General features: G+C 73.2%; 42 protein-coding genes and 1 pseudogene. 28 read left to right on the plus strand and 15 right to left on the minus strand.

All coding sequences use genetic code 11. The annotated features are described in order from the left end of the window. Positions 1-137 precede the first annotated feature (137 nt). From AB0H32_RS21285 to AB0H32_RS21325, 9 genes are all read left to right on the plus strand, one after another. On the plus strand, positions 138-971 hold the full coding sequence (locus AB0H32_RS21285) for a M55 family metallopeptidase (RefSeq protein ID WP_361122726.1): 834 nt from the start codon (positions 138-140) through the stop codon (positions 969-971). Further along, entirely contained in the window at positions 964-2268 is a 1305-nt protein-coding gene (locus AB0H32_RS21290) for a M20/M25/M40 family metallo-hydrolase (RefSeq protein ID WP_361122729.1), read from the plus strand. Before AB0H32_RS21285 ends, AB0H32_RS21290 begins: the two co-directional genes overlap by 8 nt. Before the next feature lie 84 nt (positions 2269-2352). Next, positions 2353-4239, plus strand: a complete 1887-nt coding sequence (locus AB0H32_RS21295; RefSeq protein ID WP_361122838.1) for a prolyl oligopeptidase family serine peptidase — start codon at positions 2353-2355, stop codon at positions 4237-4239. Then, positions 4236-5159 (plus strand): LD-carboxypeptidase, encoded by a 924-nt coding sequence (locus AB0H32_RS21300; protein WP_361122731.1) that lies wholly within the window; start codon positions 4236-4238, stop codon positions 5157-5159. Before AB0H32_RS21295 ends, AB0H32_RS21300 begins: the two co-directional genes overlap by 4 nt. A 130-nt stretch (positions 5160-5289) precedes the next feature. Continuing rightward, entirely contained in the window at positions 5290-7065 is a 1776-nt protein-coding gene (locus AB0H32_RS21305; RefSeq protein WP_361122734.1) for a CocE/NonD family hydrolase, read from the plus strand. 59 nt (positions 7066-7124) lie between these two features. Then, a complete protein-coding gene (locus tag AB0H32_RS21310; protein WP_361122737.1) occupies positions 7125-7370 on the plus strand; it encodes a LapA family protein in 246 nt (81 codons plus the stop codon). Between the two features lie 16 nt (positions 7371-7386). Beyond that, positions 7387-7938, plus strand: a complete 552-nt coding sequence (locus AB0H32_RS21315; RefSeq protein ID WP_361122740.1) for a GNAT family protein — start codon at positions 7387-7389, stop codon at positions 7936-7938. Positions 7939-7987: 49 nt separating this feature from the next. Beyond that, positions 7988-8887 carry an arginase family protein gene (locus AB0H32_RS21320; RefSeq protein WP_361122743.1) on the plus strand — a complete coding sequence of 300 codons (900 nt, stop codon included), beginning with the start codon at positions 7988-7990 and terminating at the stop codon, positions 8885-8887. A gap of 40 nt (positions 8888-8927) precedes the next feature. Then, a complete protein-coding gene (locus tag AB0H32_RS21325) occupies positions 8928-10925 on the plus strand; it encodes a DUF5107 domain-containing protein (RefSeq protein ID WP_361122841.1) in 1998 nt (665 codons plus the stop codon). A 13-nt stretch (positions 10926-10938) separates the two neighbouring features. Here AB0H32_RS21325 and AB0H32_RS21330 read toward each other — a convergent pair whose 3' ends face one another. After that, positions 10939-11286, minus strand: a complete 348-nt coding sequence (locus tag AB0H32_RS21330) for a VOC family protein (protein WP_361122746.1) — start codon at positions 11284-11286, stop codon at positions 10939-10941. A gap of 92 nt (positions 11287-11378) precedes the next feature. On the opposite strand from AB0H32_RS21330, the gene AB0H32_RS21335 reads away from it, so the two are divergent. From AB0H32_RS21335 to AB0H32_RS21350, 4 genes are all read left to right on the plus strand, one after another. Next, positions 11379-11819 carry a phage holin family protein gene (locus AB0H32_RS21335; RefSeq protein WP_361122749.1) on the plus strand — a complete coding sequence of 147 codons (441 nt, stop codon included), beginning with the start codon at positions 11379-11381 and terminating at the stop codon, positions 11817-11819. Between the two features lie 170 nt (positions 11820-11989). Further along, complete coding sequence (locus AB0H32_RS21340; protein ID WP_361122752.1) at positions 11990-13357, plus strand: NAD(P)/FAD-dependent oxidoreductase; 1368 nt, start codon at positions 11990-11992, stop codon at positions 13355-13357. A gap of 52 nt (positions 13358-13409) precedes the next feature. After that, the gene (locus tag AB0H32_RS21345; protein ID WP_361122755.1) at positions 13410-15257 is read left to right on the plus strand and encodes a transketolase; all 1848 of its coding nucleotides are present in this window, start codon (positions 13410-13412) and stop codon (positions 15255-15257) included. Between the two features lie 107 nt (positions 15258-15364). After that, on the plus strand, positions 15365-16036 hold the full coding sequence (locus tag AB0H32_RS21350) for a GvpL/GvpF family gas vesicle protein (protein ID WP_361122758.1): 672 nt from the start codon (positions 15365-15367) through the stop codon (positions 16034-16036). On the opposite strand, the gene AB0H32_RS21355 is transcribed toward AB0H32_RS21350, so the two are convergent. Next, the gene (locus AB0H32_RS21355; protein WP_361122760.1) at positions 16017-16877 is read right to left on the minus strand and encodes a class I SAM-dependent methyltransferase; all 861 of its coding nucleotides are present in this window, start codon (positions 16875-16877) and stop codon (positions 16017-16019) included. The genes AB0H32_RS21350 and AB0H32_RS21355 overlap by 20 nt on opposite strands. A 140-nt stretch (positions 16878-17017) precedes the next feature. Then, positions 17018-18508 (minus strand): phosphatase PAP2 family protein, encoded by a 1491-nt coding sequence (locus AB0H32_RS21360; RefSeq protein WP_361122763.1) that lies wholly within the window; start codon positions 18506-18508, stop codon positions 17018-17020. Positions 18509-18590: 82 nt separating this feature from the next. On the opposite strand from AB0H32_RS21360, the gene AB0H32_RS21365 reads away from it, so the two are divergent. The 3 genes from AB0H32_RS21365 to AB0H32_RS21375 all read left to right on the plus strand — a co-directional run bounded on the left by AB0H32_RS21365 (position 18591) and on the right by AB0H32_RS21375 (position 21457). Further along, entirely contained in the window at positions 18591-19247 is a 657-nt protein-coding gene (locus AB0H32_RS21365; protein ID WP_361122765.1) for a histidine phosphatase family protein, read from the plus strand. Between the two features lie 176 nt (positions 19248-19423). Continuing rightward, complete coding sequence (locus AB0H32_RS21370; protein WP_361122767.1) at positions 19424-21043, plus strand: ATP-binding cassette domain-containing protein; 1620 nt, start codon at positions 19424-19426, stop codon at positions 21041-21043. Between the two features lie 126 nt (positions 21044-21169). Further along, a complete protein-coding gene (locus tag AB0H32_RS21375; protein WP_361122770.1) occupies positions 21170-21457 on the plus strand; it encodes a DUF6158 family protein in 288 nt (95 codons plus the stop codon). Positions 21458-21752: 295 nt separating this feature from the next. On the opposite strand, the gene AB0H32_RS21380 is transcribed toward AB0H32_RS21375, so the two are convergent. After that, positions 21753-22130: a DUF2795 domain-containing protein gene (locus tag AB0H32_RS21380; RefSeq protein WP_361122773.1), complete on the minus strand. Its 378-nt coding sequence runs from the start codon at positions 22128-22130 to the stop codon at positions 21753-21755. Positions 22131-22550: 420 nt separating this feature from the next. Between AB0H32_RS21380 and AB0H32_RS21385 the strand changes: the two genes are divergently transcribed. The 3 genes from AB0H32_RS21385 to AB0H32_RS21395 all read left to right on the plus strand — a co-directional run bounded on the left by AB0H32_RS21385 (position 22551) and on the right by AB0H32_RS21395 (position 26144). Beyond that, positions 22551-23501 (plus strand): hypothetical protein, encoded by a 951-nt coding sequence (locus AB0H32_RS21385; RefSeq protein WP_361122776.1) that lies wholly within the window; start codon positions 22551-22553, stop codon positions 23499-23501. 214 nt (positions 23502-23715) lie between these two features. Then, complete coding sequence (locus AB0H32_RS21390) at positions 23716-24972, plus strand: aminotransferase class I/II-fold pyridoxal phosphate-dependent enzyme (RefSeq protein WP_361122779.1); 1257 nt, start codon at positions 23716-23718, stop codon at positions 24970-24972. Next, positions 24969-26144, plus strand: a complete 1176-nt coding sequence (locus tag AB0H32_RS21395; protein ID WP_361122782.1) for an MBL fold metallo-hydrolase — start codon at positions 24969-24971, stop codon at positions 26142-26144. Before AB0H32_RS21390 ends, AB0H32_RS21395 begins: the two co-directional genes overlap by 4 nt. 116 nt (positions 26145-26260) lie before the next feature. Here the strand turns inward: AB0H32_RS21395 and AB0H32_RS21400 are convergent, their stop codons facing one another. Together AB0H32_RS21400 and AB0H32_RS21405 are read right to left on the minus strand one after the other, a co-directional pair. Then, positions 26261-26896 (minus strand): VTT domain-containing protein, encoded by a 636-nt coding sequence (locus AB0H32_RS21400; RefSeq protein WP_361122784.1) that lies wholly within the window; start codon positions 26894-26896, stop codon positions 26261-26263. Beyond that, entirely contained in the window at positions 26893-27666 is a 774-nt protein-coding gene (locus AB0H32_RS21405; RefSeq protein ID WP_361122787.1) for an MBL fold metallo-hydrolase, read from the minus strand. Before AB0H32_RS21405 ends, AB0H32_RS21400 begins: the two co-directional genes overlap by 4 nt. An 85-nt stretch (positions 27667-27751) precedes the next feature. Between AB0H32_RS21405 and AB0H32_RS21410 the strand changes: the two genes are divergently transcribed. The 4 genes from AB0H32_RS21410 to dnaK all read left to right on the plus strand — a co-directional run bounded on the left by AB0H32_RS21410 (position 27752) and on the right by dnaK (position 32965). Further along, complete coding sequence (locus AB0H32_RS21410; RefSeq protein ID WP_361122790.1) at positions 27752-28183, plus strand: hypothetical protein; 432 nt, start codon at positions 27752-27754, stop codon at positions 28181-28183. A gap of 95 nt (positions 28184-28278) precedes the next feature. Continuing rightward, entirely contained in the window at positions 28279-30429 is a 2151-nt protein-coding gene (locus tag AB0H32_RS21415; RefSeq protein ID WP_361122792.1) for a phage holin family protein, read from the plus strand. Between the two features lie 95 nt (positions 30430-30524). Then, complete coding sequence (locus AB0H32_RS21420) at positions 30525-30950, plus strand: OsmC family protein (RefSeq protein WP_361122795.1); 426 nt, start codon at positions 30525-30527, stop codon at positions 30948-30950. A 149-nt stretch (positions 30951-31099) separates the two neighbouring features. Then, positions 31100-32965, plus strand: a complete 1866-nt coding sequence (gene dnaK, locus AB0H32_RS21425) for a molecular chaperone DnaK (RefSeq protein ID WP_361122798.1) — start codon at positions 31100-31102, stop codon at positions 32963-32965. Here the strand turns inward: dnaK and narI are convergent. The 7 genes from narI to AB0H32_RS21460 all read right to left on the minus strand — a co-directional run bounded on the left by narI (position 32962) and on the right by AB0H32_RS21460 (position 42222). Next, complete coding sequence (narI, locus tag AB0H32_RS21430) at positions 32962-33684, minus strand: respiratory nitrate reductase subunit gamma (RefSeq protein ID WP_361122801.1); 723 nt, start codon at positions 33682-33684, stop codon at positions 32962-32964. The two genes, dnaK and narI, sit on opposite strands and share 4 nt — an antisense overlap. Continuing rightward, on the minus strand, positions 33681-34175 hold the full coding sequence (gene narJ, locus AB0H32_RS21435) for a nitrate reductase molybdenum cofactor assembly chaperone (protein WP_361122804.1): 495 nt from the start codon (positions 34173-34175) through the stop codon (positions 33681-33683). Before narJ ends, narI begins: the two co-directional genes overlap by 4 nt. Next, positions 34175-35770: a nitrate reductase subunit beta gene (gene narH / locus AB0H32_RS21440; RefSeq protein WP_361122807.1), complete on the minus strand. Its 1596-nt coding sequence runs from the start codon at positions 35768-35770 to the stop codon at positions 34175-34177. The genes narJ and narH overlap by 1 nt, the downstream gene beginning before the upstream one ends. After that, the gene (locus tag AB0H32_RS21445) at positions 35770-39465 is read right to left on the minus strand and encodes a nitrate reductase subunit alpha (RefSeq protein ID WP_361122810.1); all 3696 of its coding nucleotides are present in this window, start codon (positions 39463-39465) and stop codon (positions 35770-35772) included. The genes narH and AB0H32_RS21445 overlap by 1 nt, the downstream gene beginning before the upstream one ends. Positions 39466-39543: 78 nt before the next feature. After that, complete coding sequence (locus AB0H32_RS21450; RefSeq protein WP_361122813.1) at positions 39544-40353, minus strand: SAM-dependent methyltransferase; 810 nt, start codon at positions 40351-40353, stop codon at positions 39544-39546. A 31-nt stretch (positions 40354-40384) separates the two neighbouring features. Continuing rightward, positions 40385-41248: a helix-turn-helix transcriptional regulator gene (locus tag AB0H32_RS21455; RefSeq protein WP_361122815.1), complete on the minus strand. Its 864-nt coding sequence runs from the start codon at positions 41246-41248 to the stop codon at positions 40385-40387. Between the two features lie 98 nt (positions 41249-41346). Continuing rightward, the gene (locus AB0H32_RS21460) at positions 41347-42222 is read right to left on the minus strand and encodes a helix-turn-helix transcriptional regulator (protein WP_361122818.1); all 876 of its coding nucleotides are present in this window, start codon (positions 42220-42222) and stop codon (positions 41347-41349) included. 127 nt (positions 42223-42349) lie between these two features. Here AB0H32_RS21460 and AB0H32_RS21465 point away from each other — a divergent pair, with 127 nt between their 5' ends. From AB0H32_RS21465 to AB0H32_RS21475, 3 genes are all read left to right on the plus strand, one after another. After that, positions 42350-43438 carry an ADP-ribosylglycohydrolase family protein gene (locus AB0H32_RS21465; protein WP_361122820.1) on the plus strand — a complete coding sequence of 363 codons (1089 nt, stop codon included), beginning with the start codon at positions 42350-42352 and terminating at the stop codon, positions 43436-43438. Between the two features lie 258 nt (positions 43439-43696). Next, positions 43697-44002, plus strand: a complete 306-nt coding sequence (locus tag AB0H32_RS21470; RefSeq protein WP_361122823.1) for a 4a-hydroxytetrahydrobiopterin dehydratase — start codon at positions 43697-43699, stop codon at positions 44000-44002. Between the two features lie 5 nt (positions 44003-44007). Next, a complete protein-coding gene (locus tag AB0H32_RS21475) occupies positions 44008-44757 on the plus strand; it encodes a class I SAM-dependent methyltransferase (protein WP_361122826.1) in 750 nt (249 codons plus the stop codon). A 39-nt stretch (positions 44758-44796) separates the two neighbouring features. Here the strand turns inward: AB0H32_RS21475 and AB0H32_RS21480 are convergent, their stop codons facing one another. Continuing rightward, positions 44797-45402: a nuclear transport factor 2 family protein gene (locus tag AB0H32_RS21480; protein WP_361122829.1), complete on the minus strand. Its 606-nt coding sequence runs from the start codon at positions 45400-45402 to the stop codon at positions 44797-44799. On the opposite strand from AB0H32_RS21480, the pseudogene AB0H32_RS21485 reads away from it, so the two are divergent. Continuing rightward, positions 45401-45913, plus strand: a pseudogene (locus AB0H32_RS21485) (GyrI-like domain-containing protein); the annotation flags it as partial. The gene AB0H32_RS21480 and the pseudogene AB0H32_RS21485 overlap by 2 nt on opposite strands. Positions 45914-46152: 239 nt before the next feature. Here the strand turns inward: AB0H32_RS21485 and AB0H32_RS21490 are convergent. Continuing rightward, positions 46153-46926 (minus strand): phytanoyl-CoA dioxygenase family protein, encoded by a 774-nt coding sequence (locus AB0H32_RS21490; protein WP_361122832.1) that lies wholly within the window; start codon positions 46924-46926, stop codon positions 46153-46155. 123 nt (positions 46927-47049) lie between these two features. Between AB0H32_RS21490 and AB0H32_RS21495 the strand changes: the two genes are divergently transcribed. Beyond that, complete coding sequence (locus AB0H32_RS21495; RefSeq protein ID WP_361122835.1) at positions 47050-48027, plus strand: class I SAM-dependent methyltransferase; 978 nt, start codon at positions 47050-47052, stop codon at positions 48025-48027. Positions 48028-48442: the final 415 nt, after the last annotated feature.

The raw sequence follows: 48442 nt of genomic DNA on the forward strand, positions 1-48442 counted from the left end.
CGCGGGTCTGCTGCCGGACCCGTTCCCGCCCGGCGGGCCCGTGCCCGGCCGGCGGGGCTGGCCGCCGGACGGGACCGGCGAAGCGGGCAGCGTGCGGTCGTAGCCTGTCCCGGCCCCGGCGCGTAACGTGACGCAGCATGAAGATCCTCATCAGTGCGGACATGGAGGGCGCCACCGGCGTCACCTGGCCGGCCGACGTGCTGCCGGGGACTCCGCAGTGGGAGCGCTGCCGTTCGATGTTCACCTCGGACGTCAACGCCGCCGTCGAGGGCTTCTTCGACGGCGGCGCCGACGAGGTGCTCGTCAACGAGGCCCACTGGACCATGCGCAATCTGCTCCTGGAGCGGCTCGACGAGCGGGTCGAGATGCTCACCGGCCGGCACAAGGCGCTGTCCATGGTGGAGGGCGTCCAGCACGGCGACGTGGACGGCATCGCCTTCGTCGGCTACCACGCCGGCGCCGGCATGGAGGGCGTCCTCTCGCACACCTACCTCGCGAACCAGATCACCGGGGTATGGGTGAACGACGTCCGTGCCAGCGAGGGCCTGCTCAACGCGCACGTGGTCGCCGAGTACGGCGTCCCCGTCGTGCTCGTCACCGGCGACGACGTGGCCTGCGAGGACGCCCTCGGGTACGCGCCCGGAGCGCTGAAGGTCGCGGTCAAGGACCATGTGTCGCGCTACGCCGCGGTGTGCCGCACCCCCGCCCGGACCGCCGCCGGCATCCGCGCCGCGGCCAAGGAGGCCGCACGGCTGGCGGTTCGTCACGAGCCCGTGCACGGCGGACCGTTCACCGTCGCCGTCGAGGTCGACGCCGAGCACCTGGCGATGGCCGCGACGGTCGTGCCCGGTGTCGCCCGCATCGGCGAGCGGAAGGTGGCGTACACCAGCGACACCATGTACGACGGGATCCGTACCTTCAAGGCGGTCACCACGATCGTCTCGGCCGCGGTGGAGGAGCAGTATGGCTGACGAGCTGGCCCTGGACGAGGTGGTCGGGTTCACCTCCGATCTGATCCGGATCGACACGACCAACCGGGGCGGCGGCGACTGCCGGGAGCGGCCCGCCGCCGAGTACGCGGCCGAACGGCTCGCGGGGGCGGGGCTGGAGCCGGTGCTGCTGGAGCGGACGCCGGGGCGGACCAACGTCGTCGCCCGCATCGAGGGCACCGACCCGTCCGCCCGCGCGCTGCTCGTGCACGGCCACCTCGACGTGGTGCCGGCCGAGGCCGCCGACTGGAGCGTGCACCCGTTCTCGGGCGAGATCCGCGACGGCGTGGTGTGGGGGCGGGGCGCCGTCGACATGAAGAACATGGACGCGATGATCCTGGCGGTCGTCCGGGCCTGGGCGCGGCAGGGCGTCAGACCCCGCCGTGACCTCGTCATCGCGTTCACCGCCGACGAGGAGGCCAGCGCCGAGGACGGCTCCGGTTTCCTCGCCGACCGGCATCCGGAGCTGTTCGAGGGCTGCACCGAGGGCATCAGCGAATGCGGTGCGTTCACCTTCCACGACGGTGCCGGACGGCAGATCTACCCGATCGCCGCGGGGGAGCGCGGCACCGGCTGGCTGAAGCTCACCGCACGCGGCCGGGCCGGGCACGGCTCCAAGGTGAACCCGGACAACGCGGTGACCCGGCTCGCCGCTGCCGTCGCCCGCATCGGCGCGTACGAGTGGCCGCTCAGGCTCACCCCGACCGTACGGGCCGCCCTCGGCGCGCTCGCCGCCGTCTACGGTGTCGACGCCGACTTCAGGGCGCCGGACCGCCTCCTGGAGAAACTCGGCCCGGCCGCACACCTGGTCGAGTCGACCCTGCGCAACAGCGCCAACCCGACCATGCTGGAAGCCGGTTACAAGGTCAACGTCATTCCCGGCGAGGCGGTCGCCTTCGTGGACGGGCGCTATCTGGCGGGCGGCGAGGAGGAGTTCTGCGCCACCCTCGACCGGCTCACCGGGCCGGACGTGGACTGGGAGTTCCACCACCGTGAGGTCGCTCTGGAGGCGCCCGTGGAGTCACCGGCCTTCGCCGCGATGCGCGCCGCCGTCGAGGAGTTTGCGCCGGAGGGGCACGTGGTGCCGTACTGCATGTCGGGCGGCACCGACGCCAAGCAGTTCTCGCGGCTGGGCATCACCGGCTACGGCTTCGCGCCGCTGAAGCTCCCCGAGGGCTTCGACTACCAGGCGCTGTTCCACGGCGTCGACGAGCGGGTGCCCGTCGAGGCGCTGCACTTCGGCGTCCGGGTCCTCGACCGCTTCCTGCGGACGGCCTAGGAGAAGGGGGACGCGGTGCTGAGGTCGGCGTACGGTTCCTGGCCCTCGCCCATCGACGCGGCGCTGACCGCCGCGCACGACGGGATGCCGGAGTGGGTGGGGTTCGTAGGGGACGAGGTCTGGTGGACCGGGCCCCGGCCCGTGGAGGGCGGGCGCCGGGCGCTGGTGCGGCGCCGGGCGGACGGCGGCGAGGAGACGGTGCTGCCCGCACCGTGGGACGTGCGCAGCCGGGTCATCGAGTACGGTGGCCGGCCCTGGTGCGGGGTGGAGCTGGACGGCGGCCCGCTGGTCGTGTTCGCGCACTTCGCCGACCAGCGGCTGTACCGGTACGAGCCCGGCGGCGAGCCGCACCCGCTGACCCCCCTGTCGCCGGTGGGCGGCGGACTGCGCTGGGCGGACCCGCAGGTGGACCTCGCCCGCGGTGAAGTGTGGTGCGTCCTGGAGGAGTTCACCGGCGAGGGCCCCGGCGACGTCCGGCGCGTCCTGGCGGCCGTACCGCTGGACGGCTCGGCCGCCGGCGACCGGGGCGCCGTGCGCGAACTCACCGACGACCGGCACCGGTTCGTCACCGGCCCCCGGCTCTCGCCCGACGGCCGCCGGGCCGCCTGGCTCGCCTGGGACCATCCCCGGATGCCGTGGGACGGCACGGAACTGCTCGTCGGTGACATCGGCGAGGACGGTCTCCTGCACCTGGTCACGACGGTCGCGGGCGGCCCCCGGGAGGCCGTCGCACAGGCGGAGTGGTCCGCGGACGGCCGTCTGCTGTACGCGAGCGACCGCAGCGGCTGGTGGAACCTGTACCGGGACGGCACCCCGCTGTGCCCGCGCGAGGAGGAGTTCGCCGGGCCGCTGTGGAAGCTGGGGCTGCGCTGGTTCGCACCGCTGGCGGGCGGGCCGATCGCGGTCGTGCACGGTCGCGGGTCGACCGTGCTGGGGATACTGGATCCGGAATCCGGCGAGGTCGTCGACGCCGCCGGACCGTGGACCGAGTTCGCGCCCGCCCTCGCGGCACACGGTTCGCGGATCGTCGCGGTCGGCGCCAGCCCCCGGACCGCGTACGAAGTGGTCGAGCTGGACATCCGAAGCGGGCGCGCCCGGGCGATCGGTGCCCGGCACCGGGATCCCGTCGACCCGGCCTACTACCCCGAGCCGCAGATCCGCACCTTCACCGGACCCGCCGGGCGGGAGGTCCACGCCCACGTCTACCCGCCGCACCACCCCGAACGTGCCGCCCCCGACGGCGAACTGCCGCCCTACGTCATCTGGGCGCACGGCGGCCCCACCAGCCGGGTGCCGCTCGTGCTGGACCTGGCGATCGCCTACTTCACCTCGCGCGGCATCGGCGTCGCCGAGGTCAACTACGGCGGCTCCACCGGGTACGGCCGCGCCTACCGCGAGCGGCTGCGCGAGCAGTGGGGCGTGGTCGACGTCGAGGACTGCGCGGCCGTCGCGCTCGCCCTCGCGGAGGAGGGCACCGCCGACCGCGGCCGGCTCGCGATCCGCGGCGGCAGCGCGGGTGGCTGGACCACCGCCGCCTCGCTGACCACCACCGACGTCTACGCCTGCGGCACGATCAGCTATCCGGTCCTCGACCTCGCCACCTGGGGCCCGGGGGAGACCCACGACTTCGAATCGCGCTACCTGGAGTCGCTGATCGGCCCGCTCGCCGAGGTGCCGGCCCGGTACGCCGAGCGCTCGCCCAGCGCGCACGCGGACCGGCTCGACGCGCCCTTCCTGCTGCTCCAGGGCCTGGACGACGTGATCTGCCCGCCCGCCCAGTGCACACGCTTCCTCGCCCGCGTCCGGGACCGCGGCGTTCCGCACGCCTACCTCACCTTCGCGGGGGAGGGGCACGGGTTCAGGCGGGCCGAAACCCTGGTCCGTGCCCTGGAGGCGGAACTGTCCCTGTACGTGCAGGTGTTCGGGCTCAGCCCGACGCCCGCCGTCCCCGAACTGGAGCTGGACACGTGAAGGAACTCGTGCGGCCCGCCCGCCTGGCCCCAGGCGCCCGGGTGGCCGTCGTCGCCCCCAGCGGGGTGGTGCCCGAGGACCGGCTGCAGGCTGGGCTCGACCTGCTGCGCGGCTGGGACCTCGACCCCGTGGTCGCACCCCATGTACTGGACCGGCACGGGGAGTTCGCCTACCTGGCGGGCACGGATGCCGACCGGGCCGCCGACCTCCAGAACGCCTGGTGCGATCCGACGGTGGACGCGGTGCTGTGCGCCCGCGGCGGCTACGGCGTGCAGCGGATGATCGACCTGCTCGACTGGGAGGCGATGCGCGCGGCCGGGCCGAAGGTGTTCGTCGGCTTCAGCGACATCACCGTCCTGCACGAGGCCTTCGCCACCCGCCTGGGGCTCGCCACCCTGTACGGGCCGATGGCGGCCGGCATCGACTTCGTCAAGAACGGACGGGCACAGGAGCACCTGCGGGCCACGCTCTTCACCCCGGAGGCCGTGCTCACCATCGCCTCCGGCGGCAGGGACCTGGTCTCCGGGCGGGCCCGCGGCGTCACCCTGGGCGGCTGTCTCAGTCTGCTCGCCGCGGAGCGCGGCGTCCCGCACGCCCGGCCCTCGGCGCGCGGCGGACTGCTGTGCCTGGAGGACGTGGGCGAGGAGACGTACCGGCTGGACCGCTTCCTCACCCAGCTCCTGCGCACGGGCTGGCTGGAGGGGGTGCACGGGGTGCTGCTCGGCTCCTGGGAGAAGTGCGACCCCTACGACCGGGTGCGGCCCCTGCTCGCCGACCGACTGGGTGATCTCGGTGTCCCCGTCGTAGAGGAGTTCGGATTTGGGCACTGCGAGGGAGCGTTGACCCTTCCCTTGGGGGTCGCGGCCGAACTCGACGCGGACGCGGGCACGTTGACCCTGGACGAGCCCGCCCTGCGCTGAGCCGCGCTACTGAATCGCTGTCAAGAATCCCCCTCTACAGCGATTGACCATGATCTGACACGTGTCACACCATGATGACCGGCCGCTACCTACCGGCCGGTATCGGCGTTGCCTCAGTGTGGAGGTCTCCGTGTCCCGACGCGTGCCCCGATTCCGGGCCCCGCTCGCCCTCGCCCTGGGTGCCGCACTCGCCGCACCCCTCGCACTCACCGCTCCCGTGGCCTCGACCGGCCAGTACACCGTCACCGCACTGAAGTTCACCGTCCGTGCGGGCGGTCGCACCTGCACGGTGGACGCCGACCTCTACCGCCCCGCGGGCGTGGACGGCTCCCACCCGGCACCCGCCGTGCTCGCCACGAACGGCTTCGGCGGGAGCAAGTCCGACGGCGGGGCCGGCGCCATCGGCAAGACCTTGGCCGAGCGCGGATACGTCTCCCTCGTCTACTCCGGACTCGGCTTCGGCCGCTCCGGCTGCCTCATCTCGCTCGACGACCCGGCCGTCGACGGCACGGCCGCCTCCCGGCTCATCGACTTCCTGGGCGGACGGCGGACCGCCGACGACGGGACCAGGGCCGACTTCGTCACCCTGGACGCCACCGGTGACCCGCGCGTCGGCATGATCGGCGGTTCCTACGGAGGCGCGATCCAGCTGGCGACGGCCGCCGTCGACCACCGCGTCGACGCGATCGTCCCCATGATCACCTGGAACGACCTGGCCTACTCGCTGGACCCGGACAACATCCCCGGAACCGTCCCGGGCGCCTTCAAGTGGCAGTGGACCAACGGCTTCTACCTCATCGGCGAGAGCCAGCCACTGGCCGTGCCGGGCCTCGACCCGTCCCGGATCAACTCCCTCGCCTGCCTCCACTTCGTCAGCCAGGCCTGCGCCATGGTCCGCACGCTCAACTCCGGCAGCTACCCGGCCGACGCCACCGCCCGGTTGCTCGCCTACGCCCACAGCGTCTCCCCGGTCTCCTATCTGAACCGGGTCAAGGCGCCGACCCTGCTGGTCCAGGGCCAGGCCGACACGCTCTTCAACCTCAACGAGGCGACGGCGACGTACAAGACGCTGAGAGCCCAGGGCACCACCACCCGGATGATCTGGCAGTCCTGGGGTCACAGCGGCGGCATGGCCGACCCGGCGGCCGGCGAACTCGACCTCGCCCGGGACAACCTGGGGACGAGCTACGTCGGCAAGCGGATCCTCGCCTGGTTCGACCGCTACCTCCGCGGGCGAAAGGGCGCGGACACCGGACCGGCCTTCGCCTACTACCGCGACTGGATCGCCGGCCCCGACCGCACCTACGCCACGGCCGACCGGCTTCCCGCCCTCACCGAGAAGCTCTACCTCTCCGGCGACGGCAAGCTCGTCGACAACCGCAGGAAGGTCGCCCGGGGCAGCCGCACCTACACCAACCGGCTGTACCCCACGAGCCATTCGGAGAGCTCCCTCACCGGGCTCCTCGGCCTGCCGGACCCGGCGCCGCACGACACGGACGGCACCTTCCTGGGCTGGACCAGCGCGCCGCTCACCCGCACCACCGACATCGTCGGCGCACCCCGGGCCACGCTCAAGGTCGTCTCGCCGCAGGCCGAGCGGACGCAGGACTCCGGCGACGCGGCCGACAAGCTCGTCCTGTTCGCCAAGCTGTACGACGTCGCGCCCGACGGCACCGCGACGCTGGTGCACCGGCTGGTCGCGCCGGTCCGCGTACCCGACGTGACCCGCAGCTTCACGGTGACCCTGCCGGGCATCGTGCACCGGTGTGCACGGGGGCACCGGCTGCGGTTCGTGATCGCGGCGAGCGACGACGCCTACTACGGCAACCGGGGGATCAAGCCGGTCACCGTGGTCAGCGCGCTGGGGGACACGGGGGTGCTGGAGCTGCCGATGGCCGGCGGCTGAGTCACCCGGAGGGCGCCGCCCGCCGTGCAGGCCGGGGTCCCGGGCCCCAGCCTGGTCGCATGAGCCCGAAGACCTCGGACGGCGACACCGCCACCGGCGGCAGGGGCGGGCTGACCGCTCCCGCCCGGATCACCGTCCACGCGCTCGCCGTCCTCGCGCTGATCCTCGTCTTCGAGAACACCGGTGCCACCCGGATCCGGCTGCTCGGCCCCGAGGTCACCATGCCCCTGTGGACGGCGTTGCTCGCCACCGGCCTCATCGGGGCGCTGTGCGGGGCGTACGCCGTCAGGCGCCGGGACCGGTGACGCGTAGGCTGGCGGGATGCCGACCACCGCATCGCGCTACCTTGCCGAAGGCCCCCGCGTGGGAATCCGCCCCTTCACCCTCGAGGACGGTCCCGAGTTCACCGCCCGGGCCAGGGAGAGCAAGGACCTGCACCGGCCGTGGCTCTTCCCGCCCGACACCGACGAGGGCTACGCCGCCTACGCCGGGCCGCTGATCGAGGATCCGGCCAAGGCCGGGTTCCTCGTGTGCGAGAAGGACTCCGGGGAGATCGCCGGCTTCATCAACATCAACAACATCGTCCGGGGCGGCTTCCAGTGCGGTGCGCTCGGCTACGGCGCCTTCGTGCACGCGGCCGGCCGGGGGCTGATGCGCGAGGGCCTGGAGCTGGTGATCGACTACGCGTTCGGGCCGCTCGGGCTGCACCGGCTGGAGATCAACGCACAGCCCGACAACGCCCCCTCCGTCGCGATCGCGCGGGGCGCCGGCTTCCGCCTTGAGGGCTTCTCGCCCGCCATGATCTTCATCGACGGGGCCTGGCGGGACCACGAACGCTGGGCGCTGACCGCGGAGATGCGCCCCGGCGGCTGATCGTTCCCGGTCCTTCCGGCTGATCGTTTCTTCGTTGAGGATGGACGGCATGCGCACTCTCGTTGTCCTCGACGCCCCCTCCAACCTGGGCCTGCGCCCGCCCGCCCCGGGCACCGTGCCCGGCTGCTACAAGCTGGCCGGCGCCCTGCGCGAGCAGCGCATCCTGCAGCGGCTGCAGGCAAGGGAGGGCGGAGTGGTCGTACCCCCGCGCTACGACCTGGGCGACTGGCAGGAGGGTGACGGCGTCTTCAACGCCGCCGCCCTAGCCGCCTACACCGTCAAACTCGCCGACCGCATCGAACACCACGTCCGCGCCGGTGACTTCCCCGTCGTCCTCGGCGGCGACTGTTCCATCCAGCTCGGAGCCTCGCTCGCCCTGCGCCGCCTCGGCCGGTACGGGCTGGCCGTGATCGATGCCTCGCACGACTTCCGCCATGTGGGCAACTCCGACCGGATCGGCGCGGCGGGCGGCGAGGAGGTCGCGCTGGCCACCGGGCGCGGTCAGCGCGACCTGACCGACCTGGAGGGGCTTTGGCCCTACCTGCGCGACGAGGACGTACGGTTCTTCGGCATCCGCGACTGCTTCGAGGAGGACCGGGCCGAACTCGCCGCGCTGAAGATGCCCGTGGTCACCGTCGGGGACATCCGCGAACGGGGCGCCGACGCCCTCGCCCGCGCCACCGCACAGACCTTCGAGGTGCCCGGGATCGACGGCTTCTGGGTGCACCTGGACGCCGACGTCCTCGACCCCTCCGTCATGCCCGCGGTCGACAGCCCCGACCCGGACGGCCTGCACCCCGCCGAACTGGTCGAGCTGCTGCGCCCGTTGCTCGCCTCGGAGCGCTGCGTCGGGTTCAACGTCACCATCTACGACCCCGACCTCGACCCGGCCGGCACCGCCGGCGCGCTGCTCGCCGACGTGGTCGTGGACGCCTTTGCGCAATCCTGACCAGCAGCGCCCCTGGCCGACTCCCGGCGCGGCGGGTTCCATGGTCATCGTGACGAGGATCCGACGTGAGGTACTGACCCTGCCCGCCGCGCAGTTGGGCCCCGACAACCCCCTGCCCCCGCTCCGCCCGCTCGACGAGGTGCACCGCGTCGACGAGCGGGAGCGCGACGACCTGCCCCAGGGTGGGGGTGCCCCCGCTCGAGCGAAGCCGAGGGTGGGGGAGGCGCGGCAGCTCGGTCACGAGCCGCTGCACAGCCTGCTGCCGGTGCGGGTGCGGGACGGGTACGGCAGAGACCGCGAGCCCCGCGCCCTCGACGCCCTGGTGATCGAGAACGACCGGCTGCGCGCCACCGTCCTGCCTGGCCTCGGCGGCCGCATCGCCTCCCTGGTCCACCTGCCCACCGGACGCGAACTCCTCTACCGCAACCCGGTGTTCCAGCCCGCCAACTTCGCCCTCAACGGCGCCTGGTACTCCGGCGGCATCGAATGGAACATCGGCGCCACCGGGCACACCACCCTGTCCTGCGCACCGCTGCACGCCGCCCGCGTCCCCGCCCCGGACGGCGGCGAGATGCTGCGCCTGTGGGAGTGGGAGCGGCTGCGCGACCTGCCCTTCCAGGTCGACCTGTGGCTCCCTGAAGGCTCCGACTTCCTCCACGTCGGCATCCGCATCCGCAACCCGCACGAGCACCCGGTGCCCACCTACTGGTGGTCCAACATCGCGGTGCCTGAGGACAGCCGGATCCTCGCCCCGGCCGAGGAGGCCTGGCATTTCGGCTACGAGCGCCGCCTGCGCCGGGTACCCGTCCCCTCGCACGACGGCATCGACCGCACCCACCCGCTCAACAGCCCCTACGCCGCCGACTACTTCTACGAGGTCCCCGACGGCCGGCGCCGCTGGATCGCCGCGCTGGACGCGGACGGGCACGGCCTCGTGCAGACCTCCACCGACGTGCTGCGCGGCCGCAAGCTGTTCGTGTGGGGAAGCGGTCCCGGCGGCCGGCGCTGGCAGCAGTGGCTCACCGAGCCGGGCACCGGCGGCTACTGCGAGATCCAGGCGGGCCTCGCCCGCACCCAGCTGGAGCACGTCCGGCTGGAGCCGGAGAGCGAGGTGTCCTGGCTGGAGGCGTACGGGCCGCTGGACGCACCCCGTGACGGAGAGTGGACGCCGGTCGTCCGGGGCGCCGAGGAACGGCTCGCGGCCGTCCTGGCGCGCACCCGCGTCGAGGAGGCGTACGCGGCCTGGAAGCCCTGCGCCGACACCGAACCCGGCGAGGTCCTGGCCGTCGGCTCCGGCTGGGGCGCACTCGAAGTACTGCGCGCCGACCGGAAGCTGCCCGGCACGCCGTTCCCCGAGTCCACCCTCGGAGAGGCGGAGGCGCCCTGGCTGGAACTGCTGCGCACCGGCTGCCTGCCGGAGCCGCGCCGGGTCCGCCCGCCCGGCCAGACCCTCGTCGCCCCGCACTGGCGGGACATGCTGGAGACCGCGCCCGCCACCCCGCACACCGAGTACCACCTCGGCGTCGCCCAGTGGCACGCGGGCGACCGCGCCCAAGCGGTCCGCAGCTGGGAGCGGGCGCTGCAGCTCGCGCCGTCCCTGTGGCCGTTGCTGCGCTGCCTGGCCGTGGCCGACCAGGAGTCCGGCCACCACGAGCGGGCCGCCGAACGGTACGCGGAGGCCTTCGACGACCTGTGCCGCGAGCGCCGCGACGACGGCGAGGCCTGGACGGCCGCCGTGGCCGCGCTCGGCGGCGAGACGCTCCAGGCGCTGCTGCGGGTCCGGCGGACGGCTCAGGCCCGCGCCGCGTGGGAGCGGCTGCGGCCCGCCGTCCGCCTGCGCGGCAGGTTCCGGCTGCTGGAGGCCGAACTGCTCCTCGCGGAGGGACGGCGCGCCGAGGCCCGGGCCGTCTTCGAGGACGGGTTCGAGGTGGAGGATCTGCGTGAGGGCGCGGACGCGATCGGCCGGCTGTGGGCCCGCCTCACCGACGAGCCCCTGCCCGCGCGCTACGACTTCCGGATGCGACCGGACACCCCCTGAGCGGCCGGCCGGCTCAGCTCCCGTGGTCCACGTACTCGAACACCGAGCCGTCCGGATGCATCGCGACCAGGTTCCGGCCCACCGGGGTCGGCAACGGTCCCGCGATGATCCGGGCACCGAGATCCGTGAGCAGCCGGTGGGCCTCCTCCACGTCCTTCACGGCGATCGTCGCCGCCACCTTGCGCAGCACCTCCAGCTCGGCCTCGGGACCGCTCATCAGGAGGAAGGACCCGATCGCGGCGACCTGCACACCGCCGCGTTCGAACCGCAGCGCTCTGCCGCCCGCGAGACGCTCGTAGAAGGGGACCGCGGTGTCGAGGTCGTCGACGCAGATGCGCAGCGAGGCGCCCAGAATCTCCATGCGGACGAGCCTAGTTGGGACGGCCGGGCCTGCACAGGCCATGGCTGTGGCCCGTGCCGTTACACCTCTTGTCCAGCGGGTACCCGCACCTCATGGACCGTATGGATCACCTGGAACACCTGGACAAGCACCTGGTCGAGGAGCTGGCACAGGTGGCACGCGAGACGGTGCGCGACGAGCTGCGCGAGCAGACCCGCAAGCAGCGCCGCACGGCCATGCTCTACGCCGCCTCCGGCGCCGTCGCCCTGTACGCGGGCGGCGCGCTCGCGCTCGCCCTGGGTCTCGGCCTGGCGGCCGGCCTGCCCGGCTGGGCCGCCGCGCTGATCACGGCGGCGATCCTGGGCGTGATCGCCTTCGTCCTGCGCGGCGCCGCCCGCCCGAAGCACCCGCACGCCCTCGCCCCTGGCCGCGTGGTCGGCGGCACCCCACCGCCCGGCCCGCCCGGCGGACTCGGCCTGCCCTACCCGCCGATGCCCTCCGAGGCCCCGCCCCGCCCGCCCCTCGACCACGAGGGCCCGCACCACCGGGCCTGACCCCGGCTACGCCGACCGGAACGCCGACTGGGGCCTTCGACCCGAAAGCCGACCGGAACGCCGACCGGGAGGGGCCCCGACCGGCGTCCGGGTGAGGCCGGCGGCGTTTGGGTGCCCCGGGCCCGGTTACGCGGAAAGCCTCCAAGGAGCCACACCGCCGGAGGCACACCGTGAGTCGACCCCGCGTCGTGATCGTCGGCGCCGGTTTCGCCGGGTACCGGGCCGCCCGCACCCTCGCCCGGCTGGCCCGGGGCCGTGCCCGCATCACCCTGCTCAACCCGACCGACTACTTCCTGTATATGCCCCTGCTGCCCCAGGTCGCCTCCGGAGTCCTGGAGGCCCGCAGGGTCACCGTCTCGCTGCCCGGCACCCTGCACGGTGTGCGCCTGGTGCTCGGCGAGGCCGACGGCATCGACCTGGACGGTTGCACCGTCTCCTACACCGACCCCGAGGGCGGCCGCGCGACCCTCGGCTACGAGCGGCTCGTCCTGGCGGTGGGCAGTGTCAACAAGCTGCTGCCCATCCCCGGCGTCGCCGAGCAGGCCCACGGTTTCCGCGGGCTGCCCGAGGCGCTGTACCTGCGTGACCACGTCACCCGCCAGGTGGAACTCGCCGTCGCCACCGACGACCCGGATACCCGCGCCGCACGGTGCACCTTCGTCGTGGTCGGGGCCGGCTACACCGGCACCGAGGTGGCCGCACAGCTGCAGTTGCTCACCGACAGCCTCGTGCGCCGGCAGCTGCCCGGCTCCCGGCGGCCGCGCTGGATCCTGCTCGACGTCGCGCCCCGGGTCCTGCCCGAGCTCGACGAGCACCTGTCCCGGACGGCCGACCGGGTGCTGCGCGAGCGCGGCGTCGAGGTACGGACGGGAACCTCGGTGAAGGAGGCCACGCGCGACGGCGTGCTGCTCACCGACGGTGAGTTCGTGGCCACGCGGACCCTGGTCTGGTGCGTCGGGGTCCGCCCCGACCCACTGGTCGAGGCGGTCGGGCAGCCCCTGGAGCAGGGCCGGCTGATCGTGGACCCCCACCTCCGGATGCCGGGCCGCCCCGACGTGTTCGCCTGTGGCGACGCGGCCGCCGTGCCCGATCTGGCGCAGCCCGGCAGCTTCACCTCCATGACCGCCCAGCACGCCTGGCGGCAGGGCAAGGTCGCCGGCGAGAACGTGGCCGCCTCGCTCGGCCTCGGCCGTCGCCCGCGCGCCTACCGCCACCGTGACCTCGGCTTCGCCGTCGACCTCGGCGGTGTCCAGGCCGCCGCCAACCCCTTCGGTATCCCGCTGTCCGGCCCGCCGGCCGGCGCGGTCACCCGCGGCTACCACCTGGCCGCGCTGCCCGGAAACCGCATCCGGGTCGCCGCCGACTGGCTCCTGGACGCCGTACTCCCGCGCCAGGGCGTCCAGTTGGGCCTCGTCCGCTCCTGGTCGGTGCCGCTGGAGTCGGCCTCCCCGGAACTGGCACGCGTACCGGGCGTGCCGCCCGGCGTGAGCGAACCCGCCGCGGACCGGCCCGACCCCGGGCCGTCCCCTCTCCCCTAGCCCCCAGCCCCCGCGAGACACCCGAACTCCCGGGCGCAGCAGAAGGAGACCCATGAATACCGCCGAACTCGCCGAACTCGGGCAGCAGTTGCGCGTCGACAGCGTACGGGCCGCCGCCGCGGCCGGCTCCGGGCACCCGACCTCCTCGATGTCCGCCGCCGACCTGATGGCCGTCCTGCTCGCGCACCATCTGCGCTACGACTTCGAGCGCCCCGAGCATCCCGCCAACGACCGCTTCGTCCTCTCCAAGGGGCACGCCTCGCCCCTGCTGTACTCCGCCTTCAAGGCGGCCGGTGTCATCGACGACGGCGAGCTGCTCACCTTCCGCAAGCTCGGCAGCCGCCTCGAAGGGCACCCCACGCCGCGCCGGGTCCCGTGGGTGGAGACCGCCACCGGCTCGCTGGGCCAGGGCCTGCCGGTCGGCGTCGGCATCGCGCTCGCCGGGAAACGGCTGGACCGCTCCGGCCACCGCGTGTGGGTGCTGTGCGGGGACAGCGAGCTGGCCGAGGGCTCGGTGTGGGAGGCCGCCGAACACGCCGGGCACGAGCACCTGGACAACCTGATCGCGATCGTGGACGTCAACCGGCTCGGCCAGCGCGGCCCGACCCGGCACGGCCACGACCTGGACGCCTACGCCCGCCGCTTCCGGGCCTTCGACTGGCACACCGTCGAGGTCGACGGGCACGACGTCGACGCGATCGACCGGGCCTACGGCGAGGCTGTGTCGACGTCCGGGGCGCCCACGGTGATCCTCGCCCGCACCCTCAAGGGCAAGGGCGTCGCCGCCGTGCAGGACCGCGAAGGACTCCACGGCAAGCCGCTGCCCGATCCCGAGGAGGCCATCGAGGAACTGGGCGGCCGGCGCGACCTGCACGTCACGGTCGGCGAACCGCCCGCCGCCGCGGTGCTCCGCTCCGCCACCACCGAGGTGCTCCAACTGCCGCGCTACGAGCAGGGCGACGAGGTCGCCACCCGCGACGCCTTCGGCAAGGCCCTCGCGGCCCTCGGCACCGCCCGCGGCGACGTCGTCGCCCTGGACGGCGAGGTCGGCGACTCCACCCGCACCGAGGTGTTCGCCAAGGAGCACCCCGACCGATTCTTCGAGTGCTACATCGCCGAACAGCAGCTCGTCGCCACTGCCGTCGGCATGGCGCTGCGCGGCTGGGTGCCGTACGCCTCCACGTTCGCGGCGTTCTTCACCCGCGCCCACGATTTCGTGCGCATGGCCTCGATCAGCGGCTCCGGGATCAACCTGGTCGGCTCGCACGCGGGTGTCGCGATCGGGCAGGACGGGCCCTCGCAGATGGGCCTGGAGGACCTGGCGATGTTCCGGTCCGTGTACGGCTCGACCGTCCTCTACCCGTGCGACGCCAACCAGACCGCCCGGCTCGTCACGGAGATGGCCGCCCTCGACGGCATCCGCTATCTGCGCACCTCGCGCGGCGCGAGCCCGGTGATCTACGGCCCGGACGAGGAGTTCCCGGTCGGCGGCAGCAAGGTGCTGCGCTCCGGTGAAGAGGACCGGCTGACCGTCGTTGCGGCCGGGGTCACCGTGCACGAGGCGCTGGCCGCCGCCGACCGGCTCGCGGAGGACGGCATCGCGGTGCGCGTGATCGACCTGTACTCCGTCAAGCCCGTCGACGCGGAGACCCTGCGCCGGGCCGCCGAGGAGACCGGCTGCCTGGTGACCGTCGAGGACCACCACGAGCAGGGCGGCCTGGGCGACGCCGTCGCGGAGGCGTTCGCCGACGGCCGGCCCGTGCCCCGCCTGGTCCGGCTCGCGGTGCGCACCATGCCGGGATCGGCCGCGCCCGACGAGCAACTGCACGCGGCCGGCATCGACGCCCTCGGCATCGCGGCCGCGGCGAAACTGCTGGTCGAGGAGACGATCGTGCGCTGAGCGCCGCACGGACACCGCAAGCGTCACCCCGGCCCACCGGCGTTTCGGTCGACAGGGCCCGGGAGATGGGATCGACTGGAAGCCGGCCGTGTGCCGAAGGAGGCCCCATGACCGGACTGCGCTACGTCTATGCCGTCTGCCGGCCCCTCGGAGCGCCCCTGCAGGCCCAGCTGACGGGCGTCGGGGGCGCACCGCCGGCGCTGCTGCACCACCACGGGCTGGTCGCGGTCGTCAGTACGGTCCCGGAGGACGACTTCTGCGAGGAGGCCCTGCGGGCCCGTCTCGCGGACCGCGACTGGGTCGTGGCCACCGCCCGGGCCCACGAGGGCGTGATCGACGCGCTCACCACCGTCACCACCCCGCTGCCCCTGCGGCCCGCCACCGTGTTCCCGGACGACAGCGGGGTCCGGACGATGATCGAGGCCCGCGAGGACGACTTCCGGCACACCCTCGACCGGCTCGAGGGCCGGGTGGAGTGGGGCGTCAAGGCGTACACCGAGGCCGGTCCGGGCGGCGAGGAATCCGCCCGGACCCTGCACGAGCGGCTCGCCCGGCACGCCGAGGACGTCCGGCTGCATGCGCCGCAGACATCCGCGCAGGCCGCCGCACCGGGCCGCAACGTGCTCGACGCGGCCTATCTGGTGTCTCGGGCGGAGTCCGAGGAGTTCGTGGAACTGGTGGACCGCACGAAGGACGAGTCGCCCGGGATCCGGGTGGAGCTCACCGGACCCTGGGCCGCCTATTCGTTCACCGGGGAGTTCACCCGCGAGGAACGCTGACCGCCGCCGGTCCGGAGGTTCGGGCCCCCTTGCGGCACAGGATCTCACCGTGCAGGACCGCGAACCAGCCGTCCTCCTGCCGGCCCCACTCCCGCCAGGCCTCGGACACCTCCCGCAGCTGCTCCGCCGTCGCGTGACCCCCCTGCGTGGCCCGATCGGCGTAGGCCGAGGCGAGGGTGCGGTCCGCCCACAGCCCGCTCCACCAGGCTCGCTCCTCGGGCGTGGCGTAGGTCCAGGTGCCGGAGGTGGCCGTGATCTCCCGCAGGCCCGCCGCCAGCGCCCAGGCCTTCAGCCGGCGCCCGGCGTCGGGCTCGCCGCCGTTGGCCCGGGCGACCCGCTCGTACAGGTCCAGCCAGTCCTGCAGGCCCGGCACCGCCGGATACCAGGTCATCGCCGCGTAGTCCGCGTCGCGCACGGCGATGAAGCCGCCCGGCCTCGTCACGCGGTGCATCTCGCGCAGCGCCTGCACCGGGTCGCCCACGTGCTGGAGCACCTGGTGGGCGTGGACCACGCAGAAGCTGTCGTCGGGGTAGTCCAGGGCGTGCACGTCGGCGACCGCGAAGTCCACGTTGGCCAGTCCGCGCCCGGCGGCCGTCTCGCGGGCCTGCGTCAGGATCCCCGGTGCCCGGTCGACTCCGGTGACGTGCCCCTCCGGGACCAGCTCCGCCAGGTCGGCGGTGATCGTCCCCGGTCCGCAGCCGATGTCCAGGATCTTCATGTGGGGCTTGAGCGCACCGAGCAGATAGGCCGCGGAGTTGGCGGCGGTCCGCCAGGTGTGCGAGCGGAGCACCGACTCGTGGTGCCCGTGCGTGTAGACGGCGGTCTCCTGGGCCTGCGGCATGGCTGTACCCCTCCTCGTCGTACCCGTTCCGGGGTCGGCGACCCCGTCCTGCGGCATCCTCCAAGGTACGCGCGCATGCCGAATGATGAGACTCGTGTTTCATGATGTGGACAAGACATGTGGGCAAGACGGGGGATGGCTCACGGCAGGGGCCGGTAGACCGTCAGCGCCTCGGGCAGCTTCTCCACCACCACGTCACCGCCCACCTCGGTGACCTCCCCGTCGTACGCCAGGGGTGTCCCGGGCGCGAGACCGGTCAGCCGCAACCGCTTCACCTGCACCGCCGCGTGGGCCGGGGAGCGGGTGAGCGGACCCGCCGCGGCGGCCGCGAGCAGCCGCAGCGCAGGCAGGCGGCTGCCGTGCACCACCCGTACGTCCAGCAGTCCGTCCGCCAGGTCGGTACGGCGGCCGGGCGCCAGCCCCGTCCGGCGGTAGACGCCGCTGCCCACGAACAGCAGCCACAACGGGCGCCGCCTGCCGCCGAGTTCGGCCTCGAGCGGATGCCGGCCCGCGCGCAGCACCTGCAACGCCCCGAGCATCCCGGCGGGCCAGCCGCCGATCCGGGACGACCAGCGCTCGCGCTCGCGCACCAGTTCCGGATAGACGCCCAGACTCAGCGTGTTGAGGAAGACGCCCTCGCGGTCACCGGCGGCGAACCGGCCGACGTCCACCCGGACCGCCTCGCCCCGGCACACCGCACCGGCCGTGCCGCGCTCGTCCTCCACCCCGAGGTCGTAGGCGAAGTGGTTGAGCGTGCCGCCCGGCAGTACCGCGAGGGGCAGGCCGTGCCGCAGCGCGACCGCGGCCGCCGCGTTCACCGTCCCGTCGCCCCCGCACACCCCGAGCGCCCGCGCTCGCGCGGCCGCCTTCTCCAACTCGGCCGCCACGTCCTCGGGTTCGCACTCCAGGATCTCCGCCCCGGGCAGCGCATCCTGCAGCGCGCGGACCCGCTCGGAGGTGCCCGAGGCCCGGTTGGCGACGACCACGAGTCCCGCGCCCCCGGCCAGGGACGGGGCCTTTGCCCTCGGCCGCGCCGGTGGCGTGCCCTGCGCCCTGGTCGGTACCAGCGCGCGCACGGCGAACGCGGCGCCCGCGCCCAGCGCCGCCCCCGCGAGCACATCGCTCGGGAAGTGCACACCCGTGTAGACGCGGGACGCGGCCACGGAGAACGCCACCGGCGCCACCACCGCCCCCCAGGCCGGCGACTCCAGGGCCACACCGGTGGCGAAGGCCGCCGCCGACGCCGCGTGCCCCGACGGGAACGAGGTGGTGACCGGCTGCCGCTTCAGCCGCCGCACCAGCGGCACCGGGTCCAGCACCGGCCGCGGGCGGCGCACCGACCGCTTGCCGAGGGTGTTGATGGTCAGGGAGGCCAGGCTCAGCGAGGCGATCCCGCGGACGGCGGCCCGCCGGGCCCGCGGCGTGCGGCTCGCCGCGATCGCGGCGGCGGCCGCGCACCACAGCACCCCGTGGTTCGCGCTCCGGCTCAGCCTCGGCAGCACCTGCTCGGCGCCGGGCCAGTGCCAGGAGGCAGCCGCCTCGAAGAGGCGGTCGTCCAGGGCGAGCAGCCGGTCGCGCAGGGCGTGGCGGCCGGTCGTCGGGGCGGCGGTCAGGTCGAGGTCTGGGCTCATGGGAGTCCGGTTACCCTGAAGCGGCCGTTTCCTGTGTCCGCGTACACCCGACGGCCTGACCCGAGGCGAGAGGATCCCCCGGATGCGCCTGCTCCTCGTACGTCACGGCCAGACCCCCTCCAACGTCGGCCACCTGCTGGACACCGCCGTACCCGGCCCCGGACTGACCTTGCTCGGCGAGCGGCAGGCCGCCGCCCTGCCCGAGGCGCTCGCGGACGAGGACATCGAGGCCCTCTACGCCTCCCCGCTGACCCGCACCCGGCTCACGGCCGCCCCGCTGGCCGCCGCCCGCAGCCTCGACGTGATCATCCGCGGCGGTCTGCGCGAGGTGTCCGCCGGCGATCTGGAGATGCGGCCCGGCGACTCTCCGGAGGGCGAGCAGTACCTGCGCACGGTGTTCGCCTGGGCGGCCGGGGACACGGCGCTCAGGATCCCCGGCGGGGAGAGCGGCGAGGAGGCCCTCGCCCGGCTCGACGCCGTGATCGCCGAGGCCGCGGCGAGCGGCGCCGGCACCGTCGCCATGGTCGGCCACGGTGCCGCCATCCGGATGTGGGCCGCCGCCCGCGCCGACAACGTCGACGTCGCCTTCGCCGCCGCCCGCCCACTGGAGAACACCGGCGTGGTGATCCTGGAGGGCTCCCCGTCCGACGGCTTCAAGGCGCTGTCCTGGGCCGGCGCCACGGTCGTGCCGACGGGCGGGGGAGGACCGGCCGGGGAGCCCGTGGACGCGGCGGGCTGAGACGGTCACCGCACCGCGTACGATCACCGCGCACCCCGGGACGATCAAGCTCCGTCCCGTGGCCGACCAGCCCTTTCCGCACCACCGGCCGGTGTTCGCCGTACGGCCGAAATGCGCCCGTCGTACGACCATAAGCGTTTGCCCCAGGTCGGTGGCGCCCCACAGAATGCCTCCTCATGGGACATCTGGAAGCCGCGCACCTCGAGTACCACCTCCCCGACGGGAGGGCGCTGCTCGGCGACGTCTCCTTCCGGGTCGGCGAAGGCGCCGCCGTCGCCCTGGTCGGCCCGAACGGCGCCGGCAAGACGACCCTGCTCCGGCTGATCTCCGGCGAGCTGAAACCGCACGGCGGCACGGTCACCATCAGTGGCGGCCTCGGCGTGATGCGCCAGTTCGTGGGCTCCGTGCGCGACGAGACGACCGTGCGCGACCTGCTGGTCTCCGTCGCCCCGCCCCGCATCCGCGAGGCGGCGAAGGCGGTCGACGCGGCCGAGCACGCCATCATGACCGTCGACGACGAGGCCGCCCAGCTGGAGTACGCCCAGGCCCTCGCCGACTGGGCGGAGGCGCGCGGCTACGAGTCCGAGACCCTGTGGGACATGTGCACCACCGCCGCCCTCGGCATGCCCTACGAGCGGGCCCAGTGGCGCCAGGTGCGCACCCTCTCCGGCGGCGAGCAGAAGCGCCTCGTCCTGGAGGCGCTGCTGCGCGGCACCGACGAGGTGCTGCTGCTCGACGAGCCGGACAACTACCTCGACGTGCCCGGCAAACGGTGGCTGGAACAGCAGCTCAAGGAGACCCGCAAGACGGTCCTGTTCGTCTCCCACGACCGTGAACTCCTCGCCCGTGCGGCCGAGAAGATCGTCTCGGTGGAGCCCGGCCCGGCCGGCGCCGACGCCTGGGTGCACGGCGGCGGCTTCGCCACCTACCACGAGGCCCGCCGCGAACGCTTCGCCCGCTTCGAGGAGCTGCGCCGCCGCTGGGACGAGAAGCACGCCCAGCTGAAGAAGCTGGTGCTGAATCTCCGTCAGGCGGCGTCCATCAGCCACGAGTTGGCCTCCCGCTACCAGGCCGCGCAGACCCGCCTGCGCAAGTTCGAGGAGGCGGGTCCGCCGCCCGAGCCGCCCCGCGAGCAGGACATCACCATGCGCCTGAAGGGCGGCCGCACCGGTGTACGCGCCGTCACCTGCAAGCGCCTCGAACTCACCAGCCTGATGAACCCCTTCGACCTGGAGGTCTTCTACGGCGAACGGGTCGCCGTGCTCGGCTCCAACGGCTCGGGCAAGTCGCACTTCCTCAGGCTGCTCGCCGGGGAGGACGTGGCCCACACGGGAGAGTGGAAGCTCGGTGCGCGCGTCGTCCCCGGTCACTTCGCGCAGACCCACGCCCACCCCGAGCTGCAGGGCCGCACCCTCCTCGACATCCTGTGGAAGGAACACTCCCAGGACCGGGGCGCGGCCATGTCCCGGCTGCGCCGCTACGAACTGACGGGCCAAGCCGAACAGTCCTTCGACCGCCTCTCCGGCGGCCAGCAGGCCCGCTTCCAGATCCTCCTGCTGGAACTGCAGGGCGTTACCGCCCTGCTGCTGGACGAGCCCACCGACAACCTCGACCTGGAGTCCGCAGAGGCCCTCCAGGAGGGACTGGAGGCCTTCGACGGCACGGTCCTGGCGGTCACCCACGACCGCTGGTTCGCCCGCTCCTTCGACCGCTTCCTGGTCTTCGGCAGTGACGGCCGCGTCCGCGAGACCCCGGAGCCGGTCTGGGACGAACGCCGGGTGGAGCGGGCCCGGTAGCCCGTTCCGCGGATGCGGAGGCCCGGGGGCCGTGATGTTCGTACAGTGGTCTCAGGAACGCGAGCTTCACGGCTCCCTCCCGGAAACGCTCGGGGGAAGTGCATTCCGGGCGGGCGGCCGAACCGGATGAACGAACACGACGAGCGGGGCACCACCATGACCGGAGTCGACCCCAGCCGACTGGACGACCAGCAGCTCATGAAAGAGCTGGAGACGATCCACCGCACGCGCCACGACACCCTCCTGTACGGCTCGAACGACGCGCTGCGGGCCCACAACGAGCGCATGGCGCAGCTCGAAGGCGAGTACTTGCGGCGCAACCCGCGCCGCCTGGTCAGCGCGGGCCGCACCCGTGAGGGCGCCCGCGGGCGCGGCTGCAGCGAGGCGGCGGCTCCGGGCGCGTCCGGCACCTGAGGCGGCCCCACGCGGGCGGAACCGGCCCGCCTCACCGGCGCACGCCTCCAGGATCCAGGGCCGGGCCACCGATCATCCGCCGCTCAGCGGCGTCCCGGCTCGTCGGCCGTTCGGCGGCGTCCCGGCTCATCCGCCACCCACCGGCGTCTCGGCTCATCCGCCACCCACCGGCGTCTCGGCTCATCCGCCACCCACCGGCGTCTCGGTTCACCGCCTCTCGGTTCACCGGCGTCCTGATTCATGGGCCGCCGATCGGCGTCTGGGCCCACCGGCGTGGGCCCACCGACGCCCTCACTCATCGGCCGCCCACCAGCTCCTCGGCCAGCTGCTGCACATGGGCGTACCGTGCCGACCGCGGAAGCCTGGCCACCGCGTCGACCAGCGTGCCCGGTGCATTGCTCCGGCGCAGGGTCCGGGTCAGCTCGCCCGCGGTCGCGGGGAACGCGTGCCGGCTCAGTCGCCGGGCCAGGTCCAGCCGCACCCGGTCCAGTGACGCGGGGGATCCGAGACCGCCCACCGGCCCGCTCCAGACCTCCGGGTCGTCGTCGGCGGCCGGCTCCGGATCGTGCCATTCCTCCACGCGCGTCGGGTGCCCGGACCGGAGCAGGTCCCTCAACTCGTGCTTCATCTCGTCGTCCCGATGGACGCTCAACCGGTCGCTGCCTCGCTGCATGTCTTCCTCCAGAGCGGAGAGGGTCCGCACCGCGTACCCGGCTGCGGGCGGCCGACACGGGATCCGCGCCGTACGGCCGGCTGCCCGCCCGAGCAGGCCGCCGACGCCGTCCCCGGGGCCCTTCACAGCTGCTGCACGTACCCGGTGGACGGTCCGGCCGGCACCTGCCGAGTCACCTGCACGCGAGACGGAAAACCTGCCCGGAACCGCTCCGGGCCGGCGGGCGACGAGCGGCCGGTGGCCGGCTCCCGGATCACCCGTTGGGCCGTTCGCGTCCCGCGAATGGGGTCCGGCCGCGCGCGGTGCGGCGGTCGGCGGGCTGTGATGGCACGGAGGGCACGACAGCCGTGTCCCGCCGTCCTACCGCCGTCCCGGTGGCCGCCCGCCCGGCGTCCGCCGCCGTGCCGAGGAGCCCGCCCCATGCGCCGCACCGCCCGTGACCTGTCCGTCGCCGTCCTGGCCGGTGCCGGGCTCTTCATAGCCGGGCCCGCCGTCCTGGCCGCCCCCATGGCCGCGGCCGGCCCCGGCACCGGCCCGCCCGGCGCCGCTGCCGCACCCTCCGCGCCCTGCGACACCACCGGCGGGCCGGTCCTCGACACCTTCGACCCCGCCTCCGGGGGCTTCGACGAAGGCGGCACACCGTGCAAGGACGGGGGCGGGAACGGCGATGACGGCAGGCAGTGCCGGGAGGGCGAGACCTGTGCGGGCGGCGGGGCGGCGCAGTGCCGGGCGGGCCAGACGTGTCATGAGGGGACCGCACCACACGAGGAACCCGGTCAGGGCGACGAGGCCGGTCAGGGCGACGAGGCCGTGCCGCACGAGGAGGCCGGTCAGGGCGACGAGGCCGTGCCGCACGAGGGGACCGCGTCGCACGATGCGACGGCGCCCCACGAGGGGACCGCGTCCCACGGTCCGACAGCGCCCCACGACGGGACTGCGTCCCACGGTGCGACGGCCCCGCACGACGAGACCGCACCTCACGACGGGACTGCGTCCCACGACGGGACTGCGTCCCACGACGGGACCGCCCCGCACGACGGGACTGCGTCCCACGACGGGACTGCGTCCCACGACGGGACCGCCCCGCACGACGGGACCGCACAGTGCCGTGAGGGCGATGCCTGCACCGGTGGCGACCCGGAGTGCGGCGATTCCGGCGGTGCGCCCTGCCCGGGCGGACACACCTGCGGCGAGCCCGGCAAGGACGCCGGCTGTGCCCCGGCGACCGTGGAGCACGGTGCCGATGCCGGGCAGGGAGGCACCTTCAACGACTCGGTCCCGGCCCTGGTCGCCGGCGGGATGCTGATCGCCGCGGCCTGCGGGGGCGCCCTGTACCGGCTGCTCGGCCGCAGGCGGCCCGCGGACGGCTGACGCACGGCGCCGGACGGGCGGTGACCGGGGCGGGTCGGGCCACGGGCCTTGGAAGGCCTCCGGACGGGTACACACCATCCCGAGGGCACCACCAGCGGGCACCGAACCCACCCGTCACGCAGCCGGCCGCAGGAGAGGCCACAGCACTGGCCGACGAGGGAGCACGGCCCGGACGGGAAGAGCACACGGCACCACGGACTGCGCGGAGGCGGACATGCGGCGGACGGACCCGGAGGGCCACGGCCCCGTCCGTTACGGGCCGCCCCTGCCCGGCGACGGCCTGCCCGTCCTCCCGGAGCTGGCCGCCGTGCTCGCCGCCGCCGCGGGCCGCGCCGGGGCCCAGCCCGTCGGCGGCGCCCCCGCCCTGCTGGAGGCGGCCTGCGGCTACTGGACCCGGCGCGGACTGCCCTGCGTACCCGACCGGGTGGCCGCCGGCCCCGGCGCCCCCGCCCTGCTGCTCGCCCTGACCGCCACGGTCGCCGGTGACGACGGCGACGTGCTGGTGCCCCGCCCCTGCGCCGCCTGGTGGGCGCCCTACGCCCGTCTGCTGGGCAGACCCGTCTTCCATGTGCCGACCCCGGCCGAGAGCGGCGGCGTCCCGGATCCGTACGCCCTGCTGGAGACGGTCCGCCGGGTCCGTGCCGAGGGCGGTCGGCCCCGGCTGCTGGTGCTGTCCGTCGCCGACGACCCCACCGCCACCGTCGCCCCGCCCGAACTGCTGCACGAGACGATCGAGGCCGCGGCGGCCGAGGGCCTGCACCTGGTCAGCGACGAGACCTGGCGCGACACCCTGCACGCCCCGCACGACACCGTTCTGCTCAGCCCCGCCGAGATGCTGCCCGACCGGGTCACCGTCGTCACCGACCTGGCGGGCGCCCTGCTGCCGCCCGGCTGGCCCGCCGCCGTCGCCCGCTTCCCCGCCGGGCAGGAGGGGCAGCGGTTCCACGGGCGTGTGCTCGACATCCTCACCGCGCTCGGAGCCCGGGTCGCCCAGCCGGTCGCAGCCGCCGCCGGGTACGCCCTGGACGAACCCGAGCCCGTCACCGAGCGCCGCGAGGCCTCCGTGCGGCTGCACGCGCGCGTGGCCGCCGCCGTGCATGCCGCGGTCGTCGCGGGCGGCGCGCTCGCCCGGCCGCCGCAGGCCGGCCGTCATATCTACGCCGACCTCGGCCCGCTGCGCGAGGCGTTCGCGGACCAGGGCGTCGGCGACGCACAGGAACTGGAGGACCTCCTCACCGCACGGCTCGGCATGCCGGCGCCGGGCGGCCACCGCTTCGGCGACGATCTCGGGGCGCTGCGCGTGCGGCTCGCCACGGGGCCCCTGCTGGGCGGCACGGACGACGAACGCATGGAATGCCTCAGGTCACCCTCGCCGTTGGAACTGCCACACGTGCAACGCGCGTTGACCTCTTTGAGGTCGGCCCTCGGCGACCTCGGCGACGACGCTCAGCGATGGGAGCACCTTCGATGACGCAGCAGGCACATGAGCCCGGATCCGCCGCCACGAAGACCACCACGACTCCCGCGGCCACAGTGCCCACTGCGACAACGGCGGCCGCTACGACCGTCACGACCACGACGACCGCCACGACCACCACGACCGCGACCACGACGAGCGGTGCGGCCCGCGTTCCCATGGCACCGTCCCCCCTCACGCCTCCCTCCCCGCCGCTGGCCGAACCCCGTCCGCTCGGCGAACACCGCGTGTGGCCGCGGACCTTCCACGACCGGCTCACCGCCCCGCTGCCGGGCCTGAAGGCCCTCGCCCGCTTCGCCCGCGAAGGCTCCGTACGGCCCGGCCCCGAGGGCCTCGCCGACATCCCCCGGCTGCCCCACGAGCCCGGCCCCCTGCCGCGTGCGGACACTCGCACACTCGCCGTCTCCTGGGCGGGACACGCCAGTTGGATCGTTAGGATCGGCGGACTGACTGTGCTCACCGACCCTGTCTGGTCCCGGCGCATCCTGGGCACCCCGGCCCGCGTCACCCCCGTCGGCGTGGCCTGGGAAACCCTGCCGCGCGTCGACGCGGTCGTCATCAGCCACAACCACTACGACCACCTGGACGCCCCGACCCTGCGCCGGCTCCCGCGCGCGACCCCCGTGTTCGCGCCCGCCGGGCTCGCCGCCTGGTTCCGCAGGCGCCGGTTCACCTGCGTCACCGAGCTGGACTGGTGGGAGGGCGCCGAACTGTCCGGAGTCCGTTTCGACTTCGTGCCCGCCCATCACTGGTCCAAGCGCACCCTCAGAGACACCTGCCACAGCCTGTGGGGCGGGTGGGTCCTGACCGCATCCGACGGACAGCGCCTCTACTTCGCCGGCGACACCGGGTACGGCCACTGGTTCTCCCGCATCGGCCGCCGCTACCCCGGCATCGACCTCGCCCTCATGCCCATCGGCGCCTACGACCCGCGCTGGTGGCTCCGCGACGTCCACTGCGACCCGGAGGAGGCGGTCCGGGCGACGGTGGATGCCGGCGCGCGCAGGATGGCCCCCATGCACTGGGGCACGTTCATCCTCTCCGCGGAGCCGGTGATGGAACCGCTCACGCGGGTGCGGGCGGCCTGGGAGAAGGCCGGGCTGGACCGGCAGGACCTGTGGGATCTACCGGTCGGGGGCTCGAAGGCACTGGAGCGCACCTCCTAGGGGCGCGGGGCTGCGTAGGCATGCGGCGCCGCCGCGGTCGGCATGCGGCTCCGCCCCGCGGGCGCGACCGGCCGCCCAGAACCCGCTCCCCGAGGGCGGCCGGACCGCCGACGGCGCTACCGCGAGGCGCGTCGCACCAGGCTCGGGACCGCACTGATCACCAGCGTCAGCGCCACCGCGGCGACCACGCCCTCCCACGGCTCCTCGAACAGCGAACCCCCGAGAATCCCGATCACCTGATACGTCAGCGCCCACGCCAGACATGCCGGCAGGTTCCCCCGGCTGAACCGCCGCAGGGGCCACTCCGCCAGCAGACAGGCCAGCATCACCGGCAGCCGGCCGGCAGGCACCAGCCGCGACAGCACCAGCACGGCAACCCCGTGCTCGGCCAACTTCTCCCGGGACTGGGCCAACCGCTCCTCCGGCGCCCGCGAGCGGATCGCCTCCAGCCAGCGCGAGCCGCCTCGCGACCGCATCCCGCGCCGCCCCAGCCAGTACAGCGTCGCGTCCCCGACGAAGGCCGCCAGCGACGCCGTCACGAACACCAGCGCCAGTGAGAACGGCGCCGTCTGATGGAACGCCACCACCGCGGCCGAACTCACCAGCGCCCCGGTCGGCACCACCGGCACGAGCGCCCCGACGAGCACCAGCAGGAAGAGGGACGGATACCCGAGCGCCTGCTGCGTGGATTCCGGCGGTGCCGTGGACGTCGAAGCAGCGGCAAGAGTCACCGCGGCGGCCGGCCATCTCACCGCGCGACCTCCAGGCGCACACTCTCCCCGTGCCCCAGTCGGTGCACCGCCACCCGGGGCGCGGCCGCGGCCGCCAGGCGCACGAACTCGTAGCCCGGTGCGTGGAATTCGTGCGGGCGCACGGCGTCCATGCCGATCGGCCAGTACGTCCCGTAGTGCACCGGCACCGCGAGGCGCGGTGCCAGCCGGGCCAGCGCCTGTGCCGCCCGTCCCGCGTCCAGATGTCCCTCACCCAGGTACGGCCCCCAGCCGCCCACCGGAAGAAGTGCCACGTCCACCGGCCCGACCTGCTCCGCCATGGCGTCGAACAGGCCCGTGTCCCCGGCGAAGTAGGTCCGCGCCTCGCCCCGGACGACGTACCCGAGCGCGGGGGAGCGGTGGGGGCCGACGGGCAGCCGCCGCCCGTCGTGCCGTGCGGGCACGGCCCGCACCAGCAGATCACCGACCCGGACCTCCTCGCCCGGGGCCATCTCGGTGATCCGCAGGTGCCGCAGACGGCGCAGACCGGGCACCGACCGTGGTGCGCCCCGGGGCACGAGCAGGCGCGTGCCCGGGGCGAGCGCTGCCAGCGAGGGCAGATGCAGGTGGTCGGCGTGCAGATGGGAGACGAGCGCAAGGTCCGCGCGACGGGCCTCGGAAGGGGGCACCGCGCCCCGGCGGCGGCGCAGGTGCGCGAGCCGGCTTGCGAACAACGGATCGGTGAGCACGCGTATGTTCGAGTCTTCGAGTGTGCAGGTGGCGTGACCCCACCAGGTGATCTCCACCGGCACCTTCTTCGCCTCCTTCGCGCGACTCCCCGAAGCCTACGGGCAGGAGTAGGGTCTGCGACGAAACCCGGAGGTGAGGGGGGACGCCATGGGACAGCTGCGGGGTGCCTGCGGCGGGCTCGCGCCGGTGCGGGTCACCGCCATCGCCAGCCTGACGCCTCTGGAGGAGCTGGAGGCCGACCCCTTCCTGGTCGACTCACGGAGCCAGCACGCCATGTGTGCCCGGTGGGCGGCGGACCACGGCTACGTGGTCGCGCGGGAACTTCTGGTCGGCGGACTGCGTTTCGACCATTGCGCCCTGTGGGACGGGGTCCGGCCCGGTGTGGACGTGTTCGTCGCGCCCAGCAGGCGCGTGCTGGAGCGCGCCCTGTCCTCGGTGGAGGAGTTCACCGCCGAATGCGCCCGGCGCGGCGTGCGCGTGGAGACGGTGGGGCGGGCCGAGCCGTGCTACGACGCGCAGATGAAGGCACGGGTGCACCGGCGTCTTTCGATGCCGACGGCCGGGTACGACGGGCGCTGACGGCCCGGCGACCGGCCCGGCGCGGCGTCGCCCCGTGTGACAAGGTGGAACCAGGCCCGGTGATCGGGCGGGCCGGGACGTGAGGTGTGCGGGGCGTGCGGGGCGTGCGGTGGCGACGGGTCGCCAGTCAGGTCGGACGGAGCGTCACGGTGTGGGCGGTCTCCACGGTCACCATGCTCGTCCTCGCCGGTCTCCTGCCCGACTTCCGGCTCCAGTCCGCCGACGGCGACAGCGCCACGCAGATAGCCGTCACCGCCGCATGCGGCGCCGGCGCCTTCGGTGTGCTCTCGGCCGTGGTGTGGCCGCTCCTGGTACGGCTGCTGCTGCTCGTGCCCGCCCTCGTCCTCGGCCTGCTGGTCTTCTTCCTCAACGGCTCCCTGCTGCTGCTCGCCCTGCGCATCAACCCCTCCGGGCAGAGTGAGGCCGCCCCGGAGACCGCCGTCATCGTGGCGGCCGTGATGTCCGCCGTCGCCTCGGCCACCGGCGCCGCCCTCGCCGTGCGCGACGACGACGCCTACCGCCGCCGCCTGCTGCGGCTGGCCGACCGCCGCCGCAGAGCCAGGCCGCCGTGCGCGGCCACGCCCGGCCTGGTCTGTGTCCAGCTGGACGGCGTCGGCCACGACGTCCTCACCGACGCGGTCCGCAAGGGGCTGATGCCGACGGTCGCCCGCTGGCTGTCGACGGGCGACGGGGTGCGGCCGACCCACCGGCTCACCCCCTGGCACACCGACTGGTCCAGCCAGACCGGCGCCAGCCAGCTCGGCATCCTGCACGGCAGCACCTTCGACGTGCCGGCCTTCCGCTGGTACGAGAAGGACCGCGGCGAGGTGATGGTGTGCAATCGCCCGACGAGCGCCGCCGAGCTGCAGCGCCGCGCCATCGGGCGGACGGGCGACGGCGGGCTGCTCACCGTCGACGGCGCGAGCCGGGGCAACCTGTTCAGCGGCGGCGCGGGCGAGCAGGCCCTCGTCCTGTCCATCGCCACCCGCCGTCGCGGCCGGGAGAACCGTTCCCGCGCCGGCTACTTCGCGTACTTCTCCGACCCTGCCAGCGCGGTCCGCACCGCACTGTCCTTCGTCGCCGAGGTCGTCCGCGAGACCGGCCAGGCCACCCGCGCCCGGTTCCGGGGACAGCGGCCCCGCGTGAGCCGCGGCGGCCTCTATCCGTTCGTGCGTGCCTTCGCCACCGTCGTCGAGCGGGACGTCGTGGTCGCCGCCGTGATGGGCGACCTGCTCGCAGGCCGCACCGCCGTCTACGCCGACCTCGTCGCCTACGACGAGGTCGCCCATCACTCCGGACCGCACAGCCGGGACGCCGAGAAGGTCCTGCAGCGCCTGGACCGGTCCCTCGCCCTCGTCGAGAAGGCCGCCGAACACGCCCCGCGCCCCTACCGGATCGTCGTCCTGTCCGACCACGGCCAGAGCCCCGGCGAGACCTTCCGCGCCCGCTACGGCCTCACCCTCGCCGACCTCGTCCGGGCCGGCTGCGGACTGCCCGTCCCCCGCAGGGCCAGGGGGGTCCCCCCGGACGTCCAGAACTGGGGGAGCACCCGCAGCGGCGCCGAGGCCCGCGCCGCCGTCCGCGCGGCGCTGCACCGGCCCGTGGAGGAGAAGGGCGAAGGGCACCGTCCGTCCTCCACCCGCCGGGCGGGGGGACCCGCATCTCGCTTGGCTCCCGGCTCGGAACCGATCGTGCTCGCCTCCGGCAACCTCGGCCTGGTCTCCTTCCCGGACGTGCCGCACCGCATGACCAAGGAGGAGATCGAAAGCCGTCACCCGGCCCTGCTCACCACCCTCGCCAACCATCCCGGCATCGGCTTCCTGCTGGTGCGCAGCGAAGAACACGACGGCGTGCTGCTCGGCCCGTACGGCACCGAGATCCCGCTGTCGGAGCTGGACGGGGAACCCGGCCCGCTGGCCGCCTTCGGCCCCGGCGCCGCGGATGCCGTCCGCCGCACGCACTCCTTCCCGCACACCGCCGACATCATGGTCAACTCCTTCCACGACCCGGCCGACGGCGAAGTCCTCGCCTTCGAGGAGCAGATCGGCTCCCACGGCGGCCTCGGCGGCGCCCAGTCCCGTCCCTTCCTGCTCTCTCCGCTCACCCTGTCCGAGCCGCTGGCCGAGGGGGAGCGGCTGACCGGCGCCGAGCAGGTGCACCGCGTCCTGCGCCGCTGGCTGCGCGAGGCGAACGGGCCGCAGGTGCCGCTCACCACGGTGGCGGACGAGGAGGAGCGCGCCGCCTGAATCCGGTGCCCGGTCTTCACGGTGCGGTGAGCCCGGATGTGATCGGATGGACCCGGAACCCTGAATCTCGGACCCCCCCCGTGAAAGGAAGAGCCGTGGCAACCACGCGCACCGCACACACCGTCTGGGAAGGCAACCTGCTCGAGGGCAACGGCGTCGTCAGCTTCGACTCCTCCGGCATCGACCGGCAGCCGGTCACGTGGGCCTCGCGCGCCCAGGAGGCGAACGGCAAGACCAGCCCCGAGGAGCTGATCGCAGGCGCCCACTCCAGCTGCTTCTCCATGGCGCTCTCGCACGCCCTGGCGGGCGCCGGCACTCCGCCCACCCGCCTGGAGACCAAGGCCGACGTCACCTTCCAGCCCGGCGAGGGCATCACCGGCATCCACCTCACCGTCCGTGGCGTGGTGCCCGGCCTGGACGAGGACGGCTTCCGGTCCGCGGCCGAGGACGCCAAGAAGAACTGCCCGGTCAGCCAGGCCCTGACCGGTACGACCATCACCCTGACGGCCGAGCTGGCCTGACACCCGCCGTCCCCGGTGCCGCGCTCCCGCCCGGGGGCGCGGCACCACCGTTTCCGGGTACCCGTCCATTGACAAGGGCGCACCCACGATCTGTGCTGGGAGAGCGGCAGGCACTCTGGCGGATCCGTCCTGGTGGAAGGGGACGAACCATGGCACGTGCGGTCGGGATCGATCTCGGGACGACGAACTCGGTGGTGGCCGTCCTGGAGGGCGGCGAACCAACCGTCGTCGCCAACGCGGAGGGCGCGCGGACCACCCCCTCCGTGGTGGCGTTCGCGAAGAACGGCGAGGTGCTGGTCGGCGAGGTCGCCAAGCGGCAGGCCGTCACGAACGTGGAGCGCACCGCTCGCTCGGTGAAACGGCACATGGGCGACCCGGCCTGGCGCTTCCCCGAACAGGGCACGGTCGACGGCACCCGGCTGCGCGCGCAGGAGCTGTCGGCGCGGGTGCTGCAGAAGCTGAAGCGGGACGCGGAGGCCTACCTCGGCGAGGACGTCACGGACGCGGTGATCACCGTACCGGCGTACTTCGACGACTCCCAGCGGCAGGCCACCAAGGAGGCCGGGGAGATCGCCGGCCTGAAGGTGCTGAGGATCATCAACGAGCCGACCGCCGCCGCCCTGGCCTACGGCCTGGACCGCGGCGAGGAGCAGACGGTCCTCGTCTTCGACCTGGGCGGCGGCACCTTCGACGTGTCCCTGCTGGAGATCGGCGACGGTGTCATCGAGGTGAAGGCCACCAACGGCGACACCCACCTCGGCGGCGACGACTGGGACCAGCGGATCGTCGAGTACCTGGTCAAGCGGTTCAAGGGGCAGTACGGCATCGACCTCGGCGCCGACAAGATGGCCGTGCAGCGGCTGCGCGAGGCCGGCGAGAAGGCCAAGATCGAGCTGTCCTCGTCCTCGGAGACCACGATCAACCTGCCCTACATCACCGCCTCCGCCGACGGCCCGCTCCACCTGGAGGAGAAGCTGACCCGCGCTCAGTTCCAGGAACTGACGGCCGACCTGCTGGACCGCTGCACGACGCCCTTCCACCAGGCGGTCCGGGACGCCGGGATCGAGCTGTCCGCGGTCGACCACGTCATCCTGGTCGGCGGCTCGACCCGGATGCCCGCCGTCACCGAGCTGGTCAAGGAACTCACCGGCAAGGACCCGCACAAGGGCGTCAACCCGGACGAGGTGGTCGCGGTCGGCGCCGCCCTCCAGGCGGGCGTCATCCGCGGCGACGTCAAGGACGTCCTGCTGCTCGACGTCACCCCGCTGTCCCTGGGGATCGAGACCAAGGGCGGCATCATGACCCGGCTGATCGAACGCAACACGACCATCCCGACCCGCCGTTCGGAGATCTTCACCACCGCCACCGACAACCAGCCCTCGGTCGGCATCCAGGTCTACCAGGGCGAACGCGAGATCGCCGCCTACAACAAGAAGCTCGGCGTCTTCGACCTGACCGGCCTGCCGCCCGCCCCGCGCGGAGTCCCGCAGATCGAGGTCGCCTTCGACATCGACGCCAACGGAATCATGCACGTCTCCGCGAAGGACCTCGGGACCGGCCGCGAGCAGAAGATGACCGTCACCGGCGGCTCCGCCCTCCCCAAGGAGGACATCGACCGCATGATGCGGGACGCGGAGCAGTACGCCGAGGAGGACCGCAGGCGTCGCGAGGCCGCCGAGACCCGCAACCAGGCCGAGCAGCTCGTCTACCAGACCGAGAAGTTCATCCGCGACAACGAGGACCGGATCCCGGCCGACACCAGGTCCGAGGTGCAGGCCGCGGCCGGCGAACTCAAGGGCCTGCTGGAGCAGAACGCCGACACCGGCGCCCTGCGCACCGGCGTCGACAAACTGGCCTCCGTCAGCCAGAAGATGGGCCAGGCCATGTACGCCCAGACGCAGCAGCAGTCATCCGACGACATCCCCCGGGAGCAGGCGGCACCGCAGGACGAGGAAGGCGTGGTGGACGCCGAGATCGTGGACGACGAGCGGGAGCAGAGGGGCGGCGCGGCCTAGCCGCCGATCCGCTCCCAGCCCCGCCGCTCCGGCCGCGGCCCCAGCTGACCGGGGTCACGCCTGCGGTAGACGATGTAGGGACGGAACAGGTACGGCACGGGCGCGCTGAACATGTGGACCAGGCGCGTGTAGGGGACCATCGCGATCAGCACCATGCCGATCACCGCGTGGATCTGGAACAGCACGGGCACGTCCGCCATCAGTTCCGTCCTGGGCCGGAGGGTGAACAGGCTGCGGGCCCAGGGGGCGATGGTCCGCCGGTAGTCGTAGCCGTCGCCGGAGGCGTGGCTCAGCTTGGCGACCATGCCCATGATGATCGCGGCGAGGAGGAAGACGTACATGGTCTTGTCGTTGGCCGTCGTCGCCCTGAAGACGGGGGCCCGGGTGCGGCGGCGGTAGACGAGCAGCAGGATCCCGGCGGCGGTGAGCAGTCCGGCCGCCGTGCCGCCGTACAGCGAGAACAGGTGGTACGTGTGCTCGCCGATGCCCAGGGACGCGGTCCAGGACGTCGGCACGAACAGCCCGATCAGATGGCCGACGAGCACGAACAGGATGCCGTAGTGGAACACCGGGGAGGCGATGTTCAGCAGCCTCGACTCGTACACCTGCGAGGAGCGCGTGGTCCAGCCGAACTGGTCGTAGCGATAGCGCCAGACCAGTCCGGCGGCGAGGCTGACGAAGGCGATGTAGGGCAGGGCGCCCCACAGCAGTGTGGTCATGAGCGCACCCCGGTCCGGACGGCCGGCAAGGTGGCGCACACCGCGTCCAGGACGGACGCATACGGTGTCCCGGCATCGGTCAGCCGGGACCGCAGCTGTTCCAGGCCGTCGTGGTGGTCCGTCAGCGGATCGGTGTTGCCGGTACGGGCCGCGAACTCCAGTACCGCCGGCAGGAAGTCGGGCAGCTCCTCGCCGGTGAACTCCAGGCCGTGGGCGCGGTACAGGTCCTTGAACCGCACGAGCGACATGCCGCGCCGCCTGGTGTCGCCGTCGCGCCACCAGCTCAGATAGAGGCTGTGCCGGTTCTTGAAGTCGAAGACCTGCACATAGTGCGCCGCCAGGTCGGGCAGCGGGGTCACGGCCGCGTGGTCCACGAACTCCCGCAGCTGCGGGGCGGCTTCGCGCACCAGCGGCAGCCTCTCGACCAGGTCCTCGTCGGGATACGTCAGACAGAGCGCCGACGCCTGGTACAGCACTGCATCCGAGGGCATCACGCCTCCTTGGCGTCATCGGTCGTCTGCCGCCTGCGCAGCGCGTGGAAGTTCTCCACCGACACCAGCGGCAGCATCTTGCGCCCCGAGTCCCCGCCGAACGGACCGTCGCCGCCCATCCCCGGCCCGCCGTCGTAGTCGAGGCTGCACCCCTCGGACAGCGCCGACTCCTCCAGCCGCCGCGCGTCCCCGACGGCCGCGGTCGGAATCACATACCGGTCCTCGTACTTGGCGATCGCCAGCAGCCGGTACATCTTCTCGATCTCGCCCGGATCCATGCCGACGGCCGAGGCGTCGCGCGGGTCCGGCTCCTCGCCCAGGTTGATCGCCCGCATGTGGGAGCGCATCGCGGCGAGCCGCTCCAGCGTGGCGCGCACCGGCCCGGTGTCGCCCGCCGTGAACAGCTCCGCCAGGTACTCCAGCGGGATGCGCAGGGTGTCGATCGCGCCGAACAGGTTCTGTGCGCTCTCGCCGTCGTGCCCCGTCTCGGTGAGTGCGTCCACCACCGGCGACAGCGGCGGGATGTACCAGACCATCGGCAGCGTCCGGTACTCCGGATGCAGCGGCAGCGCCACCCGGTACCTGCCGATCAGGTCGTACACGGGGGATCGGCGCGCCGCCTCCCGCCAGTCGTACGGGATTCCCGCCTCCTCGCAGGCCCGCTGCACCCCGCGGTCCTCCGGGTCGAGGAAGATCCCCAACTGGGCCTCGTACAGCGCCTTCTCGTCGCGCACCGAGGCGGCCGCGGTCACCTTGTCGGCGTCGTACAGGAGCACGCCGAGATAGCGCAGGCGGCCGACGCAGGTCTCCGAGCACACCGTGGGCAGGCCCGCCTCCAGGCGCGGATAGCACAGGGTGCACTTCTCGGCCTTGCCGGTGGCGTGGTTGAAGTAGACCTTCTTGTACGGGCATCCGGTCACGCACATCCGCCAGCCCCGGCACTGGTCCTGGTCGACCAGGACGATGCCGTCCTCCTCGCGCTTGTACATCGCGCCCGACGGACAGGAGGCCACGCACGAGGGGTTCAGGCAGTGCTCGCAGATGCGCGGCAGATAGAACATGAACGTCTGCTCGTAGGCGAACCGCACCTTGTCCGAGGCCTGCCGGCGCGTGCGCTCCACCATCGGGTCGAGGTCGCCGTGGGCGGGAGCCCCGGCGAGGTTGTCGTCCCAGTTCGACGACCACTCGATCTTCATCGGTTTCCCGTCGAGCTGCGACAGCGGACGCGCGACCGGGAAGTCGTCGCCGAGCGGGGCGTCGGTGAGGTTCTTGTAGTCGTACGTCCAGGGCTCGTAGTAGTCCTTGATCTCCGGGAGTCTCGGGTTGGAGAAGATCCCCGCGAGCTTGTGCAGCCGGCCGCCCGCGCGGAGCTTCAGCGCGCCACGGCGGTTCAGTTCCCAGCCGCCCTTCCACTTCTCCTGGTCCTCGTAGCGGCGCGGATAGCCCTGCCCCGGCCGGGTCTCGACATTGTTGAACCAGACGTACTCCATGCCGCGCCGGTTGGTCCACGCCTGCTTGCAGGTGACCGAACAGGTGTGGCAGCCGATGCACTTGTCGAGGTTCATGACCATCGCGATCTGGGCCATGGGACGCATCAGTACTCGACCTCCTGGCTGCGGCGGCGGACCACCGTCACCTCGTCGCGCTGGTTGCCCGTCGGGCCCAGGTAGTTGAACGCCCAGGACAACTGGGCGTAGCCGCCGATCAGATGGGAGGGCTTGAGGATCAGACGGGTGAGCGAGTTGTGGATGCCGCCGCGCATGCCGGTGGTCTCCGCCTTCGGAACGTTCACCGTGCGCTCCTGCGCGTGGTGCATGTAGACGGTGCCGGCCGGCATCCGGTGCGAGACGACCGCGCGGGCGACGACCACACCGTTGCGGTTGACCGCCTCGATCCAGTCGTTGTCCTTCACCCCGATCGCGTCGGCGTCCACCGGGGACATCCAGATGTTCTGCCCGCCGCGGGAGAGGGCCAGCATGAACAGGTTGTCCTGGTACTCGGAGTGGATGGACCACTTGTTGTGCGGCGTGAGGTAGCGGACCGTCACCTCCCGCTGCCCGTCCGGGCCGAGGTGCGGCTCGCCGAACAGCTTGTTCATGTCCAGCGGTGGCCGGTAGACCGGCAGCGCCTCACCCAGCTCGTGCATCCAGTCGTGGTCGAGGAAGAAGTGCTGGCGCCCGGTGAGCGTGTGCCACGGTTTGAGGTGCTCGGTGTTCAGCGTGAAGGCCGTGTACCGGCGCCCGCCGGACTCGCTGCCCGACCACTCCGGTGACGTGATCACCGGCACCGGCGCCGCCTGCGTGTCCGCGTAGGTGACCCGCTTGCCCTCGTGCTCGGCGGCCAGATGCGCCATCTCCTGGCCGGTGCGTGCCTGCAGGGTGTGAAAGCCCTGCGTGGCGAGCCGGCCGTTGGTCGTCCCGGACAGCGCGAGGACCGTGTTCGCGGCCTTCACCGCCGTGTCCAGCGCCGGACGCCCCTCGGCCGGGCCGGCGCGCACCGTCCCGTTCAGCTCCCGCAGCCGGTCGACCTCCTCGTCGGGCCGCAGGACGATGCCCTTGGCGGGCAGTCCCAGCTCCTCCGCCAGCGGGCCGAGCGCCGCGAACTTCGCACCGATCGCCGTGTAGTCGCGTTCCACGACCGTCAGGTTCGGCAGGGTCCTGCCGGGCACCGGATCGCACTGACCGCGCTTCCAGTCCAGGACGACCCCGCCCGGCTGCGCCGTCTCGCCCGGGGTGTCGTGCTGGAGGGGACTGGCGACCAGGTCCTTGCGCACGCCCAGATGGTCCACGGCCAGCTCGCTCAGCCGCTCGGCCAGCGCCTTGAACGCCTCGAAGTCGGTCCGCGCCTGCCACGGCGGATCCACGGCCGGGGTGAAGGAGTGCACATAGGGGTGCATGTCCGTGCTGGACAGGTCGTGCTTCTCGTACCAGGTCGCGGCGGGCAGCACCACGTCCGACAAGAGGGTGGAGGACGTCTGCCGGAAGTCCAGGGACAGCAGCAGATCGAGCTTGCCCTCCGGTGCCTCCTGATGCCACTTCACGTCCCGGGGCCGTACCTCCTCGGGTGCCTCCTCGGCCCGCAGCGACGAGTGGGTGCCCAGCAGGTGCCGGGTGAAGTACTCGGCGCCCTTCGCCGACGAGCCGAGCAGATTGGCCCGCCACAGCGTCAGCACACGCGGCCAATTCTCCGGTGCGTCCGGGTCCTCGCAGGCGAACTTCAGTGTTCCCGCCCGCAGTTCGGCCACCGCCTTCGCCACCGCGTCGCCGAACACCTCGCCCAGCTCCAGCGGGTTGCGGTCGAAGGTCGGATACGACGGCATCCACCCCGAACGCGCCGACAGCGCCAGGCAGTCGGCGCCCGTCATGCCCGCGAACCTGCCCTCGCCCAGCGGCGAGGCGAGCACATCGGCACCGAACCGGTCGTAGCGCCACTGGTCGGCGTTGAGGAACCAGTACCCGGTGCCGATCATCTGCCGCGGCGGGCGCGACCAGTCCGAGGCGGCCGCCAGCGTCGCCCAGCCGGTCACCGGACGGCACTTCTCCTGCCCCACGTAGTGCGCCCAGCCGCCGCCGTTGCGGCCCTGGCAGCCGGTCAGCTGGAGCAGTGCGAGAAAAGCGCGGTAGATCGTCTCGGAGTGGAACCAGTGGTTGGTGCCCGCGCCCATGAGGATCATGCAGCGGCCCTTGGACCGCTCGGCGGTCCGCGCGAACTCGCGGGCGATCTTCACACAGGCGGCCGCCGGGACGGAGGTGTGGGCCTCCTGCCAGGCGGGGGTGGCGGGGGCGGCCGCGTCGTCGTAGGAGGCCGGCCAGCTGCCGGGGAGCCCATGCCGCCAGACACCGTACTGGGCGAGCAGCAGGTCGAACACCGTGGTCACGAGCGGGCCGTTCGCCCCGCCCAGCCGCGTCGCCGGAACCGACCGGCGCAGCACCTCCCCACGGCCCTGCCCGTGTGTGCCGCCCTCCGTGTCGAAGCGCGGCAGCAGCACCTCCACCGGCACCGCGACCTGACTGCCGTACAGGCTCAACTGCGGCTCGATCCCACCGAGTTCGAGGTTCCACCTGCCCCGGCCGGACTCGGTCCAGCGGAACCCCAGCGAACCGTTCGGAACGACCGCCCGCCCGGACACCGCGTCGAGTACGACCGTCTTCCACTCCGCCCCCTCGTCCCCCTGGCCCACATCCGCGGCCCGCAGGAACTTCGCCGGCACATGCGCCCCGTCCCGCTCCGTCAGCGTCACCAGGAACGGCAGGTCGGTGAACCTGCGCACGTAGTCCGCGAAGAACGGCGTCTCACGGTCGACGAAGAACTCCTTGAGGATCACATGCCCCATCGCGAGCGCCAGCGCCCCGTCCGTCCCCGGATGCGGATGCAGCCACTCGTCGGCGAACTTCGCGTTGTCCGCGTAGTCCGGCGCGACCACCACGACCTTCTGACCCCGGTAGCGCGCCTCCGCCATCCAGTGCGCGTCCGGCGTCCGGGTCACCGGGACATTGGAGCCCCACATCATCAGATACGCGGCGTCCCACCAGTCACCCGACTCCGGCACGTCCGTCTGGTCGCCGAAGACCTGCGGAGAGGCCACGGGAAGGTCCGCGTACCAGTCGTAGAACGACAGCATCGGCGCGCCGATCAGCGAGTGGAAGCGCGCACCCGCTGCGTGCGACACCATCGACATCGCCGGAATCGGCGAGAAACCCGCGATCCGGTCGGGGCCGTACGTCTTGATCGTGTGCACATGAGCGGCCGCGACGAGCTCCACCGCCTCGTCCCAGCTCGCCCGCACCAGGCCGCCCTTGCCCCGCGCCTGCTGGTAGCGGCGGCGGCGCTCCGGGTCCTGCTGGACGTCCGCCCAGGCCAGAACCGGATCCGGCAGACGCTGCTTCGCCTCCCGGTACATCTCCAGCAGGACACCGCGCACATACGGGTGGCGCACCCGCGTCGGCGAATACGTGTACCAGGAGAACGCGGCGCCCCGTGGGCAGCCCCGCGGCTCGTACTCGGGGCGGTCCGGACCCACCGACGGATAGTCCGTCTGCTGGGTCTCCCAGGTGATGATCCCGTCCTTGACGTACACCTTCCAGCGGCACGAGCCCGTGCAGTTCACCCCGTGCGTGGAATCCACGACCTTGTCGTGGCTCCACCGGTCGCGGTAGAAGGCATCCGCCTCCCGCCCGCCCGTCAGCCGGACGCTGTGCAGATCGGGGGAGGGCGTGCCGGGCCGGAAGAACCTCCCGATGCTCAGCAGCGCCGCGCCCGGCTCCGTGGGCGGTATGTCGGTGTCGGTCACCTGTGGCTCCCTTGCTGGCCCATGGTTCGAACCTAGGGGCGAGCAGGGAGACGCACCTTTTCAGACCACCCGTCCGGGTCAGGGCTTGCGCGCCACCCCCGCGTACACGGGGACGACACCCTCCACCTGTGCCGCCACGTCCTCCGGTTCCGGACGCCAACCGTGCACGGGGATCACGCCCGGACCGAGGAGTTCCAGGCCGTCGAAGAACCGCCGGAACTCGGGCAGCGTCCGCGGGTGGAAGGGGGTGCCGCTGCGGCGGAACAGCTCCGCGGCCCGCGCCACACCGTCCGGGCTGAGGTCCTGCGTGACCTGGGACAGGATCAGGAAGCTGCCCGGGGCGAGCCGTGCCACGTAGCGCTCTACGAGCCCGTACACGTCGTCGGCGGCGTCGTTCAGGTAGTGGGTCAGCGCCACCAGGGACAGCGCGAGGGGCCGCTCGAAGTCCAAGGTCTCCGCGGCCCGCTTCAGGATGGTGTCCGGGTCGCGGACGTCGGCGTGGACGTACTGCGTGCTGCCCTGGGCCGAGCCGTGCAGGAGCGCCTCGGCGTGCCGCAGCACGACCGGGTCGTTGTCCGCGTACACCACCCTGGAGTCCGCGGCCGCGGCCTGCGCCACCTGGTGCAGATTGGGTTCGGTGGGAATGCCCGTGCCGATGTCCAGGAACTGGCGCACCCCGGCCTCGGCGGCCGTGCGGACGGCCCGGTGCATGAACCGGCGGTTGGCGCGTGCCCCGCGCACCGCCGTGCCGTCCGCGGCCAGGATGTTCCGGGCCAGCTCCTCGTCCACCGGGTAGTTGTCCTTGCCGCCCAGCCACCAGTCGTACACCCGCGCAGGGTGCGGCCTGCTGGTGTCGACCGTGATGGGTGCGGACTCGGATCCGGTCATGCGGTGGGTGCTCCTCAGCTGGTCACAGGGGTCAGAGGTTCTCGCGGTACTCCCGCAGCAGTTTCTCGGTGCGCTGCGCGGAGGCGGCCCGTGCCGTCATGTGGTCCAGCACCTCCAGATGCGCGGAGACCTCCTGGCGGGAGTCCAGGTACAGCGCGCCGGTCAGGTACTCGGTGAACACCATGTCCGGCAACTCCGGCTCGGCGAACCGGAACAGCGTGAACGGCGCGTACGTCCCCGGATGCGGGCCGGCCGCGAACTCGGCGAGCTGCAGGGTGACCCGGTCCCGGGCGGCGTACTCCAGCAGTCGGTCCAGCTGGTCGCGCATCACCTCGGGCCGGTTGCTCACCGGACGCCTCAGCACCGTCTCGTCCATGATCACCCACAGATGGGGCGGATGGTCCCGCTCCAGCAGCTGCTGCCGCTCCATGCGCAGCGCCACATGCCGCTCGACCGTCTCCGGCCCGGTCTGCCCGATCGTCCCGGCCTCCATCACCGCGCGCGCATACGCCTCGGTCTGCAGCAGTCCCGGCACGAAGTGCGGCTCGTAGGAGCGGATGATCCGGGCGGCACCCTCCAGGCTCACATACAGGCTGAACCAGTCGGGCAGCACGTCGTGGAACCGCTGCCACCAGCCGGGCTGGTTGGCCTCCTCGGCCAGCCGCACGAACGCGGCCGCCTCCTCCTCGGCCACCCCGTAGGTGGACAGCAGCACCTGGACGTACGGGATCTTCAGCGCGACCTCGGCCATCTCCATGCGCCGTACGGTCGCGGGCGCCACCCGTAGTACCCGGGCAGCCTCCTCACGGCTGAGCCCGGCCGCCTCCCGCAGCTCCTGCAACCGCTTGCCGAGCACCACCTGGCCCACGGTGGGCGCAGCCCGCCGCTCACTCACGCCACGCCCTCCCCTACGCGCCGAAAGTACCCGGGCAGTCTGCCATGCGACGCGCGCTCGCACACGCTCTCGACCGGACCCGCATCCGGCAGGGTGCGTCAACCGGCCAGCGTGTGCAGGTACTTGGTGGTCGCCGGGTCCGCGGGCAGGAACGTCTCGATGGCGAGTTCGGCGACCGTGACGTCCATGGGGGTGTTGAACGTGGAGATCGACGACACGAACGACAGGATCCGGCCGTCGTGCTCGATCACCATCGGCAGCGCGAAGTACGGCACCGGCTCGGCCGGTTCGCAGCCGGGCGCGTCCGCGGCCAGCGGGTAGCCGGACACCTCCTCGTACAGGGCGCGCAGCGGCTCCGAGCGGTGCAGGGCGAGCTGCCGCTCCATCTGGGCGAGCAGATGGCCGCGCCACTCGCGCAGGTTGCGGATGCGCGGCGCGAGACCCTCCGGGTGGAGCGTCAGCCGCATCGCGTTCGGCGCCGGCGTCATCAGCTTCTCCGGTACGCCCTCCAGCAGCATCGCGATCCCGCGGTTGGCGGCGACGACCGTGTACCCGGCGTCGACCACCAGTGCCGGGTAGGGCTCGTAGCCCTGGATGAGGCGCTCCATGCCGTCGCGCAGGACGTCCATCGCCGGATCGTCCAGCGGGGTCTCCGGATAGTGCGGGGCGTGACCGGCCGCCACCAGCAGGGCGTTGCGCTCGCGCACGGGCACGTCCAGGTGCTCCGCCAGCCGCAGCACCATCTCCTCGCTGGGCCGGGACCGGCCGGTCTCGATGAAGCTGATGTGCCGGGCGGAGGAGTCGGCGCGCAGCGCCAGCTCCAGCTGCGAGATCCTGCGCCGCTCCCGCCAGGCGCGCAGCAGCGGGCCCACGCCCTTGTCGGTCCTGTCTGTCCTGTCGGTCCTGTCCGCCCTGCGGGTCCGGTCTGCGGGGGCGGTGACGGATGCGGTGGGGCCGGTCGCGACAATGGTCATACGGATGACCGTAGTCGAGGAGACCGCGCGACGGCCGAGGAGTTTCCCGGTGGTCGAGGAGGCCGCCCCACGGTCGGGGAGACCGATCGACGACCCGTGCGGCAGACCGGAGTTGAGGAGCGCACGCATGAACCAGCCCTGGAAGCCGTCCTGGGAGGCCGCGGCGGTGTACCGGGCCAGAGTCCGCGGCTGTCTCCTGGGCGGTGCCCTCGGCGACGCCCTCGGGTACCCCGTCGAGTTCTCCTCCCTCGACCGGATCCGCGCCTTGCACGGCGAACGCGGCGTGCGGGGCCTCGTGCCCGGCGCGCACGGGGTGGTGGGCCGGATCAGCGACGACACACAGATGACCCTCTTCACCGCCGAGGCCCTCGTCCAGGCCCATGCACGCGAGCGGGAGAAGGGCATCGGCGGCGGCTGGGCCCTGCTGCTGCGCCATGCCTACGAACGGTGGCTCCAGACCCAGAGCAGGTCCGGTCCCGAGGAGGCCGCACCGCCGCAGAACGGCGCACCCGCGGGCGGCCTCGTCACCGAGGCCTGGCTGTACGCCCGCCGTGCCCCCGGCAACGCGTGCCTGTCCGGAGCCGCCCAGATGTACGCCCCCGACCCGGCACTCCCGCTCGACGGCACACCGGGAGAGGTCAACCCCGACTCCAAGGGCTGCGGCGGTGTCATGCGCTCGGCCCCCTTCGGCCTCGTGCGCCCCGCCGACACGGCCTTCGCCATGGCCGCCCGCGGCGCCCAGATCACCCACGGCCACCCCACCGGCTACTACGCGGCGGGCGCGTTCGCCGCGATCGTGGCGCACCTGGTCGCAGGGGAGTCCCTGGAGGGCGCGGTGCTGCGCACCCTGCGGCTGCTGGAGCGCCATCGCGGGCACGAGGAGACCACGGCCGCGCTGCGCGGGGCCCTCGACCTGGCGGCCGGGGGAGCGCCCACCGCCGAGAAGGTCGAGTCCCTCGGCGCGGGCTGGGTCGCGGAGGAGGCCCTCGCTCTCGGCGTCTACTGCGCCCTGGCCGAGCCGGCCGTCGAGGACGCCCTGCTGCTGTCCGTCAACCACTCGGGCGACAGCGACTCCACCGGCTCGATCTGCGGCAACCTGCTCGGCGCCCGGCACGGCGACGTCGGCCTGCCGCACGCCTGGGTCGAGCGGGTGGAGGGCCGCGCCCGGATCGCCGCCCTGGCGGACGACCTCGCGGCGGAGCGGGTACGGGGCTGAGCGTGGAGCGTGTGCGGGGCTGAGCGTGGAGCGTGTGCGGGGCTTCGCGCGGAGCGGGTACGGGGCTGAGACCGGATCGGGTGCGGGGGCTTCGCACGAAGCGGGTACGGGCTGGGCGTGGAGTGCTCACGGGCTGAGCCCGATGTGCACCGGGGGCTGAATCCGGAGCGCGTACGGAGTCGTACGGGCAGTCCGTCACGGGCTGGACGTGGCAGGCTGAACGAGGACCCGCCCGCCCGCCCCGAAGGGAGACCGGACATGGCAGTCGAACCGCTGTCGCAGAAGGAGATCGAGGACCGGCTGGCCGAGCTGCCCGGCTGGTCGCTGGAGGGGGACCGCCTCACCCGCACCTACCGGCTCGACTCGCACTTCGCGGCGGCGGCGCTCGTCGTGCACATCGCGCGGATCCAGGACGAGCTGGACCACCACTCCGACCTCACCCTCGGCTATCACACCGTCTCCCTCAGCGTGAACACACACAGCGCGGGCGGCGCCGTCACCGAGAAGGATTTCGCGCTCGCCCACAGGGTGGAGGACATCGCCCCAGGTCACCGGCCACACTGAGGAATGTGCTCGATTACGACAAGGAAGCCGGCGCCTACGACGTCTCCCGCGGCGGCGAGCCCCGCGCCGAGGCGGCGGCCCGGGCCGTCCTCGGCCTCATCCCCGACCGGCCGGGCCGCCTCCTCGACGCCGCCTGCGGCACCGGGATCGTCACCAGGCGCCTCGCCGCGGCCCGGCCCGGCCTGCGGGTGACCGGCACCGATCTCGCCGTGGGCATGGCGCGCCGGGCCGCGGCCCGCCTGCCCGGCACGATCCTGCGGGCCGACAGCCGTCGGCTGCCCTTCGCCGACGGCACCTTCGACGTGGTCACCAGCATCTGGCTGCTGCACCTGCTCTCCCATGCCGCCGAGGTACGGGCCGTCGTCGCCGAGTGCGCCCGCGTCCTGAGGCCGGGCGGGGTCTATGTCACCACCGTCGACAAGGCGGCCGCGCACGACGTCGGCAGCGACATCGACGCCGTCCTCGCCCCGCGCCCGCGCCGCCCCGCCCAGGACGCCGCGGACACCGTCACCGCGCACGCGGCGGAGCACGGACTGACCCCGTCCGGGCACGCCTCCTTCCCGGGCATCGGCCAGGGCCGCAGCCCTCGCGTCACCATCGCCGACCTCGGCCGCGGCTGGTTCACCCTGCTGCCGCCGGACGATCCGCGCACCAAGAACTTCGCCGAAGGCCTTGCCCGACTGCCGGACCAGGACCGCCCGCGCCCCGACCCCGTCTTCGCACTGCGCTCCTTCACGAAGTCGGCGGACGGCTGAAGCCCACCGCCGGGCCGGCTCTGCACGGGGGCGCGGCTCTCAAGAACCAGCAGCCGCGATCACCGACCTGTGCGGGGAACGCAGCTCCACCGTCACGGCCGGACGCGGGTGTTCGTGTACGAGTCGATCAGAGATCGGGGTGGGGCTCCACGATGTCGTTCCGCTGCTCAGGCTGCTCTGATGGTCAGCCCGGACTCTGCCAGGCAGCCCGGCGCTGAACCGGCACGAGCTGTACGGCAGGCCCTGTGCCTCGGGCAGCGGCTGGACGGTCAGGTGGTAGTCCTGCACGATCCGGCCGTCGCCCAGCACGAGGAAGACCCGGGCGGCCCAGGCCACTTCGTCGGCCTGCGGGCCCTTGGCGTACGTCAACCGGATGGTGAACATGACGACGTCGTCGTGCACGGTGACGTGGTTGTCGTCCGTGACGTGGTACTCCCCGGAGGCGACGAACAGCCCGTACGCCTCCGAGACCCGGTCCACTAGGCCGTCGTGGCCGCGGAACCGGGCGCCTTCGACGAACTCGACGCCGTCCGGGGCCCACAGCTCGGCGACGGTGCGCCTGCGTGCAGCGGTGTCCGGCTCGCTCCAGACGGCTGCATAACGCTGCACGATCTGGTCGACGTCCGTGACGGTGGTCTGCGGCATGGTTGGCCAACTCCCCTGTTCGGTGCGTGCACGGCCGGGATCCGGCCGTGGGCACCACGCTCCGGGCGACCTGCGCGGGAGGCGCAGCATCGGCGCGGTCCCGGCCGCGGCCATCACGGCGACGGTCGAGGCCCAAGACGTCGGGGCCTGGTTCCAGGGCGCCCTCGGCGAACTGTTCGCGACCCTGGCCGGCCAGGGGCTGCGGGAGACCAGCCATGCCGGCGGCGTGTACGCGGACGAGCTGTTCACCCTGCACCGGGGACAGGCCACCGTCTTCGTGCCCTGCAACGGCCCCGTCCGGCCGCTCGGCCGGGTCGAGCCGCTACACGTACCGCCGGCGGAGCTCGCTGTGATCGAGCACTGCGGGCCGCCCTCCGAGGTCGACCGTGCCTACGGCGCGCTGGCCGCCTACGTCTCGCGCCACGCACTCGCCGTCGACGGCCCACTCGGCGAGTACTACCTGGTCGGCCGGCGCCAGACCCCGGACAGCGCACACTGGCGGACCGAAGTCTGCTGGCCGGTCTTCCGCACCCGGGGCCGGACCGGCGGCCGTCCGGCAGCGACGCGGCACACACCGCCCCGCGGTGCTGATGCTGACCGGGCGAGAGGTACCCGCCACCTGAAGATGAGTTCGAGATCATCCGCGGAATGTGTGCCAGACCCCAGGGGTGGAGAATCCGGCTTCGTCCTCGAAGACGAGCCAGGCTCCACGCGCCGCCGCGAGTCTTCCGCGCAGGGCCACACACCTGGTCAGTCCTTGCCGAGGGACAGGCCCCGGCGGATCGCCTCCTCCACCGGAGAGTGGTTCCCGTCCGGGCGGTCCAGTTCGTACGCCGCTGCCGGGCACAGCGGAGGCTGCGCCATGAAGCGGGGGCGCGTGCCGTGGTGCGGCTGCGCCGCGTGCACCAGGAAGGGATGACAGAGATACACGTCGCCGGGGCGGCCCGTGGCGTGGGCGAGCGGGCGGTGCGCGGAGGCGGCGTCGACCTGGGGGCCGAGTTCCAGGAAGGACGCGCCGGCCTCGCCGTACGGTTCGAGGACCCGTGGAACGTCCAGGTGGGAGCCGACCCGGATCCGGGTCGGCGCGTCGGCCTCGGTGACCTCGCTGAACAGGAACAGCATCAGCAGGGCACGGTCCCGGGAGCGCAGATTGGCGTGGTAATGCGCCGCTCCCTCGGGCAGATAGCTGCCCTCGATGTGCCAGCCGGCGTCGTCCGGCTCCTCCGTGTGCGGGAACCGCAAGGGGAAGGAGCCCAGCGAGTAGCGCGGCACCCACCGGTCCCCACCGACGAGGGCGTCGAACGCCTCATGAAGAACAGGGGAGTTGGCCGCCGCCGCGAAGGGCCCCTGTGCCATGCCGCCCACCCACACCACCGGGTCCTTCCAGGTGCCGGGGTCGTCGCGGTCGTAGCCCGTCTCCTGCCACAGCAGTCGTGCACCGTCCTCGGCGACCCGCGGCGGGAAGGCGCCCTCGATCTTCACGAACCCGTCGTCGAGGAAGCGCCTCACCAGTGTTCCGTCCATCGGCCCATGGTCGCCGGGCCGCTTGCCACGACGCATCTCCTTTTTGCCGTACCGGCAACACCGCTGGCCCGTGCCCGGTGTGCCGTCGCACGCTGACGGCACACCGACGAGAGGCTGTCCACCATGGCGCACGACCACCACCCGAACGACCACCACCCGCACGAGCAGCACCCGCACGAGCAGCACCAGCACGAGCAGCACCAGCACGAGCAGCGCCCGCACGGGCAGCACCAGCACGGACACGCGCACGCGAACGACACCGACATCGACTGGAACGCCATGGCCTCCCAGCTGGTGGCGCAGGCGGAGCTGTTCACGCCCGTCTACGAGCGGGCCATGGCCTGGCTCGCGAAAGAGGTGACCGACCCGGGGCTGATCGTCGACGCGGGCAGCGGGCCGGGTGTCGTCGCATGCCTGTTCGCCGAGACCTTTCCCGGAGCCCGGATCGTGGCCGTCGACGGCACCGAGCCGCTGCTGGAGCGCGCCCGCGCCCGCGCCGCACGCCAGTCGGTCGCCGACCGCTTCGACACCCTCGCGGGTGAACTGCCCGGCGTGCTGGACGAGTTGGAGTATCCGGCCGACCTGCTGTGGGCCAGCCGCAGCCTGCACCACCTCGGCGACCAGCGAGCCGCGCTCGCCGCGTTCGCCGCCCGGCTGGCCCCGGGCGGCACCCTCGCCCTCCTCGAAGGCGGCCTGCCCGCACGTTTCCTGCCCCGGGACATCGGCATCGGCCGCCCCGGGCTGCAGGCGCGGCTCGACGTGGTGCAGGAGGAGTGGTTCGCCCGGATGCGGGCCGACCTGCCCGGCTCCGTCGCCGAGACCGAGGACTGGCCGGCGCTGCTGACCTCCGTCGGTCTCAAGCACCCCCGCACCCGCAGCTTCCTACTCGACCTGCCCGCCCCCGCAACCGACCGGGCCCGCGCCTACGTCGCCGCCTCACTGTCCCGGCTGCGCGACGCCGGCAGTGAGCACCTGGACGCCGAGGACCTCGCCACCCTGGACCGCCTGCTCGACCCGTCCGACCCGGCGAGCGTGCACCGCAGGCCGGATGCGTTCGTCCTCGCCGCGTACACCGTCCACACAGCGGTGCGGTCCGTCTAGACCACGCGGGTCCGCACGGCTGGTCCCCACGCGGGTTCCCACGGCGGGGTCCCCACGCGCGGCCTCTCCGGATCGCCTCGCAACGTCGAAGGGATCACCCCGAGGGCCCGACCGCCCCGGCGGTCTCCTCCGTACTGGCCTGCGTTCCCCTCGGGCCGTCCTGCGTTGCCGTCCGGATCGCCCTGCGTTCCCGTCCGGCCGTCCTGCGTTTCCGCCCCGTCCCGGCCGTCCTGCGTTCCCCTCGGGCCGTCCGGCAGTCCCGTCCAGATCGCCCTGCGTTCGCGTCCGGATCGCCCCGCAGCCCCGCCCGGATCACCCCGAGGTCCCATCGGTCCCTGCGATTCCGCTCCGAGCCGAGCCGTCGGACCGGTCCCGGCGGTGCGTTCAGCACCGCCCCGGCCGTGCCTACACGCTC

The organism is Streptomyces sp. NPDC020362, from assembly GCF_040642095.1.
Taxonomy (GTDB): Bacteria; Actinomycetota; Actinomycetes; order Streptomycetales; family Streptomycetaceae; genus Streptomyces.

What these genes read in the sequence shown, in the direction of transcription:
- AB0H32_RS21335 (WP_361122749.1), top strand. Translation starts at nt 11,379, where the DNA reads ATGGACCGTATGGATCACCTGGAACACCTGGACAAGCACCTGGTCGAG.
- AB0H32_RS21470 (WP_361122823.1), top strand. Translation starts at nt 43,697, where the DNA reads ATGGCAGTCGAACCGCTGTCGCAGAAGGAGATCGAGGACCGGCTGGCC.
- AB0H32_RS21410 (WP_361122790.1), top strand. Translation starts at nt 27,752, where the DNA reads ATGGGACAGCTGCGGGGTGCCTGCGGCGGGCTCGCGCCGGTGCGGGTC.
- AB0H32_RS21465 (WP_361122820.1), top strand. Translation starts at nt 42,350, where the DNA reads ATGAACCAGCCCTGGAAGCCGTCCTGGGAGGCCGCGGCGGTGTACCGG.
- dnaK (WP_361122798.1), top strand. Translation starts at nt 31,100, where the DNA reads ATGGCACGTGCGGTCGGGATCGATCTCGGGACGACGAACTCGGTGGTG.
- AB0H32_RS21490 (WP_361122832.1), bottom strand. Translation starts at nt 46,926, where the DNA reads ATGGACGGAACACTGGTGAGGCGCTTCCTCGACGACGGGTTCGTGAAG.
- AB0H32_RS21395 (WP_361122782.1), top strand. Translation starts at nt 24,969, where the DNA reads ATGACGCAGCAGGCACATGAGCCCGGATCCGCCGCCACGAAGACCACC.
- narH (WP_361122807.1), bottom strand. Translation starts at nt 35,770, where the DNA reads ATGCGTCCCATGGCCCAGATCGCGATGGTCATGAACCTCGACAAGTGC.
- AB0H32_RS21315 (WP_361122740.1), top strand. Translation starts at nt 7,387, where the DNA reads ATGCCGACCACCGCATCGCGCTACCTTGCCGAAGGCCCCCGCGTGGGA.
- AB0H32_RS21310 (WP_361122737.1), top strand. Translation starts at nt 7,125, where the DNA reads ATGAGCCCGAAGACCTCGGACGGCGACACCGCCACCGGCGGCAGGGGC.
- AB0H32_RS21285 (WP_361122726.1), top strand. Translation starts at nt 138, where the DNA reads ATGAAGATCCTCATCAGTGCGGACATGGAGGGCGCCACCGGCGTCACC.
- AB0H32_RS21330 (WP_361122746.1), bottom strand. Translation starts at nt 11,286, where the DNA reads ATGGAGATTCTGGGCGCCTCGCTGCGCATCTGCGTCGACGACCTCGAC.
- AB0H32_RS21480 (WP_361122829.1), bottom strand. Translation starts at nt 45,402, where the DNA reads ATGCCGCAGACCACCGTCACGGACGTCGACCAGATCGTGCAGCGTTAT.
- AB0H32_RS21495 (WP_361122835.1), top strand. Translation starts at nt 47,050, where the DNA reads ATGGCGCACGACCACCACCCGAACGACCACCACCCGCACGAGCAGCAC.
- AB0H32_RS21355 (WP_361122760.1), bottom strand. Translation starts at nt 16,877, where the DNA reads ATGCCGCAGGCCCAGGAGACCGCCGTCTACACGCACGGGCACCACGAG.
- AB0H32_RS21360 (WP_361122763.1), bottom strand. Translation starts at nt 18,508, where the DNA reads ATGAGCCCAGACCTCGACCTGACCGCCGCCCCGACGACCGGCCGCCAC.
- AB0H32_RS21345 (WP_361122755.1), top strand. Translation starts at nt 13,410, where the DNA reads ATGAATACCGCCGAACTCGCCGAACTCGGGCAGCAGTTGCGCGTCGAC.
- AB0H32_RS21350 (WP_361122758.1), top strand. Translation starts at nt 15,365, where the DNA reads ATGACCGGACTGCGCTACGTCTATGCCGTCTGCCGGCCCCTCGGAGCG.
- AB0H32_RS21385 (WP_361122776.1), top strand. Translation starts at nt 22,551, where the DNA reads ATGCGCCGCACCGCCCGTGACCTGTCCGTCGCCGTCCTGGCCGGTGCC.
- narI (WP_361122801.1), bottom strand. Translation starts at nt 33,684, where the DNA reads ATGACCACACTGCTGTGGGGCGCCCTGCCCTACATCGCCTTCGTCAGC.
- AB0H32_RS21375 (WP_361122770.1), top strand. Translation starts at nt 21,170, where the DNA reads ATGAACGAACACGACGAGCGGGGCACCACCATGACCGGAGTCGACCCC.
- AB0H32_RS21365 (WP_361122765.1), top strand. Translation starts at nt 18,591, where the DNA reads ATGCGCCTGCTCCTCGTACGTCACGGCCAGACCCCCTCCAACGTCGGC.
- AB0H32_RS21325 (WP_361122841.1), top strand. Translation starts at nt 8,928, where the DNA reads ATGGTCATCGTGACGAGGATCCGACGTGAGGTACTGACCCTGCCCGCC.
- AB0H32_RS21380 (WP_361122773.1), bottom strand. Translation starts at nt 22,130, where the DNA reads ATGCAGCGAGGCAGCGACCGGTTGAGCGTCCATCGGGACGACGAGATG.
- narJ (WP_361122804.1), bottom strand. Translation starts at nt 34,175, where the DNA reads ATGCCCTCGGATGCAGTGCTGTACCAGGCGTCGGCGCTCTGTCTGACG.
- AB0H32_RS21460 (WP_361122818.1), bottom strand. Translation starts at nt 42,222, where the DNA reads ATGACCATTGTCGCGACCGGCCCCACCGCATCCGTCACCGCCCCCGCA.
- AB0H32_RS21320 (WP_361122743.1), top strand. Translation starts at nt 7,988, where the DNA reads ATGCGCACTCTCGTTGTCCTCGACGCCCCCTCCAACCTGGGCCTGCGC.
- AB0H32_RS21390 (WP_361122779.1), top strand. Translation starts at nt 23,716, where the DNA reads ATGCGGCGGACGGACCCGGAGGGCCACGGCCCCGTCCGTTACGGGCCG.
- AB0H32_RS21295 (WP_361122838.1), top strand. Translation starts at nt 2,353, where the DNA reads ATGCCGGAGTGGGTGGGGTTCGTAGGGGACGAGGTCTGGTGGACCGGG.
- AB0H32_RS21450 (WP_361122813.1), bottom strand. Translation starts at nt 40,353, where the DNA reads ATGACCGGATCCGAGTCCGCACCCATCACGGTCGACACCAGCAGGCCG.
- AB0H32_RS21370 (WP_361122767.1), top strand. Translation starts at nt 19,424, where the DNA reads ATGGGACATCTGGAAGCCGCGCACCTCGAGTACCACCTCCCCGACGGG.
- AB0H32_RS21290 (WP_361122729.1), top strand. Translation starts at nt 964, where the DNA reads ATGGCTGACGAGCTGGCCCTGGACGAGGTGGTCGGGTTCACCTCCGAT.